Raw genomic sequence first — 44,264 nt, forward strand, 5'->3', positions numbered from 1 at the left:
ACCGGCAGCGCCTGCACCAGACGACCCGTCGTCGTACCCGCGTCGATGATGATCGCGCCGTCCTCGGGAAGCTCCGCCAGCGCCGCCTTGGCGATGCACTCCTTCTCCGCGATCATCACCTCGTCGCGGGCGGCCAGCTCGGGCTCGAACCCCAGCCGCTCGACCGGGATCGCCCCGCCGTGCACGCGCCGCAGCACCCCCGAGCGTTCCAGTGCGGTCAGGTCCCGGCGGATCGTCTCGGTGGTGACGGCGAACTCCTCCGAGAGCGTCACCACGTCCACACGTCCGATGGTTCGCGCCCGGCGCAGGATCTCCTGCTGCCGCTCCTCGGCGTACATGCTGTTGATTCACCGCCGTTTCCATGTTGTTTCAGCTTTATTTACACCCGAATATGTTGGAAGGTCAATGGTTGGCTTCCGTCAGGCTGAGTCGAGCACGAAAAACCTAGGTGTTTACCTGGAGTGCGGGCACACATGGCCGGAGGGCGCGGATGCCCGAGATCTTTGGGGTGCGTTGGAAACGGTGCCCCACGCCGGGGAGAGGTCCCTCAGCCGGGAAACGAGATGTGGGCGGACGGCACGTGGGCGGTCAGCCAGACGCCGTTGGCACTGACCTGGAACTCGTGACCCGCCCGGTGCATCTCACCTGAGCGGACGACCAGCACGACCGGCCTGCCCCGGCGCGCACCCACCCGGGTCGCGGTCTCCCGATCGGGGGAGAGGTGCACCGCGTGCCGGGTCATCGGCCGCAGGCCGTCCTTCCGGATGGCGGCCACGCGTGAGCCCACCGTTCCGTGGAACAGGACCTCGGGCGGCTCGACCGCGGGAAGGTCCAGGGCGACCTCGACCGAGTGACCCTGGCTGGCGCGGATCCGGTCACCCTCGATGGTGAAGCGCCGCTTGTCGTTGCCCGCGACCACCTGCGCGAGCTCGTCGCGGGTGATCACCAAGCCGTGCCGCGCGGCGGCGGCGAGCAGGGCGTCGATGTCCGCCCACCCCTGCGGGTCGAGGGCCAGCCCGATGCGCTCGGGCTGGTGCCGGAGGTGTGCGGAGAGATATTTGGAGACTCGAACCAGTCGTTTGTTGTCCATGGAACAACAGGATGCTGACTCGCCCGCCGCTTTTCGGCGGGTTCGCGGGGGGTGTCTCCCGGCCTCAGCCGTCGGCGGCCCAGCCGTGGGTGCGCTTGAGCACAGCGGCCACGCGGGCGAAGCGCTCGGCGTCGAGGATGGAGCCCTCCCGCCGGATGTCGTCCTCGTCGAGAGTGAAGATCCGGTCGAGACGCAGGTAGGAGACGCGGTTCTCCCGGTCCCAGCGGCCGGGGCCGAGCTCCAGCCAGTCGCTCGGATCGCCGTTGCCACCTCGGCTGGACAGCATCAGTGCGAGCAGCTTGTGCCCGTGGCGGCCGACGACCAGCAGCGGCCGGTCCTTGCCGCGGTTCGGGTCCTCCTCGTAGGGGACCCAGGCCCAGACGATCTCGCCGGGGTCGGCGAGCCCGTCGAGGTCGGGGGAGTAGTTCAGGGTCGCCGCCCGGTCGACACGGTAGACCTCGCTGACCGCGCCTCGAACCGGTCGGGGGTCCTCACCAAGATCACGCACAGGGGCAGCCTATTGCAGGCCGTGCGCGCCTTCCAAGGGAGGGGGCCATACTCCCGGCGAAGGGCCAGGGGTGCTGCCGACGCCCGGGCAAGGCCGGGAGTCCTACCCACTGTTCTCGATAAGGCGAGCTCAGGAGCGGTCACCAGTGAATTCCAAGCCGTTTGCAACAGCCGGAAAACACTATTGGGCCGAGCTTTTGATCTTTAGGCACCTGGTGGCCTGTTTGAATACGGGCGATGTTGCCATTGCCCGCCAAGGGAGACTCGCATGACCCGAATCGCGGCTGTCCGCGGCATCCTTCCCCCCCACCGCTACCCACAGTCGGAGATCACGAACGCCTTCGCCGAAGTATGCCTTCCTGAGGGTACCAGTCGCCGGTTGCTCGATCGCCTGCACACCTCCGCGCGGATCGATTATCGCAGCCTGGCGCTGCCGCTTGAGGAGTACGTCAAACTCGACGGCTTCGGGACGGCCAACGACAGGTTCATCGAGGCGGCCGTCGACTTGGGGACCGAAGTGGTGGGCGCGGCGCTGCGCGACGCCGGGTTGACGCCGGGCGACATCGATATGATCATGTTCACCTCGGCGACCGGCATCGCCCTGCCGTCCATCGACGCCAGGGTGGCGAACCGGCTCGGGATGCGTCCCGACGTCAAACGGATACCGATGTTCGGCCTGGCCTGTCTCGCGGGAGCGGCGGGTATCGCCCGTCTGCACGACTATCTCCGTGGATGGCCTGATCACGTGGCCGTGCTCCTGTCGGTGGAACTGTGTTCCCTCACCGTGCAACGCGGTGACATCTCTCCCGCCAGCCTCGTCGGCAGCGCACTGTTCGGTGACGGTGCCGCCGCGGTGGTGGCCTGCGGAGCCGGACGGAAGTCCGAGGCAGGCGTCGCGGGTCCTGTCGCGGTGGGGCCGACCGTGATCGCCAGCCGCAGCCGCCTCTACCCCGACTCCGAAAAGATGATGGCCTGGAACGTCTCCAACACGGGCCTGCGCCTTCTGCTCGACGCGCACATCCCCGACCTTGTACGGGCCAACCTCGCGAATGACGTGCACGCCTTCCTCAGTGACCACGGCCTGACAGAGCGGGATGTGACGGCCTGGGTGTGTCACACCGGCGGCCCGAAGATCCTGGAGGCCGTCGCCGAGAGCCTTGAGCTGCCCGACGGCGCGCTCGACCTCACCTGGCGCTCACTGGCGGAGTGCGGGAACCTGTCGTCGTCATCCGTGCTGCACGTCCTGCGGGACACGCTGGTCCTGCGGCCACCGCCGCCGGGCACTCCGGGGTTGCTCATCGCGATGGGGCCGGGCTTCTGCGCAGAGTTCGTCCTGCTGCGATGGTGATGCCGCGATCACCGTTGATCATCCCTTCACCGGGAGGGGTGCGAACCTCGGGGTTTCTCGCGCGCGGGTTTCCATGGACATGATCACGCGCGGGACTTCACGACGCGAAGACCGGCTTTCCGGCCATAGGGAAGCCGCAGTCGTTCGCCGAATCGGCGACCAGGTGACCGACCTGGTCGCTCAGCTGCCGCCGCGCCGGGGAACTCCTCGGCCTGGTGGCGCACCGACGGCTCCCCGGCTTGATCCGCGCGTCGGCCCGCCGACGTCGGCCGGGGTATCCGTGAATCTCTGTCGCGCGGCATGTGCTTGGTACCTGAGGGAGTGTGAATGATCGCCGCGGTGATGTACGCGATCCCGGCCTTCGTCTTACTGGTCGTGATCGAGGCGCTGTCCTATCGGTTCCTCCCCGATGACGACGAGCGCGGCTACGACATGCGCGACACGGCGACGAGCATGTCGATGGGGGTGGGCAACCAGCTGATCGACCTCCCCTGGAACCTCGTGTCGGTCATCGTCTTCGCCGGCGTTTACACGATGGCGCCCTGGCAGTTGTCGGCCACCTCGATATGGACCTGGGTGCTGCTGTTCCTCGCCGAGGACCTGACGTACTACTGGTTCCACCGGCTGCACCACCGCGTACGCGTGCTGTGGGCAAGCCATGTGGTCCACCACTCCAGCCAGTACTTCAACCTGTCGACCGCGCTGCGGCAGAGCTGGACGACTCCCATGACCTCCCTGCCGTTCTGGCTGCCCCTGGCGCTGCTGGGCTTTCCGCCCTGGATGATCTTCTTGCAGCAGTCGGTGAGCCTGCTCTACCAGTTCTTCCTGCACACCGAGCGGGTCGGTAAGCTGTGGCGTCCCATCGAGTGGATCTTCAACACGCCTTCCCACCACCGAGTGCACCACGGTATGAACAGTGCCTATCTGGACCGCAACTACGGCGGCATCCTCATCGTGTGGGACCGCCTGTTCGGCACCTTCGCGCCGGAGGGCGAGCGGGTCGTCTACGGTTTGACGAAGAACATCGACACCTACAACCCGATCCGGGTGGCCTTCGGTGAGTACGTGTCCGTCTGGCGGGACGTTCGCGGGGCGGGAAACTGGCGAGACGGTCTGGGGCACCTCTTCGGCCCGCCTGGCTGGACCTCGCAGAAGCGGGGCTGAGCTGCCGTGCTTCCGTCCCGGGGTGGCCGCGGAACTGCGACCTTGGGCCGTGGCCCGACAGGTCCGCCGCCGGCCGCCACATCGGCACTTCGGCATGGGGTCTCGCGCCCGCCGCGCTCGGCGCGGCGGGCGCGAGGACGGCGGTATCGGTGCCGTACGCGCCGCCCGCTGGCCGGGCACTAGCCGGGCGGCGGCGTGGTCCTGGTCAGGCGAGTGCCTGTTCGGGACCTGGTGCGGACGTGGCTCAGCCGCCGCTCTTGCGGCGGAAGGAGCGCTTGGCCGCAGCCGGGCCGTGAGCACCGTGGATCTTCGAGGCGTTCTTCCCCTTGCCCCCGGCGTTCGCGTCCGCCTGGGCGAGCTTCTTGCGCTCCAGGGCCTCGCGGAACTTACGCTTCAGTTCGTCGTCGGAACTCTCAGGCTCCTCCGGCGTGACGTCAGACATGCAGACCTCCTGATCTGGCCGATCCGGCTGATCCGGGCGGACGGTCCCACCCTGGCCAGCCGGACCTCATCCTCTCATGTTTCGAACATGGATCCGGCTGGCCGGAACGCGTCGCGGGCCTGGCCGCGAGGGCCGGTCGCCGACGGTGCCCACGACGGTGCCCACGACGGTGCCCGCGGTGCCGCCTTCGGCGGCCGGGACGTGTGGTGACCGAGGAGGGGGCACTCCCTCTAGTTCAGGTCCATGGCCATCAGCAGCAGCAGTCCGGCGAGGTGGCCGACGACCACGAAGACGATCACGAAGATGAAGACGAACTTCGCCGGGCCGTGCTCGAAGTTACGGCCCTCCTTGAGCGCGGGTCGCGTGGCCTGGCGCTCGGCGATCCGCTCCTCGATCGACTTGCTGTGAAACATGGGGATCCTTTGCTCGCCGATGCTTGGGGCGATAATAGTTTGTGTATTAATTATCGTACTATGTCGGGTGGAGGTGCGTGTGAGTGACATGACTGATCCGCTAAGTCTGGAGAGCCAGGTGTGTTTCGCCCTGGCGGTCGCCTCGCGCAACGTCATCGGGGTCTACCGGCCGCTGCTGGAGCCGATGGGGCTGACCCACCCTCAGTATCTGGTCATGCTCGCCCTCTGGGAGCAGGCGCCGCTGTCGGTCAAGGAGCTGAGCAAGCTACTGAGACTCGACCCCGGTACGCTGTCCCCGCTGCTGAAGCGTCTCGAGGCCGTTGGCTACATCCGGAGGCAGCGTGACGGCCAGGACCAGCGTGTCCTGGCAGTCTCGCTCACGCCGGAGGGCCGAGGGCTGCGGGACGAGGCGGAGAAGGTTCCGCCGGCGATCGTCAGGCGTCTGGGAATGAACCTGGAGGAGCTCCAGGAGCTCCACCGGTCGCTGAACCGGGTGATCGCCGCGGCGGACGGCGCGCATCACTGATTCATGTGGAGAGGAAAGGCTCATGGCTGGAAGCCACGGAGGAAGTCCCAAGTCTTGGCTTGCGGTGATCATCATTCTGCTGGGGTTCACCGTGGGAGGCGTGGCCCTGTGCCTCGGCCCCAACTGGATGCTCTTCTGGATCGGGACCGGGATCGTCGCGATCGGTGGAGTGGTCGCTCTGGCGGTCGACATCTTCTCGGATGTCATCATCGACGCCCCTCGGGTGCCGCTGGACAACGGCAACAGCTGATCAGACCTCCTGCAGCGCCTCCTCGACAGAGGTGAAGACCTCGAAGGAGGGGCGCAGGCCGGTGATGGCGAGAATGCGCTCCAGGGTGCCGTGCACGCCGACGAGCGCAAGACGGACACCCAGAGCGCGACTCCGCTGGAGCACCAGGATCAGCTCCGCGACCCCGGTGGAGTCGCAGAAGGTGAGCCCCGTGACATCGGCCACGATCAGAGAAGGCGCTTCGACCTCCCAGGCGTTCTCCATCTCCAGGCGGAAGACAGGGGCGTGCCGGTAGTCGAGCTCTCCGAGCACCTGGACGACGAACACCGTCCCGAACAGGTTCGATGAGGCCGTGAAAAAGGTCATGGCTGGCTCCTTTGCCCGCAGGTGGCAGGGCGGGCTGCCCTTTTTCCTACCAGGTCCGGCGCCGCCGTGCTCCCGGAGGGCGTCAAACGACCCGGTAGAGCAGCTCGGGCCGTCCGACCCCACCGTACTGGGGAACCCGGCGGGTGATTCCGCTCTCCGTCAGGTGCTCCAGGTAGCGGCGGGCGGTCACCCGGGAGACACCGATCGCAGCCCCGGCGGTCTGGGCCGACAGGCCGCCGGGAGATCTGCGTAGCTCCGCCAGCACGGCGTCGAGAGTGGCCTGGGTCATTCCCTTGGGCAGGAGGCTCTGCGCCGGACCCCGCAGCGCCGCCAGGGTGCGGTCCACCTCGCCCTGGCCGCTGGCCTCTCCCAGGCCCTCCACCGAGGAGCGGAACTCCGCGTAGTGGGTGAGCTTCTCCTTGAGCGAGGCGAAGGTGAACGGCTTGAGCAGATACTGGGCCACGCCGACGGAGACCGCGGACCTGACCACCGACAGGTCCCGTGCCGAGGTGACCGCTATGACGTCCGACATCACGCCCGCCGCCCGCAGCGTCCGGCACACCTCAAGACCGTGCATGTCGGGCAGGTAGAGGTCGAGCAGGATCAGATCGACCGGGTGGTGCCGTAGGAAGCGCAGTGCCTCCCCGCCGGATCTGGCCACCCCCGCCACCCGGAAGCCGGGCACCCGCTCCACGAAGACCCGGTTCGCCTCGGCGGTGATCTCCTCGTCCTCGACCACCAGTACCGAGATCATCACATTTCCTTTCCGCGCAGCGGCAGCCGTACGGTGAACACCGCGCCCGCCCCGCTCTCCAGGACGGTGCTCTCCGGGATGGTACGGGCCGTCCCCGTCGCATGGGGCGGTCGTACCGGGTGACCGACCTCGATCGTTCCGCCCAGGCGGCGGACCGCCTGGCCGACCATGGCCAGCCCGAGGCCGCGGCCGTCGCCCTTGGTGGTCCATCCCCTGCGGAAGGCCTCGTCCGCCGTCGCGGGGTCGAGCCCCGGGCCGCTGTCGGCCACGCTGATCACGAAGGCCGTCTCGTCGGCGCGCAGCCGCACCTCCACCCGGGCGGGAGGGGTGCCCGCCGTGGCGGCTTCGGCCGCGTTGTCTATCAGGTTGCCGACGATCGTCACCAGATCGCGGGTGTCCAGGCCGAGGTCGTCGAGCTCGCTGTCCGCGGTGATCGCCAGCTCCACCCCCCGTTCCCCGGCCTCGGCGCTCTTGCCCAGCAGCAGCGCGGCGAGCACGGGTTCGCGTACGGCGCCCACCACCCTGTCGGTGAGCTGCTGTGCGGCCCTGATCTCCGCGGTCGCGAACGCCACGGCCTGCTCGGCGCGGCCCAGCTCGACGAGGGTGATGACCGTGTGAAGCCGGTTGGCCGACTCGTGCGCGGCGGCCCGCAGGGAGTCGGCGAAGCCGCGCTCGACGTCCAGCTGCCCGGCCAGGGACTGCAGCTCGGTGTGGTCGCGGAGGGTGACCACGGTGCCGAGCGAGCGGTTGCCTGAGCGGACCACCGCCGCGTTCACCACCAGCGTCCGCTCCCCGGTCATATGGATCTCGTCGGTGCGGTTCTCGGCCGTCGAGAGCCGCTCGCCCAGTGCGGTGGGAAGGCCCAGCCCGGTGACGTGCCGTCCGTTCACCTCGCCCGCGAGGCCCAGGAGCTCCCGGGCGCCGTCGTTGCAGAGCGTCACCCTGCCCGCGTCGTCGACGAGCAGCAGCCCCTCCCGTACGGCGTGCAGGATCGCGTCGTGATACTCGTACATCCGGCTCAGCTCGGTGGGGCCCATGCCGTGGGTCTGGCGGCGCAGCCGGGCCCCGACCAGGTAGGTGCCCACCCCGCCGAGGGACAGGCCGAGCAGGCCGATCAGCGCGGCGCCGGCGATCTGGCCGCGGAGCCTGACACTGATCTTGTTGATCGTGATGCCCGCGCTGACCAGGGCCCTCACCCGGCCGCGGTCATCACGGACCGGGGCGACGGCCCGGACCGAGGGACCGAGGGTGCCGGTGTAGGTCTCGGTGAAGACCTGCCCGGCCAGGGCGGGCGCGGTGTTGCCGAGGAAGCGGCGGCCGATCTGGGCCGGGTTGGGATGCGTGTAGCGCACGCCGTCCAGGCTCATGATCGTGATGAAGTCGACCCCGGTCTCCCGCCTCACCCGTTCCGCGTACGGCTGCAGGGCCGTCGAGTCGCCCAGGGAGGCGAGGACGGAGGGGGAGTCGGCCACACTGACCGTCACCGCTCTGGCGGTGCCGACGGCCTCCTCGACGAGCAGGTCGCGCATCTGCAGGAAGGCGAGCAGCGCACCACCGGTCACGGTGACGCCCACGACGACGATCTGCAGCGCCAGCATCTGCCTGGCCAGGCTCCAGCCACGCACCTGTCTGGAAAGCTCCCGCAAGTTCACGAACGAAATGTACGCAATGGTGACTTAGATCACAGCGTCAGCGGATAGTCGCTCGACCGGATTTTTCTTCTACCACGGTGGAGACACGCATGAGCGCGGCCCGAGATAGAACACACTACCTGTACATAGCCGTGATCGCCGCTGTGGTCGCCGGAGTCACGGTCGGGCTCGTCGCCCCCGATCTCGGCAAGGAGCTGAAGCCACTCGGCACCGCCTTCGTCGCCCTGATCAAGATGATGATCAGCCCGATCATCTTCTGCACCATCGTGCTCGGCGTCGGATCCGTCACCAAGGCCGCCAAGGTCGGCAAGGTCGGTGGTCTCGCGCTCGGCTACTTCCTCGCCATGTCGACGGTCGCGCTGGGCATCGGCCTGCTCGTGGGCAACCTGATCGACCCCGGGCAGGGCCTCGCGCTCACCGACGAGCTCCGCAAGGCCGCCGAGGCCGAGGCGGCCAAGGGCGGCGAGAGCGACACGGTGACGTTCCTGCTCGGGATCATCCCCACCACGCTGGTCTCGGCGTTCACCGAGGGCGAGGTGCTGCAGACCCTTCTCGTCGCGCTGCTCGCCGGGTTCGCCCTGCAGGCGATGGGCGAACGCGGCAGGCCCGTGCTGAACGGCATCGCGCACATCCAGCGGCTCGTCTTCCGGATCCTCGCCATGATCATGTGGGCCGCCCCCGTCGGCGCCTTCGGCGCGATGGCCGCGGTCGTCGGCGCCACCGGCGTGGACGCGCTCAAGAGCCTCGGCGTCATCATGCTCGCCTTCTACGTGACCTGCCTGCTCTTCGTGTTCGTCGTCCTCGGCCCGATGCTCTGGCTGGTGGCGCGGATCGGGCTGCTCTCGCTCCTGCGCTACCTGGGCAGGGAGTTCCTGCTGATCCTGTCGACCTCGTCGTCGGAGTCGGCGCTGCCGCGCCTGATCGCCAAGATGGAGCACCTCGGCGTGAGCCGGCCGGTCGCCGGGATCACCGTGCCGACCGGCTACTCCTTCAACCTGGACGGCACCGCCATCTACCTCACCATGGCCACGCTGTTCGTCGCGAGCGCCACCGGCGCGCCGCTCTCCTTCGGCGAGCAGATCTCCCTGCTGGTCTTCATGATGATCGCGTCGAAGGGCGCGGCCGGGGTCACCGGCGCCGGCCTGGCCACCCTCGCCGGGGGCCTGCAGTCCCACCGCCCCGACCTGGTCGACGGCGTCGGTCTCATCGTCGGCATCGACCGCTTCATGTCCGAGGCGCGGGCGCTGACCAACTTCGCGGGCAACGCGGTCGCCACGGTCCTGGTCGGCACCTGGACCGGCGAGTTCGACCGGGAGCGCGCGGCCGAGGTACTGGCGGGGAGGGTCCCGTTCGACGAGACGACCCTCCTGGACGACGATGACGATGACGGCGACGATGACGGCGACGACACCCCGCCGCCCGCCGCGCGCTCGGACGACCCGGTGATGTCACCGGCATAGCGGGAATCCGGGCGGCCGGTGTACGGGCCGGTGCCGGGCACTTGTCTCAGGGGAGCGAGTGTCCGGCACCGGCCCGTATCCGTACCGGAACGCCCGGGTGAGCCCCGCGACTTCCGGGCGCACACCGGTCCGCGGAGGCGCTGCGGAGCGGGTTAACACCAGAAAAATTTCGCAATAAAAACGATTGACCGACCTCTTGTCCGTTTTGTGAGGCCACTGCTACATTCCCAGTCAATCGTTTGACCAACCAAAGGGGATCCTCGGGGATGGCTGTCACGATCGACCTGACGGGGCGCACGGCGCTCGTCACCGGTGCCGCGGGAGGTCTGGGTTTCGGATGCGCCCAGACGCTGGCCGAAGCGGGAGCCGACCTCGTCGTCTCCGATCTCGCAGGGCCGCGGCTCACCGAGGCCGCCTCCTCTCTCGGGGCGCGCGAGTGGGCCACCGACCTCACCGACCCCGGCCAGGCGGTGGCGCTGGCCGAGGGGATCGGGCGGATCGACATCCTGGTGAACTGCGCGGGGGTCATGCGCACCACGCCCCTGCTGGATGTGTCGCCGGAGGAGTGGCGGCGCGTCGTCGACGTCAACCTCAACGGCGCCTTCTGGATCACCCAGGCCGTCGGCCGCCGGATGGTCGAGCAGGGCGGCGGGTCCATTGTGACCCTCGCCTCCGTCGCCGCCCGCTCGGGGCGGCCCAACGCCGCCCACTACTCGGCGACCAAGACAGCGCTGCTGTCGCTGACGAAGTCGGCCGCGGAGGCCTTCGCGCCGGTGCGGGTCAACGCGGTCTGCCCGGGGATCTTCCTCACCCCCATGTGGGACGGAATCATCGCCGATCGTGACGCCCGCTTCGGCCCGGACGCGGGCGCGCACTATCTCAAGGAGGTCAGCGACCGCTCCCCGCTCCGGCGTCCCGGCCGCCCGGACGAGCTGGCCTCCGCCGTGCTCTTCCTCGCCAGCGACCTCGCTTCGTTCGTCACCGGCCAGGCGCTCAACGTCGACGGCGGACTGGAGATGAACTGACCGTGCAGACCTTCAAGCTGCTGCCCAAGCTGTTCGGCGACGCGGGCATGGCCGATGTCTTCTCCGCCGAACGCACCGTGCTCTCCTGGCTGCGGGTCGAGGCCGCGCTGGCCCAGGCACAGGCCGAGGCGGGAGTGATCGACGAGAGCGACGCCGAGGCCATCATCGGGGCTTGCGTACCGGCCAACATCGACGTCGAGCGCCTCTGGCAGGAAGCCGTCAACGTCGGCTATCCCATCCTCCCGCTGGTGCGCATGATCGCCGCGGCGCTGCCCGAGGGGCCCAACGGCCGCGTGCACTACGGGGCGACCACCCAGGACATCATGGACAGCGGTCTCTCGCTGCAGATGAGGGAGGCGCTGGACCACCTGACCGCGCTGCTGGACGCCTTCGGCGGAGTGCTCGCCGAGCTGGTCGAGGAACACGCGGGCACCGTCGTGGCCGCGCGGACCCACGCCCAGCAGGCCGTGCCCACCACCTTCGGCGCGAAGATGGCGGTGCTGCTCGCCGAGGTCACCCGCCAGCGCCGGCGGCTGCGCACCGCCGCGAGGCAGGTCCCGCTCGTCTCCCTGTTCGGCGCCGGCGGTACCTCCGCCGCGATGGGCGAGCAGGCGGCCGTGGTCAGGAAAGGCGTGGCCTCCCGGCTCGGGCTGGTGCCGACCGACGTGCCCTGGCACGTGGCCAGGGACGGAGTCGCCGAGTTCGGAGTCGTCTGCGCGGGTGTCACGGCGACCGCCGCCAGGTTCGCCCGCGAGATCGTCGACCTGTCCAGGACCGAGGTCGGAGAGGTTCGCGAGGCGGGCGGCCACCATCGCGGCGCGTCCTCCACGATGCCGCAGAAGGCCAACCCGATCGGCTGCGAGGCCATCATCGGGATGTCCGGCACGGCGGGGGCGCTCAGTTCTGCGGTGTTCCGGGCGATGGAGGCGGGCCATGAGCGGGCAGCGGGCGAGTGGCAGGTGGAGTGGTACGTGGTGCCGCAGCTCGCCGAGCTCGCCGCGGGCGCGCTGGCCACGGCCGCGGAGGTGGCCCGGGGACTGCAGGTCTTCCCCGAGGCGATGCGGAGCAACCTCGGTGCCGAGGGTGGCCTGATCATGGCGGAGGCGTACATGATGCGCCTCGCCCCCGCCCTGGGGCGGGAGCAGGCGCACGATCTGGTCTACAAGGCGGCCCATGAGGCGCGGGCACGCGGTCGCGCGCTCGCCGAGACCCTGCGCGAGGTGGCCGCTCCCGGTGAGCTCGCGAGCCTGGGACCGCTGCCGATGCCTCCCGAGTCCTACCTCGGCGACGCCGAGACGATCTGTGTGACCGCGCTGGCGGCGTGGCGAACCAAGGAGAACGACGATGAGTGAGCGACGGCTCGCGGACCTGCTGGCCATGTGGCGGATCCGGGCCTTCGAGGAGAAGGTGCGCGACCTGCGGCTCGAAGGGCCGATCGTCGGCTCGGTGCACCTGTGCATCGGTCAGGAGGCGATCCCCGTCGGCGCCTGCGACGCCCTGCAAGCCGAGGACGCGCTGTTCGCGACATACCGCGGCCACGGTTGGGCGCTCGCCAGGGGCGTGCCCGCCGAGCCGCTCTTCGCGGAGCTGATGGGCCGGGCCACCGGCGTCAACGGCGGAAGGGGCGGCTCCGCCTACTTCACCGCCGCCGAGTACGGCTTCCACGGCGAGAACTCCATCGTGGGCGCCGGTGCTCCGATCGCCTGCGGTGCGGCGCTCGCCGGCCGGTTCGACGGCTCCGGGCGGGTGGCGGTCACCGTCTTCGGCGACGGTGCGATGAACCAGGGCGCGGTGCACGAGGCGATGAACTTCGCCGCCGCCTTCGACCTCCCGGTGGTCTTCGTGTGCGAGAACAATCGCTACTCGGAGCTGACCCCGATCGCCGACATGGTCCGTGGCGGACGCCTGGCCGACCGGGCCGCCGCCTACGGCATGCCCGGCCATCGCATTGACGGCAATGACGTCGAGGCGGTCCGCTTCCACGTGCGCGACGCCGTCGAGGTCGCCCGCGAGGGCGGCGGGCCGACGCTGCTGGAGTGCATGACGGAGCGCATCTCCGGCCATTACATCGGTGACGCGGAAAGCTACCGCAGGCCTGGGGAGATGGACCGGATCAGGCGCAGGGAGCCGATCGCGCGGCTGCGTGAGGGCCTGCTCGCCGACGGTGTTCCCGCGGCCGAGATCGACGCGGTCGAGAGCCGCGCGAGGGCCGAGACCGAGGCCGCCGCCGCGGCCGCGCTGGCCGCACCGCTCGCCGACCCCGCGACCGTGATGGAGCACCTCTATGCCTGAGAGCACCGTTTCCGAGACCACCCGCAAACTGTCGTACGGGGAGGCCGTCAACGCGGCGCTGCACCGCCTGATGGAGGAGTTGCCGGAGACGCTCGTCTACGGCGAGGACGTGGGCGTGCCCGGCGGCGTCTTCGGCGTGACGCGGGGCCTGCGCAAGCAGTACGGTGACCGCGCGTTCGACACTCCGATCAGCGAGTCGGCGATCCTCGGCAGTGCCGTGGGCGCGGCCATGATGGGCCGCCGCCCGGTCGTCGAGATCATGTGGGCTGACTTCTCGCTCGTCGCGCTCGACCAGATCGTGAACCAGGCGGCGAACGTCCGCTACGTCTCCGGCGGGCGCTTGGCGGCGCCGCTGACGATCCGCACCCAGCAGGGCAACGGACCGGGCGCGTGCGCGCAGCACTCCCAGTGCCTGGAGGCGCTCTTCCTGCATGTTCCCGGGCTGCGGGTGTGCATGCCGTCCACCCCGCAGGACGCCCACGACCTGCTGGTCACGGCGGTGCACAGTGACGACCCCGTCCTGGTGGTCGAGAACAGGACCCTCTACTTCGGGGCGAAGGAGGAGGTGCGCGTCGGCGGCCCGGTCCTGCCGATGGGCGGCTCGCGGATCCGCCACGAGGGCTCCGACGCCACCGTCGTCACCTGGGGCGCCATGACCTGGCGGGCGGTGGAGGCCGCCAGGAGCCTGGCCACGGAGGGCATCGGGGTCGAGGTGGTCGAGACGCCCTGGCTCAACCCGTTCGACACCGGCGCGGTGGTCGGCAGCGTCCGCCGCACGGGCAGGCTCGCGGTGGTCCACGAGGCCAATGTCACCGGCGGTTTCGGTGCGGAGGTCGTCGCGCGGGTGGTCGGCGCGGGGGTGGTGCTGAAGGCACCCCCGATCCGCGTCGGCACGCCGGATGTCAGGATGCCCGCCGCGCCGGTCCTGGCGCAGGAGCTCGTCCCGGACGCGCGCCGCATCGCGGGCGAGGTGCGAACGCTCGTCCTGGGCGGTTCGTGACAGCGGCCCCGATGACGAACCGGTCCGTGACTCCTCCGTTCCCCGAAGGGAGCGGCTGCTCGCCTCCCTCGGCCGAGGTGGGCGACGGACGAGCCCGGCCCGTTTCGAACCCGGGAACCCGGCCAGGGAAGCGATTCCCCTGCCGGGTGAACCCGGCAGTCCCCTCGCCGGAGCCGATGGGGCGCCGTCGTCAAGTCAAACGTTTGACCTCTTATCAGCAGGAGAAACAATGAAGAAGGCATTCCTCGTGGTGGCCGCCCTCGCGGTCGGTGCGACCGCCTGCGGCGGCTCCTCGGGCACGGATGAGGCCGCGCCGGAGAGCGGGAAGAAGCAGTACACGATCGGCGTCTCCAATCTCGGACTGAGCTTTCCCTTCCCCGCCGCGATCGGCAAGGGCATCAAGGAGGAGGCGGCCAAGCTCGGCGTCACGATCGTCGAACTGGACGCGCAGGGCAAGGCCGACAAGCAGAGCAACGACATCCAGGACCTGATGGCCCAGCAGCCCGACGGCGTACTGATGCTGCCGGTCGACTCCGGTGTCGCGCAGGGCCTCGCCGACCGGCTGAAGGCAGCGAACATCCCCACGGTCGCGGTGGCCTCCCAGGTCGGCGACCCCAAGACCCGCAAGCTCAAGGACGTCTACCCCGGGCTGGTCGCCCTGGTCACCCAGGACGAGTACGCGGCCGGCGGCAAGGCCGGGGAGATCGCCGCCCAGATCGTACCCGGCGGAGGCAAGATCGCCATCGTCGAGGGCGCGGCGGGCTTCGCCGAGGTCGTCAACCGCTGGCAGGACTTCCCCGCGGCCTCCGAGGCGAAGGGGGCGAAGTTCGAGGTCGTCGCCAGGCAGCCCGGAGACTGGGTGCAGGACAAGGCCCAGTCGGCGTGCCAGAACATGCTGGCGTCCAACCCCGGCGTCCAGCTCTTCTACGCCCAGTCCGACGACATGTCGGTGGGCTGTGCCAAGGCGGTCAAGGCCGCGGGCTCCGAGGCCAAGGTCATCGGCATCGGGGGCAGCAAGCTCGGAATCGACGCGATCAACGCGGGCGACGTGGTGGGCACGGTCTGCTTCAAACCCGAGGACCTCGGCAGGCTCGCCCTGACCACCCTCTACAAGCACCTGACCGGTGAGCAGAGGCAGGACGCCGCCTTCGTGACCTACGACACCCCGTCGATCACGAAGGACAACGTCGCCGACTGCACCCCGCAGTGGTGACCGCCCCGCTGCTCTCCCTGGAGGGCGTCGGCAAGTCGTTCCCCAACGGCACCGTCGCACTGCGGGGGGCGAGGTTGAACGTCCTGCCGGGAAGCGTGCACGGTCTGGTGGGTGCCAACGGCGCGGGTAAGTCAACGATGATCAAGGTCATCGCCGGGGTACACGCGCCGACGACGGGAACCGTGCGCTGGAAGGGCGAGGAGGTCGTCTGGCGTGATCCCGGATCCGCCAGGAAGGCGGGCGTCGCGACGATCATGCAGCACGTACCGCTCGCCCCGTCGCTCACCGTGCTGGAGAACGTCTTCCTCGGCGCTCCCGGGCCGTGGCGGCTGCCGCGCGCCCGCCGCGCGGAGTTCGCCGGGCTGCTGGAGCGCGTCAACTACCTGATCGACCCCGACGCCGAGGTGATGGACCTGGCCATCGGGGAGCGGCAGATGGTGGCGATCCTCCAGGCGCTCGCCATCGGCGCCGAGCTCGTCGTCATGGACGAGCCGACCGCCTCGCTCGCCGAGGGTGAGCGGCAGGTCGTCTTCGAGGTGGTCAGGAGACTCAGCGCCCAGGGCACCGCGTTCCTGTACGTCTCGCACTTCCTCGACGAGGTGCTCTCGCTCACCGACCGGGTCACCGTCCTGCGGGACGGGACCGTCGTCGAGGAGGGGGAGACGGACGCCTACGACGAGGACCGGCTGGTCCAGGCGATCGTCGGCCGGGACCTGCTCGCCGTGGAGCGTCGCACGGCCCCGCCCGCCGAGATCTCCGGACCGGCGTTGCTGGCCGTGCGGGAGCTGAACGCCCCGGCGGGCGTACGCGACGTCTCCTTCGAGGTACGTCCGGGAGAGGTCGTCGGCTTCGCGGGCCTGCTCGGCTCCGGGCGCTCGGAGATCCTGCACGCCGCCTACGGCGCCGACCCCCACGCCCGCGGCGAGGTGCGGGTCGCCGGCGAGAAGGTGCGGCGAGGCCCGCGCGCGGCCGTCGCCGCCGGTATGGCGCTGGTCCCCGAGGACCGTAACGCCCAGGGCCTGATCGGTACCTTCCCGATCTGGAAGAACATCTCACTGCCCGACCTGCCGTCCCTGGCCCTGGGCCGGGTGATCCCGGGGGAGGGCGCGGAGACAGAGCGTGCCGCCCGGGTCATCGAGGACCTTGGCATCGTCTGCCCAGGACCCGAGGCCATGGTCACCGAGCTGTCCGGCGGTAACGCGCAGAAGGTCGTCTTCGGCAAGTGGCTGCACGGTGGGACCCGGATCCTCATGCTCGACGAGCCCACCGCCGGAGTCGACGTCGGGGCCAAGGCCGACATCCTCGAACTCGTCCGCGGATTCGCCGCCCGGGGCGGCGCCGTGCTCATGGTGAGCAGCGAGTTCGAGGAGATCCTCGCGGTGGCGACCCGCGTGTTCGTCGTCCGCGAGGGCCGGATCGTCGCCGAACGACCGGCACACGAGACATCCGAGGAGGAACTGCTGATGCTGGCCAACGGATTCGGTGAGGGAGGTGCGCAGGGTGCCGCCTGAGACCTCGCCCCGCACCCCCGCGGCCCTGCCCGCGCGGCGCTCGCGGCTGACCGCCGCGCTGCGGCCCGGCAACGCCGGGGTGGTCTACGCCTTCGTGCTCATCGTCGCCGTGCTGACGCTGCTCTCGGCCCAGCTGGGCCGGCCGAGTTACCTGTCACCGACCAACATCGTCAACATCCTGGACCAGTCGTCGCTGGTGGCCATCCTCGCCGTGTTCACCACGGTGGTCCTGATCAGCGGGAACTTCGACCTCTCCGTCGCCTCGGTCTCCGCCTTCTCGGCCGCGACGGTGCTCAGCCTGGTCAGCACGCTCGGGCTGCCGATGGCGATGGCGATCGCACTGGGCGCGGGACTCCTCTGCGGTGCGGTCAACGGGCTGATCGTCCAGCGAGTCGGTATCAACGCCTTCATCGTGACGCTGGGCACCATGACGGCCGTACGCGGCCTGGTGCTCATCCTCACCGACGGCCGCACGATCACCGCCGAGGACCCCGACGCGCAGCGGGCGCTGATCGCGCTACAGGCCGGATACTGGACGGTCCCGCACGTCCTGGCCGTCGCCGGAGCGGTGGTCCTGGTCGTCGGGGCGGTGCTGGCCCTGCTCGCACGCAGGTCCGGCGGCAGCCCGCTGCGCGGTGGCGTCGCGGTGGCGGCCGGTGCCGCCCTGATCGCGCTCAGCCCGATCCTCGGCTTCGAGTTGCGGCTGAGCAAGCCCACGTACTACCTCCTCGTGATCGTCACGATCACCTGGGCCGTGCTGCGCTACACCGTGATCGGCCGCCGCCTGTACGCCGTCGGCAGCAATGCCGAGGCCGCCCGCCTGTCCGGTATCAACGTCGACCGTTACAAGATCGGCGCATTCGTGCTCAACGGTCTCGGCTCCGGTTTCGTCGGTGTGCTGTTCGCCGCCAAGTTGCTGGCCATCAACCCGACAGGCCTGCAGGGCACCGAGCTCACCGTGCTCGCCGCCGCGATCCTCGGCGGCACCTCGCTGTTCGGCGGCCTCGGCAGCGTGCTGAAGTCCGTCGTCGGCGCGCTGATCCTGTTCACTCTGGACAACGGGTTCAACGTGCTCAATCTGGGGGCCAACTACCAGGGCCTGATCGTCGGCACCGTGGTCATCGTGGCCGCGGCCATCTACACCATCGCCGGGCGGCAGCGCCAGGTTCGCCGGGTGCGGGAGTCACAGGCGAAACCGGTGGAGACCACTCCGAAACCCAGCGAACCCGAAAGACAGGGGGCGCTGCGATGAGGGGAGTCTGGCACTTCTCCTTCACCGTCGCCGACCTTGACAGGTCCGTGGCCTTCTACCGTGATCTGCTCGGCTTCACGCTCGTGCACCGGCAGGACCAGGACAACGACTACACCCGCAGCCTCGTCGGCTACCCCGACGCCGTGCTGCGCATCGCGCAACTGGCCGTACCCGGTCAGCCGCGCGGGGTCTCCACCCACGACCTGGAACTCGTCGAGTATGTCCGCCCGCGCGGCGAGGGCAGGGACCCGGCCAGGCACCTGCCGGGTGCCGCCCACCTGGCGCTCGCCGTCACCGACGCCCGTGCCGAGTACGCGCGGCTGTCGGCGGCGGGGGTGCGTTTCGTCTCGCCGCCCAACGAGATCACCGCCGGGGTCAACGCGGGCGGCTTCGCCTGCTACTTCCTCGACCCGGACGAGATCACTCTGGAGTTCGTGCAGCCGCCGCCACGCTGACGAACTCCCCGGATCCAGCGGCGTTGACACCCCCGGTGGAGCGTCCTAGTTTGTGCAAACTCAAACGATTGATCGAAAAGGAGCGGTGGATGGCCGTCATCGATGCCCACCAGCACTTCTGGAACCTGGAGACGGGTTCCTACTCCTGGTTGACGCCGGAGGCGGGGCCGATCCACCGCACCTTCGCCCCCGAAGAGCTCCTCGGGCAGCTCGCCGCCGCAGGTGTGGAGCGGACCGTGCTGGTCCAGGCCGCCGACACCTACGCCGACACCGACGCGATGCTGGCGCAGGCGGACGCCCACGACTTCATCGCCGCGGTGGTGGGCTGGGTTCCGCTGAACCGGCCGGACGAGGCCGCCGAGGCGCTGGAGCGCTATGGGCGGCACCCGAGGTTCGCCGGCGTCAGGCATCTCATCCACGACGATCCCGACCCCGACTGGGTGATCCAGGACTCGGTGGTCGAGGGGCTGGGCCTCCTCGCGGCGGCGGGGCTGCCGTTCGACGTGGTCGCGGTGCTGCCCAGGCACCTGGAGCACGTGCCGGTCCTCGCCGAGCGTGTCCCCGGGCTGCGGCTGGTCATCGACCACCTGGCCAAGCCGCCGATCAGGGAGAAGGGCTGGGAGCCGTGGGCGTCGCTGATCGCCCGAGCCGCCGAGCATCCCGACGTGTACGCCAAGGTGTCCGGTCTCAACACCGCCGCCGACGCCGAGACCTGGACCGCCGAGGACCTCCGCCCCTACGTCGACCACGCGATCGAGGTGTTCGGCCCCGACCGGCTGATGTTCGGCAGTGACTGGCCGGTGGCCGTCCTCGCCGGAGACTACGCCAAGGTGTGGCGGGAGACGGGCGTGCTGCTCGCGGGCCTTGGCGAGAACGACCGCGCGGCCGTACTCGGAGGTACGGCCGCGCGCTTCTACCGGATCGAGGCCTGACCGTGCTGGACCTGCTCACCCCGATCGCGGCCGCCGCCGACCTGACCATCCCGGCGGGACACCGGCTCCCGATCGCGGTCGTCGGGGCGGGCGCCATCGTCGACGTCGCCCACCTGCCCGCCTACCGCGCCGCCGGCCTGGAGGTGGCAGGCCTGTACGACCTCGACGGGGAACGGGCCCATGAGGTGGCCGCCCGGCATGGCGTCACGACGGTGTACGGCTCCCTGCGGGAGTTGCTCTCCGACGAGCGGATCGCCGTGGTGGACATCGCCGTCGCACCCGAGGCGCAGCCCGGCATCGCGCGGGCGGTTCTGGAGAGCGGCAGGCACGTGCTCTGCCAGAAGCCCTTCGCTCCCGACGTCGCCACCGGAAGGCAACTCGTCGACCTGGCCGCCGCGCGCGGGTTGAAGATCGCGGTCAACCAGCAACTCCGCTTTGACGAGGGAATCGCCGCCGCGCGGGCCATGGTCAGGGCCGGATGGGTCGGTGAACCGACCACGATGACGTTCACCGTGAACATAGCCACCGACTGGAGCGGCTGGGAGTGGCTCGTCTCCACGGACCGCCTGGAGATCGTCTATCACTCGATCCACTACCTGGACGCCATCCGCTCCATCCTCGGCGACCCGGTGACCGTGTTCTGCACCGGCAGCCGTACGGCGGGTCAGCTCCCCAAGGGGGAGACTCGCACTATGAGCACCCTGGTCTACCCCGGCGACGTGCGGGCCCTGGTCCACGTGACGCACGAGAACCGGACCGGCGACCACGAGGCCGCGTTCCGAATCGACGGCACCGAGGGGGCGATCAAGGGAACCCTCGGGCTCCTCTACGACTACCCGCACGGCCGTCCCGACACACTGCTGGTCAACAGCCGCACGGTACCGACCGACGGCTGGCTGCCGTACCCGGTGACCACCCGCTGGCTGCCGGACGCGGTCGCCGGGCCCATGGGGTCGCTGCTCGCCGCGATCGCGGAAGGTGGTGAGCCGGAGACGGCCGGTGCCGACAACCTCGGCACCCTCGCCCTGCTGGACGCCCTCTACCGCTCCATGGAGACCGGGGAGAGCAGGCGCCTGCGGGCCGGGCCGGAGCCGGTGGGGGAGGCACGGTGAGGTCCGGGACGGACGGCGGCGTGAAACCCGGCGTGGGGGGCGGGGGGAAACCCGTCCGGGTGACCCTGGCCCACGTCGCGGCCGAGGCGAGGGTCGACCGTGCGGTGGTCTCGCGGGTCGTGAACAACGACCCGTCGCTCAACATCCGGCCGGAGACCAGGGAGCGCGTCCTCGCCGCGGTCGCCGCGCTGGGATACCGGCCGAACGTGGCGGCCCGGAGTCTGCGCACGGCCCGCGCCCACATGTTCGGCCTGTTCATCCCCGACTTCGCCAACCCCGTCTACGCGGAGATCATCAAGGGGGCCGAGGCCGCCGCGGCGGCGCTGAGCTACGTGCTCGTCACCGGCAGCGCCGCGGGGGCGGGGCTCGGCGGCTACATGGACCTGCTCGGGCAGGGCAGGATCGACGGCCTGCTGCTGGCGGGCGCCGAGGGCGAGTCCGGCCTGATCGAGCAGCTGGATCGGGCGACCGTGCCATGGATCATGCTCAACCGCAGGAGCCCTTCGGTCAAGCGCTACGTGGTCCTGGACGACGAGCGGGCGGCCAGGCTCGCGGTCGAGCATCTGGTGGGGCTCGGCCATCGTCGTGTCGCCCATCTCGCCGGGCCCGACGGCGCCGACACGGCGCTGCGGCGCCGGGCGGGATACTCCATGGCGATGAGTGCCGCGGGCCTGCCGGAGGGGCAGGTCGTCGCCGCCGACTACACTCCCGCCGGCGGTGCCGCGGCGATGGCCGAACTGCTCGCCGCCCCCGACCCTCCCACCGCGGTCTTCGTGGCCAACGTCGCCTCCGCCATCGGCGCCATGGAAGCCGTACGGGCGGCGGGTCTGGAGATCCCCCGCCAGATCTCCATGGTCGCCGTGCACGACCTGGACCTCGCCAGCTACCTGGCACCGCCGCTCACCACGGTCCGGATGCCTCTGGCGGAGCTTGGCAGGAGAGGGGTGGCCCTGCTCGGCAGCCTCAAGCCGGAGGAGAGCGTCGAGGAGGTTCTCGACGGTCCCATCGAGCTGATCGTCCGCCGCTCCACGGCCCCGCCGCACGGAACCTGAGCCGTGACCCGGGGCTGTCCGGGGCGTCCGGGGCGGGCAGGAGCATGTCCTCGCCGAGCGCGGTGCGGCCGTGGTCGAGTGCCGGCAGCCCGGCCCGGACCGTGGTCCGCCGGGCCTCGGGGGTGAACCTCGCGAACATCGTCAGCTTATGCTGACGGCGCTCCTGGTCCCCTTCGCGCTCCGGGCGGGGACGCGCTAGCGTGCGGGGGTGGATGGGACCTTCGTCGTCGAGGAGGCGCGGTGAAGCAGGCCGCCGGGCTCGCGCCCTCGGAGGCACTCGACCTGCGGCGGACCCTGCGCCGGGTCATCGTCTCCCTCGACGAGTCGTCACGATGATCACGGCCGACGACGTGCGCCGCGTCGCCACGGCGTTGCCCAGGACCGAGGAGAGGGTCGTCAGGGACCGGGTGACGTTCCGGGTGGGCCGGATCGTCTACGTCGCGATCTCGCCCGACGAGACCTCGATGGGATTCGCCTTCCCCAAGGAGGAGCGGGCCGCGCTGATCGCGTCCGCGCCGGAGACGTTCCACATGCCCCGGCCCTCCGACGAGCGCTACAACTGGGTGCGGGTCCGGCTCGCGGCGATCGACGCGACCGAGCTGCGCGAGCTGGTCGAGGACGCCTGGCGGATGGTCGCGCCCAAGCGGGTCGTGGCCGCCCACTTCGGAGAGCCGGTGGTCAGGAGGTCCCGCTGAGATGGACCTCCCGGGCCAGCCTCGTCGTCTGGCCGGTGGAGCGCTGCCAGGTGGCCCCGGCCGGGTGGGCGGTCAGCAGGACCATGATCCAGCGCTCCCCGGGGCCGACGAGGCCGGTGCTGTGCAGTACGGGACGGCCCAGGTCGGGTACGGGGCCGGCTCCGGCGGATGGCGCCGCGGTGCCCCCGCTCGGTGCGGTGGCGCCCAGGGCCGCCGGAGCCGGAGAGGCGGAGGTGAGGGCGGCGGAGGCGGTGCGGGCGGCGGGAGAGGTCGCCGGGCGGCAGCGGACCGGGGGCGTGGAGCCGTATCCCGACCAGCCCTGCTTGACCGCCCACGGCCCGCGCACCCCACGGGGGATGCCGAAGTACTGGTCGAAGCCGTCGGAGCCGCACTGCCCGGCCTTGCGCAGGTGGCCCAGGATCAGACCGCTGACCTTGGGGTCGGCCCGGTCGAGCAGGTAGCGGTAGGTCTTGACGACATCCATCGCGCTGAGCGAGGTGTAGCCCCAGAATCCCGGTTTGTCGGCCGGTGGGGGAGCGGTGTCGGTGAGTTGTAGCTTGCGCGCCATCCGCTGGATGATCCTTCCCTGGCCGCCCCTGCTCCAGAAGGAGGTCGCGGCGGCGTCGTCGCTGACCCGCAGCATGACCTTGAGCAGCGCCAGGTCCTCCTTGGAGGCGCCGCTGTGCGACTCCAGACGGTCGATCGCGATGAGGATCTTCACCACCGACGCCGACCGGAACCTCCGGTGCGCGTTGCGGTACTCGGTCACCTTCGCGCTCTGCCGGTCGAAGACCACGTAACCGGCGGTCACCTCGGCCGGGACGTGTGGCTTGCCGGGGGCGGTGGCCGAGGCCGGAGTGGTGGCCGCCAGGAGGGGGAGGGCGGTCGCGAGGACCGTCAGCAAACGCGTCACAAGACAAATGCCTACCAGATCCCGGCGTCGGCGACAGGAAGACGAGCTCTGGAAGGGGGCGTTCCGCGAAGGTCCGCGCCATGGAGACTCCTCGGAACCCGCTCCCGGAGATCCACTCCGGGCCGCGGCTCCCGGAAGCGTGCCTCGGGATCCGCCGGTCGATCTCCGGCGATATAACCAACTAAACATGTAGAGATTACGGGTTTTAGTGTTACTGTCGCTATATGTCGGCAGTTCCCCTGCATCTCGCCGTCGCTCTCGACGGCGCCGGATGGCACCCCGCGGCCTGGCGTGATCCCGCCGCCTCCCCGAAAGCCCTGTTCACCGCCGCCTACTGGGCCGGACTGGTGGCCGAAGCCGAGCACGGCCTGCTCGACTTCGTCACCATCGAGGACTCCCTCGCCCTGCAGACCACTCTTCCGGACGGCCACGACGGCCGTGCCGACCAGGTACGCGGCCGGCTCGACGCCGTCCTGGTGGCCTCCAGGATCGCCCCCCTGACCAGCCGGATCGGGCTGGTGCCCACGGTGACCACCACGCACACCGAGCCCTTCCACGTCGCGAGCTCCATCGCCACCCTCGACTACGTCAGCACCGGGCGGGCCGGGTGGCGCGCCCAGATCTCCGGACGCCGCGCCGAGGCGGCCCACTTCGGCCGCCGGGAGGTTCCCGAGCTCCGCCCCGAGAACCTCGCCGACCTCGACAAGGCGGGCGTCGTGCGGGAGCTGTTCGCCGACGCCGCCGACGCCGTCGAGGCCGTGCGGCGCCTCTGGGACAGCTGGGAGGACGACGCGGTCATCCGCGACGTGGCCACCGGCCGGTTCGTCGACCGGGACCGGCTCCACTACGTCGACTTCGAGGGGGCGGGCTTCACGGTCAAGGGGCCCTCCATCGTGCCGAGGCCGCCCCAGGGGCAGCCGCTGGTCACCGCGCTGGCCCACTCCCGGCTCCCGTACGAGTTCGCCGCGCGCGGCGCCGACGTCGTCTACGTCACGCCACACGACAGTGAGCAGGCGCGGGCCGTCGTACGCGAGGTACGGGAGATCTCCGGGCAGGTGCGCGATCCGGCCGCGGAGGAGCTGAGGATATTCGCGGACCTGGTCGTCCTCCTCGACGACGACGCCCAGGGCGCCCGCGAACGCAAGGCACGGCTCGACGAGATCGACGGCGCCACCTACACCTCCGACGCCGCGATCTTCACGGGTACCCCGGGAGAGCTCGCCGACCTGCTCCTGGAATGGCGCGCGGCCGGGCTGCAAGGGTTCCGGCTCCGGCCCGCCGTGCTGCCGACCGACCTGACCGCGATCACCCGCGGCCTGGTGCCCGAGCTGCGCGGCCGCGGCGCCTTCCGCCACGCGTACCAGGCCGGCACGCTCCGCGGCCACCTCCACCTGCCCCGACCCGCCAGCCGCTACGCAGGGAGCCGACGATGAAGCAGGTCATCCTCGCCGCCCACTTCCCGGGCGTGAACAACCACACGGTCTGGAGCGATCCGGCCTCGGGCAGCCAGATCGACTTCGCCTCCTTCGCCCACCTGGCGCGGACCGCCGAGCGCGGCAGGTTCGACTTCTTCTTCCTGGCCGACGGGCAGCGGCTGCGCGAGCAGCGCGGCAGGATCCACGACCTCGACGTGCTCGGCCGTCCCGACTCGCTCACCGTGCTCTCCGGGCTGGCCGCGGTCACCGACCACCTGGGCCTGGCCGGGACCATCAACGCCACCTTCAACGAGCCGTACGAGCTCGCCCGCAAACTCGCCACCCTCGACCACCTGTCCGGTGGCCGGGCCGGGTGGAACGTCGTCACCTCCTCCGACGCGTTCACCGGGGAGAACTTCCGCAGGGGCGGCTTCCTGGAGCACGCGCAACGCTACGAGCGGGCCGAGGAGTTCGTTCGGACGGTCCGCGAGCTCTGGGACTCCTGGGCCGCCGACGACCTCGTCGCGGACCCGGCGACGGCCACGTTCGCCAGGCGGGAGGCGGGAAGGTTCGCCCACCGGGGCACCCACTTCGACATCGGCGGCCACTTCACCGTGCCGCGCAGCCCGCAGGGCCGCCCGCTGACCATCCAGGCCGGAGACTCCGAGGGCGGCAGGGCCTTCGCGGCGGCCACCGCCGACGCCGTCTTCTCCCGGCACAGCAGGCTCGAAGAGGGGCGGGCCTTCTACCGCGACATCAAGTCGAGGCTGGCCGCGCACGGCAGGTCCCCCGACTCGCTGAAGATCCTCCCCGGTGTCACGTTCGCGCTCGGTGACACCGACGCCGAGGCCCAGGAGAACGCCGACCACATCCGCCGCCAGCAGGTCAGCCCGCAGACCGCGATCCTGCTGCTCGAACAGCTGTGGAACCGGGACCTGTCGGCCTACGACCCCGAGGGCCCGCTTCCCGAGATCGACCCGGACGTCTCGGAAGACTCGATCATCAAGGGCCGGACCAGGATGTCCAGGGACCCGCTCAAAACCGCGGCGGAGTGGCGGGCCCTGGCGGAGTCCAAACGGCTCGGCATCCGCGACCTGATCATCGAGGTGACCGGCCGGCAGTCCTTCATCGGCTCGCCCTCGCGCGTCGCCGAGGAGATCAACGAGTTCGTGCAGGGCGACGCCTCCGACGGTTTCATCCTGGTGCCGCACCTCACCCCCGGGGGCCTGGACGACTTCGTCGACAAGGTCGTCCCACTGCTGCAGGAGCGCGGAGTCCTCCGCGCCGAGTACGAGACCACCACGCTACGCGGCCACCTGGGGCTGGAGGGGCACCGTTGAAATTCCTCGCCATCACCCTCATCGTCCACGGCCCCAACCCCGTCACCGGGGAGCTCAAGTCGACCAACGCGCGCCTGCGCGAGGTGGTCGAGAACGCCGTGCTGGCCGAGGAACTCGGGTTTGACGGCTTCGGCGTCGGGGAGCGGCACGAGCGCCCGTTCATCTCCTCCTCCCCGCCGGTCGTGCTCAGCCACATCGCGGCGAAGACGTCGGCGATCAAACTGTTCACCGCGGTCACCACGCTGAGCCTGCTGGATCCGGTACGGGCCTACGAGGACTACGCCACCCTCGACCACCTCTCCGACGGCCGCCTGGAGCTCATCATCGGCAAGGGCAACGGAGCCGCGCAGGCCCAGCTCTTCCAGGTGACCGGCGAGGACCAGTGGGAGCGCAACCGGGAGGGCTACGAGCTCTTCCGCCGCCTGTGGCGGGAGGACAGGGTGACCTGGTCCGGTAGGTTCAGGCCGTCCCTGACCGACGCCGAGACCTGGCCGCGCCCGCTGCAGCGGCCCATCCGCGTCTGGCACGGCAGCGCCACCAGCAAGGAGTCGGTGGACCTCGCCGCCCAGTACGGAGACCCGCTGTTCTCCGCCAACGTCAGCAACCCGGTCGAGCCGTACGCCGAGCTGATCCGTTACTACCGGGAACGCTGGGAGTTCCACGGCCACGACCCCGCCGACGCCCTGGTGGGCGCGGGCACCGCCGGGTACTACGCGGCCAGGAACTCCCAGGACGCGATCGAGACCTATCGGCCGATCTTCAATGCCAGACTGGAGCTGTTCAGGAAGGTCGGGGTGGACCCGGTCTTCCACACCCTGGAGGACGCGATCGAGCGCAGCTCGATCCTGGTCGGCAGCCCGCAGCAGATCATCGACAAGGTGCACCGCTACCACCAGCGGCTCGGGCACGAGGTCATGCACCTGCACGCGGACGCGGACGGCCTCACCGACAAGCAGCACCGGACGGCACTGGAACTCTTCCAGAGCGACATCGCCCCGGTGCTGCGCGCGGAGATCCCCAGCAGACCGTTCCCCCGGCACGAGGGCGCGCGGGACGGGAGGCGCCGCTGAAGCCAGGGGTCCGCGCCCGGCGTCTCCGATCGACGCGCTTCACCCGGGCCGGATCGACCTCGGCCTGGGCAGGTCGGGCCGGCGCGGGGCCGAGTTCGCCGCGCTCTCGATGTCGCCGAGCGGTTGCGCGTCCTGCGCGACGTCACCGGCGCCCACGAGCTGCTCGTCACCACCATCACCCACGACCACGCCGACCGGGTCCGCTCCTACGAGCTGCTCGCCGAGGAGTGGTCGAGGCCCGTCGCCTGAGAGGGGACACCCCAGGCGACGGCCACTCGCCGTCCGTGCCCCGGAACAGGTGGGGGCGGGCTGCCGGGTACGTGGGCCCGGCCGCGTCCGTCGTCGCGGCCGGGCCCACGTATCAGGTCGGGTCAGGTCGGGCGCGTCAGGCGCGTTTGGCGATGGCGGTGATGAAGGGCTGCATCACCCGGGCGGCCAGCGGGCCGAACGCGGCGAGGATGAGGACGTAGGCGGCGGCCAGCGGCCCCAGGTCGGGGTGGACTCCGGCGGCCACCGCGAGACCGGCGATCACGATGTTGAACTCGCCCCGGGGGATGAGCGCGATTCCGGCCCGGGCCTGTCCGGCTCTGGCGATGCCCGCCCGACGGGCGGCGTAGGCACCGGTGAGCAGTTTCGTGATCATGCTGATCACGGCGAGGAGCACCGCCAGTCCGGCGACCGGGAGTATCTTGGTCGGATCGGTCTGAAGGCCGAAGAAGACGAAGAACACCGCGGCGAACAGGTCGCGGATCGGGGTGAGCAGTTCCTGCGCGTCCTCGGCCAGCTCGCCGGAGAGGGCGATGCCGACCAGGAAGGCGCCGACCGCGGCCGAGACCTGGAGCTGCTGGGCCACTCCGGCGACCAGTAGCGCGAGCCCGATCACCTTCAGCAGCAGCACCTCGGAGTTGGGGCTGGAGACGAACGCCTCGATGAACCTGCCGTAGCGGAGCGCGACCAGCAGTACAACGCTGACCGTGCCCAACGCGATCGCCACGGCGATCGCACCGCTGGCGAAGCTCAGCCCGGCCAGCACCGCGGTGAGGATCGGCAGGTAGACGGCCATCGTCAGGTCCTCGAAGACCAGCAGCGACAGCACCACCGGTGTCTCGCGGTTACCGATCCACCCCAGGTCGGACAGGACCTTGGCGGTGATCCCGGAGGAGGTGGCGTAGGTGACGCCGGCCATGGCGATGGCGGCCACCGGACCCCAGCCCAGCAGCAGTGCGGTGATCGCGCCCGGTGCGGCGTTGAGCACCAGGTCGACCACGCCCGCGCGGGCGTTGCCCTTCAGGCTGGTCACCAGCTCGGAGGCGTTGTACTCCAGGCCGAGGGTGAGCAGCAGCAGGATGACGCCGAGTTCGGCGCCTACGGAGGTGAACTCCTCGCTGGTGGCCAGGGGCAGGATGCCGCCGGTGCCGAAGGCCAGTCCGGCGATGAGGTACAGGGGAATGGGCGAGATGCCGACTTTGAGGGCGAGCGCGCCGAGGATGCCGAGCCCGAGAAGGACAGCACCGAGCTCAAGGAAAAGAATTGCCGTATGCACCAGGTTTCCTACCCGCCGGACAGGATGTCAGAGACGGCGGATGTGCTCTCCGGGCTGCCCACCACGACCACCACGTCGTTTCCGAGCAACCCGAAATCGGGGGCGGGGCTGGCGAACACCTGGCCCTCACGAACCACGGCCACGATGGAGGCGCCGGTACGGGTGCGGACGCGCGCGTCACCCATCGGCCGGCCGGCGTACGGCGAGCCGGGCGTGATCGGCAGCTGCAGGCTGACGAGTCCCTCGACCTCGCTGTGCAGGGCGTTGAGGCGCTGCACGATGCGCGGGGCGCCGAGCAGTTCGGCGAGCGCGTCGGCCTCCTCGTCGTTCAGTTTTATGGTCTCGCATGCGCGGTCGGGATCATCCGGGTCGTATAGCACCAGGTCGCGACGGCCCGTGCGGTGAGAGACGATTCCTATTCGCCTGCCTGAGCGCGTCGTGAACTCGTGCCGCAGCCCTATACCTGGCAGTGCCGTCTGCTCGACCTCCACCGTGCCAGCTCCTTGCGTGTGTTTGCCGGTTTCTTTTGCCAGGAGAACCTACCAACTCGGGCTTTGTCGAGTGATGTCGAGGATAACCGGTATTACCGATTGACTTTGTGGGTTATTTGGCCGACGATGAGCGGGAACCCGCCCCCAGCCCCAGTGAGGTCTTCCGTGCCCGCTCCCGTCGTCGACGTGGGGGTGCCACAGCGGGCCGCGCGAACGCGGTCACGTGTGCCCCTGCCCTCCGCCGCCGTCTGGCAGCGCCTTGTCAGTCCCCTGGTCATCGTCGTCGTCTGGCAGGTCGCCGGCGCCGTCGGACTCCTCCCGGAACAACTCCTCGCCTCGCCCGTCAAGGTCCTCACCACCGCCGCCGGGCTCGTCGAAGAGGGTGTCCTGCCCGAGGCGATCGCCGTCTCGCTCCAGCGGGCGGCGATCGGCTTCACTCTCGGCGCGGTCGCCGGGATCGGCCTGGCCCTCGTGGCGGGGCTCAGCCGCATCGGCGAGAACGCCGTCGACCCGCCGCTGCAGATGCTGCGGGCGCTCCCGCTGTTCGGCCTGATCCCGCTCTTCATCCTCTGGTTCGGGATCGGCGAGACGCCCAAGGTGGCGCTGGTCGCCCTCGGCGTGGCCTTCCCGCTCTACCTCAACACCTTCTCCGGAATCCGCGGCGTCGACGGCAGGCTCGCCGAGGTGGCCCGGGTACTGCGGCTGAGCCGCACGGAGACCGTCACCCACATCGTCCTGCCGGGCGCGCTGGCCCAGACCCTCGTCGGCCTGCGGCAGAGCCTGGGCGTGGCCTGGCTGGCACTGATCGTGGCCGAGCAGATCAACGCGGACGCCGGCCTGGGACACATGATCAACGACGCCCGGGAGTTCCTGCGCACCGACGTGATCGTCGTCGGTCTGATCGTCTACGCGATCCTCGGGCTGCTGACCGACGCGCTGGTGCGCCTGCTGGAGAGGAGGGCCCTGTCATGGCGACAGAGCTTCCTGTCACGTTGACCCCGCCGCGCGCGGTGATCCCGCTCCGTGCGGCGGCTCCGGTGGCCGCGGTCAGGGGACTCACCCGGGCCTTCGGGGAACGCCGGGTTCTCGACGGGGTCGACCTGGAGATCGGCCGTGGCGAGTTCGTCGCCCTGCTCGGCCGGAGCGGCTCGGGCAAGTCCACGCTCCTGCGGGTGCTCGCGGGACTCGACCCCGGCGCCGAGGGCGAGGTCGAGGTCGGCGGCACCACCGCCGTGGCCTTCCAGGAGCCCCGGCTCGTACCGTGGAAGCGGGTCCTGGCCAACGTCGCACTCGGGCTGCGCGCCCCCGACCCGCGCGCCGCCGCGCTGGCCGCGCTGGAGGAGGTCGGTCTCGGCGCCCTGCGCGACGCCTGGCCGCTCACCCTGTCCGGCGGCGAGGCCCAGCGGGCCTCCCTGGCCAGGGCGCTGGTCCGTGAGCCCGGCCTGCTCCTGCTCGACGAGCCGTTCAGTGCCCTGGACGCGCTGACCCGCATCACCATCCACCGGCTCGTGCTCGACCTGTGGGCCCGGCACCGCCCCGGCATCCTGCTCGTCACCCACGATGTGGACGAGGCCGTGCTGCTGGCCGACCGTGTCCTGGTGCTCGACGGGGGCGCCATCGCCCACGAGTCCGGGATCGAGCTGCCCCGCCCCCGCCACCGCGACCACCCCGAGCTCATCGCACTGCGTTCCATCCTGCTCGACAGGCTGGGCGTCACCCCGGAGGAAACCGCATGAAACGTCGTATCGCCGTGGCTCTGCTTCTGCTCCTCACCACCGCCTGCGGAGCCGGGGAGGAACAGGGCGTCCGCGCCGACGGCTCGGTCGACCTGTCCCAGGTGACGCTCCGCGTCGGCGACCAAAAGGGCACGGGCCTGCAGGCGCTGCTGACCGCGGCCGGCCAGCTCGACGACGTCAAGTACAAGGTCACCTGGTCACAGTTCACCTCGGGGCCGCCGATCCTGGAGGCCATCAACGCCGGTTCGGTGGACTTCGGCGCGGTCGGCAACGCGCCGCCGGTCTTCGCGGCCGCCGCCGGGGCGAAGATCTCCGTCGTCGCGGTCGCCGAGAAGGGCCTCGGCGGCCAGGCGGTCGTCGTCCCCGCCGACTCGCCCGTCAGGTCCCCGGCGGACCTGCGCGGCAAGCGCGTCGCGGTGGCCAAGGGCAGCTCCGCCAACTTCCACCTGCTGGCCGTGCTGAAGAAGGAGGGATTGAGCTTCGCCGACATCCAGCCCCAGTACCTCCAGCCGCCGGACGCCCTGGCCGCGCTCTCCTCCGGCAGGATCGACGCCTGGGCCATCTGGGATCCCTACACCGCCCAGGCCGAGTCGCAGACCAAGGCGCGCATCCTGGTCGACGGCGAGGGCTACGCCAACGGCTTCGAGTTCCAGATAGCCGGGAAGGAGGCCCTCGCCGACCCGGCCCGCACCGCCGCGCTGGGCGACTGGGTGGCGCGCGTCCGCAGGGCACATGATTGGGCCAACGAGAACCCGGGCGAATGGTCCAAGGTCTTCTCCGAGCTCACCGGGCTGGACCAGGCCGTCGTCGGCGCGGCGATCAAGCGCAGCTCGTACAAGGACCTCAGGCTCGCCGGTGACGTCGTCGACCGCGAGCAGCTCGTCGCCGACGCCTTCAGCGAGGCCAAGCTCATCCCCGCCCCCGTCACGTTCGCGGACTTCGTCGACACCCGGTTCGACGCCACCCTGGACGACCCCTCGTGACGCCCGCCCCGAGGTCCGTGCCCGGGGGACCCACGCCTGGAGGCAGCCGATGAAGTTCCACTGGTTCCTGCCCACCGCCGGTGACAGCCGGGTCCTCACCGGGGGCGGCCACGGCCTCGGCAGGGGGCACGGCCGCTCCGAGGCGGCCACGTTCCGCCCGCCGGACATCGAGTACCTGGCGCAGGTCGCCCGCTCCGCCGAGCAACTCGGCTTCGAGGCGGTCCTGACCCCGACCGGCACCTGGTGCGAGGACGCCTGGCTGGTCACCGCCGCGCTGACCCGCGAGACCGAGCGGCTGAAGTTCCTCGTCGCCTTCCGGCCGGGCTTCATGTCACCGACGCTGGCCGCGCAGATGGCCGCCACCTACCAGCGGCTCTCGCGCGGCAGGCTGCTGCTCAACGTGGTGACCGGCGGGGAGAGCGCCGAGCAGGCCAGGTTCGGCGACCACCTGTCCAAGGACGAGCGCTACGCGCGCACCGACGAGTTCCTGTCGGTCGTGCGCGGCGCCTGGAGCGGTACTCCCTACGACTTCGACGGCGGTCACTACCGCGTCGAGGGCGCGACGGTCGCCGAGACGCCCGACCCCGTCCCGGAGATCTACTTCGGCGGCTCCTCGCGGGCCGCAGGACCGGTCGCGGCCAGGCACGTGGACGTCTACCTCACCTGGGGCGAGCCCCCCGGGCAGGTGGCGGAGAAGATCGAGTGGATCCGGAAGCTGGCGGAGGAGCGGGGCCGTAAGCTCCGCTTCGGCATCCGGCTGCACGTGATCACCCGCGACAGCGAGCGCGACGCCTGGGCGGAGGCCGAGCGATTGCTGGCCGCCATCGACCCGGCCGACATCGTCTCGGCCAGAAAGCTGCTCGGCCGTAGCGAGTCGGTCGGCCAGCGGCGCATGCTGGAGCTGCACGAGGGCTTCACCGGGGGCACCGCCCGCGACCTGGAGATCCATCCGAACCTATGGGCCGGGGTCGGCCTCGTGCGGGGTGGTGCCGGCACCGCGCTGGTCGGCAGCCACTCCCAGGTCACCGAGCGGATCGAGGAGTACGCCTCGCTCGGCATCGAGGAGTTCGTCCTGTCCGGCTACCCCCACCTGGAGGAGGCGTACTGGTTCGGCGAGAACGTGCTACCCCGCGTCGCCGCACACCTCCAGGGGTGATCACGGCCACATCTGGCGAGCCCGTCTTGCGCGTGGTCTCCGCGGGGAGGAATCTCGGTGCATGCCTGACGACCGCCCGTACGACATCGTGCTGTTCGGCGCCACCGGGTTCACCGGGGCGCTCACCGCGGAGTACCTCGCGCGCAACGCCGGTCCCGCCCTTCGCTGGGCGCTGGCCGGGCGCAACCGGGCCAAGCTCGAAGCGGTCAGGGACCGGATCGGCCTGCCCGAGCTGCCGCTGCTCCACGCCGACGCGACCGACCCGGCCTCCCTGGTGGAGATCGCCCGGCAGGCCAGGGTCGTCGCGACCACCGTGGGCCCCTACGTCTTCTACGGCGAGCCGCTGGTGGCGGCCTGCGCCGACGCGGGCACCCACTACGCCGACATCACCGGCGAGCCCGAGTTCGTCGACCGCATGTTCATCCGTCACCACGAGCGGGCCGCGAGGACCGGGGCCAAGCTCGTGCACGCCTGCGGGTTCGACTCCGTCCCGCACGACCTCGGCGCCTACTTCACGGTCAGGCAGCTGCCCGAGGGGGTGCCGCTGGAGGTCAGCGGCTTCGTCCGGGCCTCCGGCGCCGCCTCCGGCGGCACCGCGCACTCCCTCGTGACGGCGATCTCCCGCTTCCGGCAGACGGCCGAGGCCGCGAACGTCCGGCGCGAACTCGAAACCGTCTCCGGACCCGCCACGGCCTCCGCGACCAGGAAGGCGCGCGGCGTGCCCGGCTCGGTCCGCCACGTCGGGGGCTGGGCCCTGCCGCTGCCCACGCTCGACCCGCAGATCGTCGCTCGCTCGGCCCGCGCGCTGGACCGCTACGGCCCCGACTTCATCTACCGTCACCACCTCGCGGTCAGGCGACTGCCCGTCGCGCTCGGCCTCGCCGCCGGAGCGGGTGCCCTCGCGCTGCTCGCCCAGATCCCACCGGCGCGTTCCCTGCTGCTGCGCCGCTTCGCACCCGGTGAGGGGCCCGGCGCCGAGCAGCGGGCCAGGAGCTGGTTCAAGGTCACCTTCCTCGGCCTGGGCGGCGGGGCGCGCGTCGTCACCGAGGTCGCGGGCGGCGACCCCGGCTACGGCGAGACCGCCAAGATGCTCGGCGAGTCGGCGCTCTGCCTGGCGACGGACGACCTCCCGGAGGTCTCCGGTCAGCTGACCACCGCCGTGGCGATGGGCGACGCGCTGATCGGCCGCCTTCAGCGGGCTGGCATCACCTTCACGGTGCTGAGCGACTCGCGCAAATAGGCGTTCGTGACATCGGTCGTCCCCGCCTCGGTGGAGAAGAGTCCGGGAAGCTCCGTTCGGCGGGGCCGGCCGGGGAGGGGGCGTTCGGCCGGGTGCCTTCCCGATCGTGAAGGTCCGCCGGAGGCCGCTCTTGGAGAAGCCTTGGGGGCCAGATGAGCGTGAAGGTGGTTCGGGCGCGGTACTAGACCGGTTAGTCCCTGTGTCCGCGTGCGTGAACGGGGACCGCGTCATGTCCGACTCCTGAGCGCGGAAGAGCGTGGTGAGGACCTGACGGCCCGGGTGCCGGCGGAGGAGCCGGCGCCGCCGCGCGGTGATACCGAACAGAACGTCGGGCGACCGGCCCCGGCGATGGCCGGCCACGTCCGGGGCCGGCCCGAGTCCCAGGAGGCGTCAGCCATGAAAATGCCCGCAGTCAACGAGTGCCAGGTCGACGCGTGCGCCTACAACGCGGAGCACGTCTGCCACGCGCTGGCCATAACGGTCGGCAACAGTCATCACGCGGAGTGCGAGACCTTCTTCAAGGTCGACGTGAAGGGGGGCGACCCCGCCGCCACCGGTCGGGTCGGCGCCTGCAAGATGTCCGACTGCCAGCACAACGTCCAGTACGAATGCCAGGCCTCCGGCATCGTGGTCGGTTACGCGCAGAAGGACATCGACTGCCTCACGTACGCGCCGGCCTGACCGCGGACGAGCCGTACGGCGACGGAACAGCGTCCCGGCCTCTTGGAATCCAAGCGCTTGTTTGGTAACACTGGCCCATGGCAGAAACCGCCGCGGACGTCTTCGCACCCGCGAAGCTCGGGCCGATCACCCTGCGCAACCGCCTGATCAAGGCGGCCACCTTCGAGGGCATGACCCCCGAGGCGCTGGTCTCCGACGAACTGATCGACTTTCACCGGCGGGTGGCCGCCGGAGGCGTCGGCATGACCACGGTGGCCTACTGCACGGTGGCGCCGGAAGGCCGCACGCAGTGGCGGCAGATCTGGATGCGCCCGGAGGCCGTGCCCGGCCTGCGCCGTCTCGCCGAGGCGGTGCACGCCGAGGGCGCCGCCATCTCCGCGCAGATCGGCCACGCCGGCCCGGTGGCCAATCCCGCCTCCAACAGGCTCCCCGCGCTGGGCCCGTCCCGGCGGTTCAACTGGCTGGGGATGAGCATGACCCGGGCGGCGACCGTCGCGGACATCGAACGCATCGTCCGCGCGCACGCCGACGCGGCGCTCCTGGCGGAGCAGTCGGGATTCGACGCCGTCGAGATCCACCTGGGGCACAACTATCTGGTCAGCTCCTTCCTCAGCCCTCGGCTCAACAACAGGACCGACGGCTACGGTGGCAGCCCGGTCAACCGGGCCCGGCTGGCGCGCGAGGTCGCCCTGGCGGTGCGGGAGGCCGTCGGCGGCCGGATCGCGATCCTGGCCAAGCTCAACATGGACGACGGGGTCAAAGGCGGCCTGACACCCGACGAGAGCCTCCAGGCCGCGACCTGGCTGGAGGCGGACGGCGGCCTCGACGCCATCGAGCTGACAGTGGGCAGTTCGCTGCTCAACCCGATGTACCTGTTCAAGGGCGACGCCCCGATCCGTGACTTCGCGGCCTCGCTCCAGCAGCCGCAGCGGCTGGGAATGCGGCTGATCGGCAGCCGGTTCCTGCGCGCCTACCCCTATCGGGACGCCTACCTCCTCGACGACGCCCGCGCCTTCCGCGCCGCCCTGAAGATGCCGCTGGTGCTCCTCGGCGGCGTCACCAACCTGGCGACCATGGAACTGGCCATGCGCGAGGGCTTCCAGTTCGCCGCCATGGGCCGGGCCCTGCTCATGGAGCCGGACCTGCCCAACCGGATCATGAGGGACCGTGCCGTCGAATCCCGGTGCGTCCACTGCAACCGGTGCATGCCGACGATCTACTCCGGTACCCGCTGCGTGCTCACGGACTGACCGCCCTCGTCTCAGCGGCGCCCGGCACGCCGGGCGGTGACCACGTCGATGACGGCCACGACCAGCGAGACCAGCACGAAGGCGATGGCGACCAGCAGCGAGTGCCGGAACGCCGTCGCGTAGTCGCCGTGGGAGGAGGTGACCTCGGCGAAGAACACCGAGCCGATCGCCGCGATGCCGACGGCCGTGCCGATCCGCTGTCCCGTCTGGAGCACCCCGCCGGCGGTGCCGGCCATCGCGACCGGCACCTCCGACAGGGTCAGCGTCTGGTTGGGGGAGATCACCAGGCCGCTGCCCAGACCGGCGAGGAGCAGCGGCAGCGCGATGGCCCAGGCCACGTGCTCGCCGGGGACCAGCCGCACGGCGAGTTCCGTGACGCCCAGTGCGGCCGCGACCAGCAGCAACCCCGCCACCACCAGCGCCCGGCCCAGCCGGGTGACGATCCGGCCGCCCAGCGCGGCGGCCACGGCCGACCCCGCCGCGAAGGGGGTGGTCGCCAGCCCCGCCTCCAGTGCCGAATAGCCCAGGCCGTTCTGCAGGTACAGGGTGAGAATGAAGAAGATCGCGGTGAAGCCGGCGAAGTAGAGCGTCCCGAGCAGGGCACCGAGCGCGTACGAGCGTCTGCGGAACAGGAACAGGTCGACGACCGGCTGGTGGTGCCGCCCGTACCGGCGCTCCCAGGCCACGAAGGCGGCGAGCACGACGAGCCCGGTGAACAGCGTCGGCCACCTACCCGCGCCCTGCCACTGCCGCCCTTCGACGAACGGCAGGAGCAGCAGTACGACGCCGAGGGCGAGCAGCAGCACGCCCACCGGGTCCATGCTCTCCCGGGGACGGCCGCCACGCGCGGAGGGCCGGATGTAGCGGTAGGCCAGGAGCACGGCCAGGATGCCGATCGGCACGTTGACGTAGAAGACGAGGCGCCAGGCGTCGGGGCCCCCGCCGAGCTGGATGAGTGCCCCGCCGAGCAGCGGGCCGATCGCGGTCGAGACGCCGATGACGGTGCCCAGCATCCCGAACGCCCGGCCCCGCTCCGCCCCCCGGAAGAGCTGCTGGATCAATCCGCTGACCTGCGGATTCAACACCCCGCCCGCCATCCCCTGGATGAGTCTCGCGATGACCAGCAATGTCGGGTCCCCGGCCATCCCGGCCGCCGCGCTGGACAGGGTGAACAGGACGACGCCGAGAACGAACACGTTGCGCCGGCCGTGCATGTCGCCGAACCGTCCGGCGGGGATCAGCGCCAGCCCGAAGGTGAGCGCGTACCCCGACACCACCCACTGCAGGTCGCTCTGCGGGGCGTTCAGCCCGGCGCGGATGGCCGGCAGCGCCACGTTGACGATGCTGACGTCCAGCAGGGTCATGAAGCCGGCGACGAGGCAGACGGTCAGCGCCTTCCAGCGGCGCGGATCGGCCCCCTCCTGTTCCTGGAGGGCCGTCGCCTCGCCGCTCATCCGGCCGCGCGGTGCGGAGATCCGGCCTCCCGGTCCGCGGACCTTTCCCACCCGCCGTCTTCCATGCCTCGGGGCGGTGCGGAGGACCGGCTGAGGACCATCGTCCGCCCCCATTCCCCCGCCTCCGGCTTTCAGCAGCCCGTACCTACCCCTTTCGGATGTTCAAATCACAGTCCGGGCCCCGGCGAGTCGCCGGAGCCCGGACTGTGGTTCATCTTCGGAGCCGGAAGCCGCCCGGTGCTACGGGCAGGTCACCTCGCCGCTCTGCAGCGGGACGTTCACCGCGCTCCAGGCGGCCTTGACCGCGTTGACCTCGACGCAGCTGCCTGGGAAGAGCGCCTTGGCGGCGGCCACGGTGGCCTTTCGTGCCTTGGGGTGCGTCCACGGCGAGGTCTTGCTGTTCAGCCCGGCCTGGAAGATCTGGCCGGCCTTCTGGATGCCGATGCCGGTCAGGGTGGCCGGACCCGAGCAGACGGAGCTGGCCGGCTTGCCCACCGGGTTGGTGCCCTCGGCGAGCAGGTAGAACCAGTGGTTCTGCGGGCCCGCTCCCGCGTGCACCTCGTAGTTGAAGGGGGAGGTGTAGCAGTTCGGGTGTCCCTCGGCCGAGGGGTTGTACATGTTGCGGATCTCGCCGGAGCCGACCAGGTTGACCTCCTCGCCCACCAGGTAGTCCGGCGGGTCGAGGGTGGCGGGCTGGTTGGCGTAGTGCTCGGTCAGCGCGCCGAAGATGTCGCCGGTCGACTCGTTCAGGCCGCCGGCCTCGGTGGTGTTGGACACGGTGGCCCCGGAGTACTGGAAGACGGCGTGGCCGTACTCGTGGCCGACCACGTCCATCGGGGTGGCCTGCCGGGTGTTGGCCTGGTTGCGCCCGAAGTTGGTGTAGCTGCCGGTCCAGTAGGCGTTGACGGCGCTCAGGCCGACCCGGGCCGGGAAGGCGCCGCCGGAGCCGTTGAACCCGTTGCGGCCCAGCCAGTTGCGGAGCATGTTCCACTCCGTCTGCGCCGCGTACAGGGCGTCGACGCAGGCGGTCTCCAGGTTGGTGCCCGAGCCGGTGCCCCAGGCGTCGTCGGTCCCGGTGTAGGCGGTGCCGCCCTGCCCGCCGCAGCGCAGGCCGGGACGGGTGGTGTCGGTCATCGAGTACGAACTGCCGGAGCCGGAGGTCTGGATGGTCACCGGGTTGCCGTTGTAGTAGCTGTTGCCGGTCCCGGCGCGGACCTCGTCGTAGGAGTCGACGATCGACCCGTCGAGGGCGTCCACGAAGACGTGCAGGACGCTCGGGATCTCGCCGTTGGCGCCGGTGACGACCACCTCCCAGGCCAGCCTGGGCGTGGTGGTGGCGGCGTGCACGAGCAGCCGGGGGGTGCTCACGCTCTCCACGGTGGACACCTGCGCGCGGGCGGTGGCGGTCGCCGCGGCGGCGTCCACCTTGCTCGTGACGTCGATCGTGATCCTGGACTGCTGGCCCGAGCTCACCGACCCGACCAGCTCTCCGGCCCGGTCGGTGGAGACGATCACTTCACCGCCGAACACCGGCAGACCCCGGTAGGTGCGCGTGTAGGTCAGGTACTGCAGGCCCTGGGCGCCGGAGACGTTGGCGGTCAGGGTGAACTTCTCGTTCTGCCCCTTCAGGAGGGCTTCCGACCTCATGGCGATGGTGGCGTTGGCGGTGGTCACGGCGCGGTTGCGCGCCTCCGCGTCCGGCGGTGAGTAGGCCGGGGGGTCGGCGGAGAGGGCGCCGGCGGCGATGTCCGCCGACGCCGACGTGCTGCTCACCGCGGCGGGGGTGATCAGGGTGGCGACGGCCAGTACGGCTACGGCGCCCAGCTTGGTCTTCGGATTCACGGGGGGCGATTCCTCTCGGTGTCCCTTGTGGGGAGGAGGGATACAGGGAGCCCTGAGAGTCGGGGCTCCCCCAAAGCTGACACCGAGTGAGGCGGTCGAACACCTAACAAAATCCCATAACGCCGTGATATGGGCGGTTGCCCGTACCGGGGCACCTGCTGTTACGGCTCGCCGCCGCGGGGGAGAACGTCATGTTTTAGGACTCCCTCGACTGAATTGGTCTGATGTACGGCGATTTTTTCGTCGGGCCGATCGGAGATCATCTATGGTGGGCTCCGATCGTGTTGTTACGGGGTGCGCTGGTGAGGAGGCTCTGATGAGCGAGGGAATCACAGAGGCCGACACCGAGGTGTTGGCGCGAATCGACACCTCGATCCCACATTCGGCGCGGGTGTGGGACTACTGGCTTGGCGGTAAGGACAACTACGGTCCCGACCGCGCGGTCGGCGACGAGATCGTGAAGGTCATGCCGGATCTGCCGGTCAACGCGCGGGCCGAGCGGGAGTTCATCGGCCGGGTCGTGCGCCATCTGGCCGGTGAGGCGGGCATCGACCAGTTCCTGGACGTGGGCACCGGCATTCCGGCAGCGGACAACACCCACCAGGTCGCCCAGCGGGTCAACCCCAAGGCGCGGATCGTCTACGTCGACAACGACCCGATCGTGCTGGCCCACGCCAGGGCGTTGCTGCGCGGCACCCCGGATGGGGAGACCGCCTACATCGACGCCGACCTGCGCGATCCCGCGCCCATCCTGCGGCAGGCCGCGCGGACGCTGGACTTCTCCCGGCCGGTCGCGCTGATGCTGATGGGCGTCCTGGAGTTCGTCCCCGACGGGGACCAGGCCCACACCGCGGTGCGCACGCTGCTGGACGCGCTCCCCTCGGGCAGCCACCTGGCCATCGCGCACAGCGTGCACAGCCCGTCGATGGACGAGGCCGCCGCCAGGTGGAACGCCAGCGCCGCCACCCCGCTCACCCTTCGCACCCGGCAGCAGCTGGAGGAGTTCCTCGGCGGGCTGGAGTTGCTGGAGCCCGGCGTGGTGTCGCTGCCCACGTGGCGGCCCGAGCCGCAGACCAGCTTCCGCGACCGCGACGTCTTCCAGTACGGCGGCGTGGGCCGCAAGCCGTAGGGCACCACGCCGTCCGCGCGCTCTGACCTCGCGTGCCGATCCGGGGGGCTCGGTGCCTCCCGGCCACGCCGGATCCCGTGCCGCCGGCACGGGCGGACGTCCCTCGCCGAGGAGGTGTTCGCGGTCGGAGGGGTCAGGGAGCGGGACGGGTTCGCCCCCGCCGGGTGCGGGGGGTGGTTTCCTCGGTGGGTTGGTCCGGTGGTGTGGTGCCGAGGCCGTGGCGGATGAGGGATTGGGCGGTGCGGACGACGGCTTCGAAGGTGTCGCGTTTGGGGTTCCACCATTCGGCGGCCCAGTTGAGGGCGCCGACGACGAGGAGGTGGGCGACGCGCAGGTCGAGGTCGGGGCGGAGTTGGCCGGCGTTGTCGAGGGCGCGGAAGAGGTCGCGCCAGAGTTTGCTGTATTCGGCTTCTTCGGCGAGCTGGCGGGTGCGGAGGTCTTCGGGGATCTGGCCGGAGTTGCGGATGAGGGCGGTGGCGAAGTCGGAGAGTTCGAGTTCGACGTGCAGGTGGGCTTCGACGGCGGCGCAGATGCGGTCCATCGGGGTGGTGTCGGCGGGGAGTGCGTCGAGGCTCTGGGTGACGTGTTGGCGGACGCGTTGGGCGCCGGTCCACATGACCTCTTCGATCAGTTCCTCGCGGGATCCGAAGTAGTAGTAGATCGCCGGTGCCTGGAGTTGTGCCTGGTCGGCGATGTCGCCGAGCCGGGTTCCCGAGTAGCCCTTCCGGCTGAGGACGTGCGCCGCCGCGTCGAGAATACGCTCGCGGGTACGGCTGGACTTCGGGCCGGTGGCGTCTTTTGAGACCGACCTGTTTCTGGCTTTACGAGGCACCGACCGATCATACGGGCAGGTTCCTTCGTCCGCCGGGACAGTTCCCCGGCGGTCCCGGCGGTCCCGGCGGTCCCGGCGGGGTGAGGGGCGCTCTGAAATCAAAGATCCAGACCTCCTCTGCTGACGAGCTGCGACGCGATGACGTTGCGCTGGATCTCGTTGGTGCCCTCGCCGACGATCATTAGCGGGGCGTCGCGGAAGTAGCGTTCGACGTCGAACTCGGTGGAGTAGCCGTATCCGCCATGAATGCGCACGGCGTTGAGCGCGATCTCCATCGCGGTTTCCGAGGCGAAGAGCTTGGCCATTCCGGCTTCCAGGTCACAGCGCTGTCCGGTGTCGGCGCGCTCGGCGGCGTGCAGGACCAGCTGGCGCGCCGCGGTGAGCCTGGTGGCCATGTCCGCGAGATAGTTGCCGATGGACTGGTGCCTCCAGATCGGCTTGCCGAAGCTCTCGCGCTCCTGGGCGTAGCGCAGGGCGTCCTCGAACGCGGCCCGGCCCACACCGAGGGCACGGGAGGCGACCTGGATGCGGCCGGTCTCCAGCCCCTTCATCATCTGCGCGAACCCGCGGCCTTCGACGTCGCCGAGCACCGAGGAGGCGGGGGTGCGGTACTCGTCGAAGGAAAGCTCGCAGCTCTCCACCCCCTTGTAACCGAGCTTGGGCAGGTCACGGGAGACGGTGAGGCCGGGTCCGTGCTCGACGAGCAGGATGCTCATTCCGCTGTGCGCGGGCCTGGCGGTCGGGTCGGTCTTGCAGAGCAGTGCGATGAGCTGGGAGCGACGGGAGTTGGTGATCCAGGTCTTGGCGCCGTTGATCACGTAGTCGTCGCCGTCCCGCCGGGCGAGGGTGGTCATGGCCTGCAGGTCGGAGCCGCCGCCCGGCTCGGTGAGCGCCATCGTGGCGCGGACCTCGCCGGTGGCCATCCGGGGTAGGTGGTGTTGCTTCTGCTCCTCGGTACCGAAGGTGGCGATGAGCTTCGCGACCACCGTGTGACCGCCCATGGCCCCGGCCAGGCTCATCCAGCCGCGGGCGAGCTCCTCGGTGACCATGACGTAACAGGCGGTGGAGACCGGGGCGTCGCCGTAGGGTTCGGGAACGGCGAGCCCGAAGATGCCGAGCTGTTTCATCTGCTCGATCAGCTTCTCCGGATACTCGTCGGCGTGCTCCAGTTCGCGGACGACGGGCCGGACCTCCCGGTCGACGAACTCCCGTACGGTCGCCACGACCGCCTGCTCCTCCTCGGACAGTGTTGCCACGTCGCTCTCCATCCGCTTGTGAGAGGGCCGCACGGTGCGGCCTCCTCAGCTGGTTTAACTTAAGATAGATTAGAATAATGCCAGACGGTGCTGTTCCGCGAGGCTGTGTGAATCGGCGAGGCACTGTGAAAGAGAGGTCGGCTGTGCGACTCGAAGAAGGGGAGCGGCTGGCGAGACAGCTGTACGAGGCACTGGCCGAGGGGGACCGGGATCGCCTCGCGGACCTGCTGCATCCCGGATTCGAGGGGCGCGCCACCGAAGGGCTGCCGCTGGATCTCGGTGGCGTGTACTCCGGGCCGAAGGCGATGCTCGGCGAGTTCTGGGGCCGGATCGGCAGGAACTTCGCGGCCCGGGCCGAGCCCACCGGGTTCCACCTGCTGGACGACGGCCGGCTGCTGGTGCTCGGCCGCTACACCGGTAGGGCCCGCGCGACCGGGGGTGAGCTCGACGCCGAGTTCACCCACCTGATCCGGTTCGCCGAAAGCCGCGTCGTCCAGCTCGTCCAGCTCACCGACAGCGCGAGGTGGGCGCGGGCGCTGGCGGAGGACACACCTCCCGGCGGACCCGGCCGGACCCCGGCGATCGCCGGGCGCGAACTCTCGGCCGTCGACTTCCAGGTCCACGACGGGCTGGCCGTCATCCGGCTCAACCGCCCTCAGGCCCGCAACGCCATCGACGAGGCGATGGCCGGTGACCTGTACGAGGTGGCGGTGCGATGCGCGGGTGACGAGAGCCTGCGCGCGGTGCTGCTGATCGGTGACGGGCCCGCGTTCACGGTGGGGGGCGACATCTCGGTCTTCGCGCGTGCCTCCGCGGCGGAACTGCCCGAACTGCTGCGCCGGATGACCGGCCCCTACCATGAGGCGCTGCGGCTGCTGAGCGGCCTCGACGCGCCGGTCGTCGCCGCGGTGCACGGCTCCGTGGCAGGTGGTGGCCTGGGGCTGGTGCACTGCGCCGACATCGTGCTGGCGGCCGAGGGCACCAGGTTCGCCCTGGGTTTCGGCGCCCTCGGGCTGTCCGGCGACGGCGGCGGCACGTGGTTCCTGCCCAGGCTGGTGGGCGCGCGGCGCGCGGCCGAGTGGTACTTCGAGCAGCGGGTGCTCGACGCCGCCGAGGCCGCCGACTGGGGGCTGGTGACCAGGGTGGTGCCCGCGGACGAGCTCGAAGACCAGGCGTGGCACACCGTGCGGAAACTGGCTTCCGGGCCCACCCGTGCCTACGCCGAGGTCAGGCGCCTGCTGCGCGACTCCTGGACCTCGGAGCTGTCCACCCAGCTCGGCCGCGAGACGGACGCGCTGGTCCGTACGGCCGCCACCGAGGACGCCTCGTCGGCGATCGCGGCCTTCGTCGACAGGAGCAGGCCGACGTTCCACGGGCGCTGAACCACCGGCGCGCGGCGAGCCGGCGAATCAGCCGGGTGTGCGGGGCCGCGCCGGACCGGCG

At 70.5% G+C, this 44,264-nt stretch carries 46 protein-coding genes; 31 read left to right on the top strand and 15 right to left on the bottom strand.

Annotated features, from left to right (window positions below; all coding sequences use genetic code 11):
* The 3 genes from AB0J58_RS33245 to AB0J58_RS33255 all read right to left on the bottom strand — a co-directional run.
* Nucleotides 1–338 (bottom strand): DeoR family transcriptional regulator (locus AB0J58_RS33245; RefSeq protein WP_364223426.1); only part of this gene is annotated, 338 nt, incomplete at its 3' end.
* 209 nt (nt 339–547) lie between these two features.
* Nucleotides 548–1,090, bottom strand: coding sequence for an RNA 2'-phosphotransferase (locus tag AB0J58_RS33250; protein WP_364223428.1), 543 nt, complete (start codon nt 1,088–1,090; stop codon nt 548–550).
* A gap of 64 nt (nt 1,091–1,154) precedes the next feature.
* Nucleotides 1,155–1,598: a type II toxin-antitoxin system PemK/MazF family toxin gene (locus AB0J58_RS33255; RefSeq protein ID WP_364223430.1), complete on the bottom strand. Its 444-nt coding sequence runs from the start codon at nt 1,596–1,598 to the stop codon at nt 1,155–1,157.
* A gap of 267 nt (nt 1,599–1,865) precedes the next feature.
* On the opposite strand from AB0J58_RS33255, the gene AB0J58_RS33260 reads away from it, so the two are divergent.
* Nucleotides 1,866–2,945 carry a 3-oxoacyl-[acyl-carrier-protein] synthase III C-terminal domain-containing protein gene (locus AB0J58_RS33260; RefSeq protein WP_364223432.1) on the top strand — a complete coding sequence of 360 codons (1,080 nt, stop codon included), beginning with the start codon at nt 1,866–1,868 and terminating at the stop codon, nt 2,943–2,945.
* Nucleotides 2,946–3,272: 327 nt separating this feature from the next.
* Nucleotides 3,273–4,109 carry a sterol desaturase family protein gene (locus tag AB0J58_RS33265; RefSeq protein ID WP_364223434.1) on the top strand — a complete coding sequence of 279 codons (837 nt, stop codon included), beginning with the start codon at nt 3,273–3,275 and terminating at the stop codon, nt 4,107–4,109.
* A 244-nt stretch (nt 4,110–4,353) separates the two neighbouring features.
* On the opposite strand, the gene AB0J58_RS33270 is transcribed toward AB0J58_RS33265, so the two are convergent.
* Complete coding sequence (locus tag AB0J58_RS33270; RefSeq protein ID WP_343960976.1) at nt 4,354–4,551, bottom strand: DUF5302 domain-containing protein; 198 nt, start codon at nt 4,549–4,551, stop codon at nt 4,354–4,356.
* An 87-nt stretch (nt 4,552–4,638) separates the two neighbouring features.
* On the opposite strand from AB0J58_RS33270, the gene AB0J58_RS33275 reads away from it, so the two are divergent.
* Nucleotides 4,639–4,761 (top strand): hypothetical protein, encoded by a 123-nt coding sequence (locus tag AB0J58_RS33275; protein ID WP_364223436.1) that lies wholly within the window; start codon nt 4,639–4,641, stop codon nt 4,759–4,761.
* A gap of 20 nt (nt 4,762–4,781) precedes the next feature.
* Here the strand turns inward: AB0J58_RS33275 and AB0J58_RS33280 are convergent, their stop codons facing one another.
* A complete protein-coding gene (locus AB0J58_RS33280; protein ID WP_343960978.1) occupies nt 4,782–4,964 on the bottom strand; it encodes a hypothetical protein in 183 nt (60 codons plus the stop codon).
* Nucleotides 4,965–5,052: 88 nt separating this feature from the next.
* Between AB0J58_RS33280 and AB0J58_RS33285 the strand changes: the two genes are divergently transcribed.
* Nucleotides 5,053–5,490, top strand: coding sequence for a MarR family transcriptional regulator (locus AB0J58_RS33285; protein ID WP_350927371.1), 438 nt, complete (start codon nt 5,053–5,055; stop codon nt 5,488–5,490).
* A gap of 22 nt (nt 5,491–5,512) precedes the next feature.
* Nucleotides 5,513–5,740 carry an HGxxPAAW family protein gene (locus AB0J58_RS33290; RefSeq protein WP_343960983.1) on the top strand — a complete coding sequence of 76 codons (228 nt, stop codon included), beginning with the start codon at nt 5,513–5,515 and terminating at the stop codon, nt 5,738–5,740.
* Here AB0J58_RS33290 and AB0J58_RS33295 read toward each other — a convergent pair whose 3' ends face one another.
* The 3 genes from AB0J58_RS33295 to AB0J58_RS33305 form a co-directional block, all read right to left on the bottom strand.
* Entirely contained in the window at nt 5,741–6,085 is a 345-nt protein-coding gene (locus tag AB0J58_RS33295; protein ID WP_364223438.1) for an anti-sigma factor antagonist, read from the bottom strand.
* Between the two features lie 82 nt (nt 6,086–6,167).
* Nucleotides 6,168–6,839, bottom strand: a complete 672-nt coding sequence (locus AB0J58_RS33300) for a response regulator (RefSeq protein ID WP_364223440.1) — start codon at nt 6,837–6,839, stop codon at nt 6,168–6,170.
* Entirely contained in the window at nt 6,839–8,491 is a 1,653-nt protein-coding gene (locus tag AB0J58_RS33305; RefSeq protein WP_364223442.1) for a sensor histidine kinase, read from the bottom strand. Before AB0J58_RS33305 ends, AB0J58_RS33300 begins: the two co-directional genes overlap by 1 nt.
* An 89-nt stretch (nt 8,492–8,580) precedes the next feature.
* Between AB0J58_RS33305 and AB0J58_RS33310 the strand changes: the two genes are divergently transcribed.
* The 13 genes from AB0J58_RS33310 to AB0J58_RS33370 all read left to right on the top strand — a co-directional run bounded on the left by AB0J58_RS33310 (nt 8,581) and on the right by AB0J58_RS33370 (nt 22,490).
* Nucleotides 8,581–9,951 carry a cation:dicarboxylase symporter family transporter gene (locus AB0J58_RS33310; protein WP_364223444.1) on the top strand — a complete coding sequence of 457 codons (1,371 nt, stop codon included), beginning with the start codon at nt 8,581–8,583 and terminating at the stop codon, nt 9,949–9,951.
* Between the two features lie 266 nt (nt 9,952–10,217).
* Nucleotides 10,218–10,976: an SDR family NAD(P)-dependent oxidoreductase gene (locus AB0J58_RS33315; RefSeq protein WP_364223446.1), complete on the top strand. Its 759-nt coding sequence runs from the start codon at nt 10,218–10,220 to the stop codon at nt 10,974–10,976.
* Between the two features lie 2 nt (nt 10,977–10,978).
* Nucleotides 10,979–12,328 (top strand): adenylosuccinate lyase family protein, encoded by a 1,350-nt coding sequence (locus tag AB0J58_RS33320; RefSeq protein WP_343960996.1) that lies wholly within the window; start codon nt 10,979–10,981, stop codon nt 12,326–12,328.
* Nucleotides 12,321–13,268 carry a thiamine pyrophosphate-dependent dehydrogenase E1 component subunit alpha gene (locus AB0J58_RS33325; protein WP_364156897.1) on the top strand — a complete coding sequence of 316 codons (948 nt, stop codon included), beginning with the start codon at nt 12,321–12,323 and terminating at the stop codon, nt 13,266–13,268. Before AB0J58_RS33320 ends, AB0J58_RS33325 begins: the two co-directional genes overlap by 8 nt.
* Nucleotides 13,261–14,268 carry a transketolase C-terminal domain-containing protein gene (locus AB0J58_RS33330; RefSeq protein WP_364223448.1) on the top strand — a complete coding sequence of 336 codons (1,008 nt, stop codon included), beginning with the start codon at nt 13,261–13,263 and terminating at the stop codon, nt 14,266–14,268. The genes AB0J58_RS33325 and AB0J58_RS33330 overlap by 8 nt, the downstream gene beginning before the upstream one ends.
* 229 nt (nt 14,269–14,497) lie before the next feature.
* Nucleotides 14,498–15,481, top strand: coding sequence for a sugar ABC transporter substrate-binding protein (locus AB0J58_RS33335; protein ID WP_343961002.1), 984 nt, complete (start codon nt 14,498–14,500; stop codon nt 15,479–15,481).
* Complete coding sequence (locus AB0J58_RS33340) at nt 15,478–16,992, top strand: sugar ABC transporter ATP-binding protein (RefSeq protein WP_343961004.1); 1,515 nt, start codon at nt 15,478–15,480, stop codon at nt 16,990–16,992. The genes AB0J58_RS33335 and AB0J58_RS33340 overlap by 4 nt, the downstream gene beginning before the upstream one ends.
* Entirely contained in the window at nt 16,982–18,244 is a 1,263-nt protein-coding gene (locus tag AB0J58_RS33345; protein ID WP_364223450.1) for an ABC transporter permease, read from the top strand. The genes AB0J58_RS33340 and AB0J58_RS33345 overlap by 11 nt, the downstream gene beginning before the upstream one ends.
* On the top strand, nt 18,241–18,699 hold the full coding sequence (locus tag AB0J58_RS33350; RefSeq protein WP_343961008.1) for a VOC family protein: 459 nt from the start codon (nt 18,241–18,243) through the stop codon (nt 18,697–18,699). Before AB0J58_RS33345 ends, AB0J58_RS33350 begins: the two co-directional genes overlap by 4 nt.
* Before the next feature lie 89 nt (nt 18,700–18,788).
* Nucleotides 18,789–19,631 carry an amidohydrolase family protein gene (locus tag AB0J58_RS33355; RefSeq protein WP_364223452.1) on the top strand — a complete coding sequence of 281 codons (843 nt, stop codon included), beginning with the start codon at nt 18,789–18,791 and terminating at the stop codon, nt 19,629–19,631.
* Between the two features lie 2 nt (nt 19,632–19,633).
* Complete coding sequence (locus AB0J58_RS33360) at nt 19,634–20,743, top strand: Gfo/Idh/MocA family oxidoreductase (RefSeq protein WP_364223454.1); 1,110 nt, start codon at nt 19,634–19,636, stop codon at nt 20,741–20,743.
* The gene (locus tag AB0J58_RS33365; RefSeq protein ID WP_364223456.1) at nt 20,740–21,795 is read left to right on the top strand and encodes a LacI family DNA-binding transcriptional regulator; all 1,056 of its coding nucleotides are present in this window, start codon (nt 20,740–20,742) and stop codon (nt 21,793–21,795) included. Before AB0J58_RS33360 ends, AB0J58_RS33365 begins: the two co-directional genes overlap by 4 nt.
* A 332-nt stretch (nt 21,796–22,127) precedes the next feature.
* Nucleotides 22,128–22,490, top strand: coding sequence for an MmcQ/YjbR family DNA-binding protein (locus AB0J58_RS33370; protein WP_364223458.1), 363 nt, complete (start codon nt 22,128–22,130; stop codon nt 22,488–22,490).
* On the opposite strand, the gene AB0J58_RS33375 is transcribed toward AB0J58_RS33370, so the two are convergent.
* Nucleotides 22,474–23,403, bottom strand: coding sequence for a hypothetical protein (locus AB0J58_RS33375; protein ID WP_364223460.1), 930 nt, complete (start codon nt 23,401–23,403; stop codon nt 22,474–22,476). The genes AB0J58_RS33370 and AB0J58_RS33375 overlap by 17 nt on opposite strands.
* A 224-nt stretch (nt 23,404–23,627) precedes the next feature.
* On the opposite strand from AB0J58_RS33375, the gene AB0J58_RS33380 reads away from it, so the two are divergent.
* From AB0J58_RS33380 to AB0J58_RS33395, 4 genes are all read left to right on the top strand, one after another.
* Nucleotides 23,628–24,836: an LLM class flavin-dependent oxidoreductase gene (locus AB0J58_RS33380; protein WP_364223462.1), complete on the top strand. Its 1,209-nt coding sequence runs from the start codon at nt 23,628–23,630 to the stop codon at nt 24,834–24,836.
* Nucleotides 24,833–26,158 carry an NtaA/DmoA family FMN-dependent monooxygenase gene (locus AB0J58_RS33385; protein WP_364223464.1) on the top strand — a complete coding sequence of 442 codons (1,326 nt, stop codon included), beginning with the start codon at nt 24,833–24,835 and terminating at the stop codon, nt 26,156–26,158. Before AB0J58_RS33380 ends, AB0J58_RS33385 begins: the two co-directional genes overlap by 4 nt.
* Nucleotides 26,155–27,228 carry an LLM class flavin-dependent oxidoreductase gene (locus tag AB0J58_RS33390; RefSeq protein ID WP_364223466.1) on the top strand — a complete coding sequence of 358 codons (1,074 nt, stop codon included), beginning with the start codon at nt 26,155–26,157 and terminating at the stop codon, nt 27,226–27,228. Before AB0J58_RS33385 ends, AB0J58_RS33390 begins: the two co-directional genes overlap by 4 nt.
* Before the next feature lie 123 nt (nt 27,229–27,351).
* Complete coding sequence (locus AB0J58_RS33395) at nt 27,352–27,477, top strand: hypothetical protein (protein ID WP_364223468.1); 126 nt, start codon at nt 27,352–27,354, stop codon at nt 27,475–27,477.
* A gap of 136 nt (nt 27,478–27,613) precedes the next feature.
* Here the strand turns inward: AB0J58_RS33395 and AB0J58_RS33400 are convergent, their stop codons facing one another.
* Entirely contained in the window at nt 27,614–28,771 is a 1,158-nt protein-coding gene (locus AB0J58_RS33400; RefSeq protein WP_364223470.1) for a cation:proton antiporter, read from the bottom strand.
* A gap of 8 nt (nt 28,772–28,779) precedes the next feature.
* Nucleotides 28,780–29,262 carry a cation:proton antiporter regulatory subunit gene (locus AB0J58_RS33405; RefSeq protein ID WP_326639330.1) on the bottom strand — a complete coding sequence of 161 codons (483 nt, stop codon included), beginning with the start codon at nt 29,260–29,262 and terminating at the stop codon, nt 28,780–28,782.
* 165 nt (nt 29,263–29,427) lie between these two features.
* On the opposite strand from AB0J58_RS33405, the gene AB0J58_RS33410 reads away from it, so the two are divergent.
* From AB0J58_RS33410 to AB0J58_RS33440, 7 genes are all read left to right on the top strand, one after another.
* Nucleotides 29,428–30,258 carry an ABC transporter permease gene (locus AB0J58_RS33410; protein WP_364223472.1) on the top strand — a complete coding sequence of 277 codons (831 nt, stop codon included), beginning with the start codon at nt 29,428–29,430 and terminating at the stop codon, nt 30,256–30,258.
* Nucleotides 30,231–30,998: an ABC transporter ATP-binding protein gene (locus tag AB0J58_RS33415; protein ID WP_364223474.1), complete on the top strand. Its 768-nt coding sequence runs from the start codon at nt 30,231–30,233 to the stop codon at nt 30,996–30,998. Before AB0J58_RS33410 ends, AB0J58_RS33415 begins: the two co-directional genes overlap by 28 nt.
* Entirely contained in the window at nt 30,995–31,981 is a 987-nt protein-coding gene (locus AB0J58_RS33420; RefSeq protein ID WP_364223476.1) for an ABC transporter substrate-binding protein, read from the top strand. Before AB0J58_RS33415 ends, AB0J58_RS33420 begins: the two co-directional genes overlap by 4 nt.
* 49 nt (nt 31,982–32,030) lie before the next feature.
* Nucleotides 32,031–33,137: an LLM class flavin-dependent oxidoreductase gene (locus AB0J58_RS33425; protein ID WP_364223478.1), complete on the top strand. Its 1,107-nt coding sequence runs from the start codon at nt 32,031–32,033 to the stop codon at nt 33,135–33,137.
* A 61-nt stretch (nt 33,138–33,198) separates the two neighbouring features.
* A complete protein-coding gene (locus AB0J58_RS33430) occupies nt 33,199–34,377 on the top strand; it encodes a saccharopine dehydrogenase NADP-binding domain-containing protein (RefSeq protein WP_364223480.1) in 1,179 nt (392 codons plus the stop codon).
* A 396-nt stretch (nt 34,378–34,773) separates the two neighbouring features.
* On the top strand, nt 34,774–35,058 hold the full coding sequence (locus AB0J58_RS33435) for a DUF1540 domain-containing protein (RefSeq protein ID WP_326639352.1): 285 nt from the start codon (nt 34,774–34,776) through the stop codon (nt 35,056–35,058).
* A gap of 77 nt (nt 35,059–35,135) precedes the next feature.
* Complete coding sequence (locus AB0J58_RS33440; RefSeq protein WP_364223482.1) at nt 35,136–36,308, top strand: NADH:flavin oxidoreductase; 1,173 nt, start codon at nt 35,136–35,138, stop codon at nt 36,306–36,308.
* Between the two features lie 11 nt (nt 36,309–36,319).
* Here AB0J58_RS33440 and AB0J58_RS33445 read toward each other — a convergent pair whose 3' ends face one another.
* Complete coding sequence (locus AB0J58_RS33445; protein ID WP_364223484.1) at nt 36,320–37,813, bottom strand: MFS transporter; 1,494 nt, start codon at nt 37,811–37,813, stop codon at nt 36,320–36,322.
* Nucleotides 37,814–38,002: 189 nt separating this feature from the next.
* Entirely contained in the window at nt 38,003–39,604 is a 1,602-nt protein-coding gene (locus tag AB0J58_RS33450; protein WP_364223486.1) for a M4 family metallopeptidase, read from the bottom strand.
* 316 nt (nt 39,605–39,920) lie between these two features.
* Here AB0J58_RS33450 and AB0J58_RS33455 point away from each other — a divergent pair, with 316 nt between their 5' ends.
* Nucleotides 39,921–40,733 carry an SAM-dependent methyltransferase gene (locus AB0J58_RS33455; RefSeq protein WP_364223488.1) on the top strand — a complete coding sequence of 271 codons (813 nt, stop codon included), beginning with the start codon at nt 39,921–39,923 and terminating at the stop codon, nt 40,731–40,733.
* Nucleotides 40,734–40,866: 133 nt separating this feature from the next.
* Here AB0J58_RS33455 and AB0J58_RS33460 read toward each other — a convergent pair whose 3' ends face one another.
* Both AB0J58_RS33460 and AB0J58_RS33465 read right to left on the bottom strand, forming a co-directional pair.
* Nucleotides 40,867–41,565 (bottom strand): TetR/AcrR family transcriptional regulator, encoded by a 699-nt coding sequence (locus AB0J58_RS33460; RefSeq protein WP_364223490.1) that lies wholly within the window; start codon nt 41,563–41,565, stop codon nt 40,867–40,869.
* Between the two features lie 98 nt (nt 41,566–41,663).
* Nucleotides 41,664–42,821 carry an acyl-CoA dehydrogenase family protein gene (locus AB0J58_RS33465; protein WP_364223492.1) on the bottom strand — a complete coding sequence of 386 codons (1,158 nt, stop codon included), beginning with the start codon at nt 42,819–42,821 and terminating at the stop codon, nt 41,664–41,666.
* 143 nt (nt 42,822–42,964) lie between these two features.
* Between AB0J58_RS33465 and AB0J58_RS33470 the strand changes: the two genes are divergently transcribed.
* Entirely contained in the window at nt 42,965–44,203 is a 1,239-nt protein-coding gene (locus AB0J58_RS33470) for an enoyl-CoA hydratase-related protein (RefSeq protein WP_364223494.1), read from the top strand.
* The last annotated feature ends 61 nt before the right edge of the window (nt 44,204–44,264 follow it).

This window comes from Streptosporangium sp. NPDC049644 (assembly GCF_040675205.1).
GTDB lineage: Bacteria > Actinomycetota > Actinomycetes > Streptosporangiales > Streptosporangiaceae > Streptosporangium > Streptosporangium fukuiense.

Coding starts and splice junctions, on each gene's coding strand:
- AB0J58_RS33250 (WP_364223428.1), bottom strand. CDS start 1,090: ATGGACAACAAACGACTGGTTCGAGTCTCCAAATATCTCTCCGCACAC.
- AB0J58_RS33260 (WP_364223432.1), top strand. CDS start 1,866: ATGACCCGAATCGCGGCTGTCCGCGGCATCCTTCCCCCCCACCGCTAC.
- AB0J58_RS33265 (WP_364223434.1), top strand. CDS start 3,273: ATGATCGCCGCGGTGATGTACGCGATCCCGGCCTTCGTCTTACTGGTC.
- AB0J58_RS33270 (WP_343960976.1), bottom strand. CDS start 4,551: ATGTCTGACGTCACGCCGGAGGAGCCTGAGAGTTCCGACGACGAACTG.
- AB0J58_RS33275 (WP_364223436.1), top strand. CDS start 4,639: ATGGATCCGGCTGGCCGGAACGCGTCGCGGGCCTGGCCGCGAGGGCCG.
- AB0J58_RS33280 (WP_343960978.1), bottom strand. CDS start 4,964: ATGTTTCACAGCAAGTCGATCGAGGAGCGGATCGCCGAGCGCCAGGCC.
- AB0J58_RS33285 (WP_350927371.1), top strand. CDS start 5,053: ATGACTGATCCGCTAAGTCTGGAGAGCCAGGTGTGTTTCGCCCTGGCG.
- AB0J58_RS33290 (WP_343960983.1), top strand. CDS start 5,513: ATGGCTGGAAGCCACGGAGGAAGTCCCAAGTCTTGGCTTGCGGTGATC.
- AB0J58_RS33295 (WP_364223438.1), bottom strand. CDS start 6,085: ATGACCTTTTTCACGGCCTCATCGAACCTGTTCGGGACGGTGTTCGTC.
- AB0J58_RS33300 (WP_364223440.1), bottom strand. CDS start 6,839: ATGATCTCGGTACTGGTGGTCGAGGACGAGGAGATCACCGCCGAGGCG.
- AB0J58_RS33310 (WP_364223444.1), top strand. CDS start 8,581: ATGAGCGCGGCCCGAGATAGAACACACTACCTGTACATAGCCGTGATC.
- AB0J58_RS33315 (WP_364223446.1), top strand. CDS start 10,218: ATGGCTGTCACGATCGACCTGACGGGGCGCACGGCGCTCGTCACCGGT.
- AB0J58_RS33325 (WP_364156897.1), top strand. CDS start 12,321: ATGAGTGAGCGACGGCTCGCGGACCTGCTGGCCATGTGGCGGATCCGG.
- AB0J58_RS33330 (WP_364223448.1), top strand. CDS start 13,261: ATGCCTGAGAGCACCGTTTCCGAGACCACCCGCAAACTGTCGTACGGG.
- AB0J58_RS33335 (WP_343961002.1), top strand. CDS start 14,498: ATGAAGAAGGCATTCCTCGTGGTGGCCGCCCTCGCGGTCGGTGCGACC.
- AB0J58_RS33350 (WP_343961008.1), top strand. CDS start 18,241: ATGAGGGGAGTCTGGCACTTCTCCTTCACCGTCGCCGACCTTGACAGG.
- AB0J58_RS33355 (WP_364223452.1), top strand. CDS start 18,789: ATGGCCGTCATCGATGCCCACCAGCACTTCTGGAACCTGGAGACGGGT.
- AB0J58_RS33370 (WP_364223458.1), top strand. CDS start 22,128: ATGATCACGGCCGACGACGTGCGCCGCGTCGCCACGGCGTTGCCCAGG.
- AB0J58_RS33380 (WP_364223462.1), top strand. CDS start 23,628: ATGTCGGCAGTTCCCCTGCATCTCGCCGTCGCTCTCGACGGCGCCGGA.
- AB0J58_RS33385 (WP_364223464.1), top strand. CDS start 24,833: ATGAAGCAGGTCATCCTCGCCGCCCACTTCCCGGGCGTGAACAACCAC.
- AB0J58_RS33415 (WP_364223474.1), top strand. CDS start 30,231: ATGGCGACAGAGCTTCCTGTCACGTTGACCCCGCCGCGCGCGGTGATC.
- AB0J58_RS33420 (WP_364223476.1), top strand. CDS start 30,995: ATGAAACGTCGTATCGCCGTGGCTCTGCTTCTGCTCCTCACCACCGCC.
- AB0J58_RS33425 (WP_364223478.1), top strand. CDS start 32,031: ATGAAGTTCCACTGGTTCCTGCCCACCGCCGGTGACAGCCGGGTCCTC.
- AB0J58_RS33430 (WP_364223480.1), top strand. CDS start 33,199: ATGCCTGACGACCGCCCGTACGACATCGTGCTGTTCGGCGCCACCGGG.
- AB0J58_RS33435 (WP_326639352.1), top strand. CDS start 34,774: ATGAAAATGCCCGCAGTCAACGAGTGCCAGGTCGACGCGTGCGCCTAC.
- AB0J58_RS33440 (WP_364223482.1), top strand. CDS start 35,136: ATGGCAGAAACCGCCGCGGACGTCTTCGCACCCGCGAAGCTCGGGCCG.
- AB0J58_RS33455 (WP_364223488.1), top strand. CDS start 39,921: ATGAGCGAGGGAATCACAGAGGCCGACACCGAGGTGTTGGCGCGAATC.